Annotated in this window: 56 protein-coding genes and 1 pseudogene (1 of these 57 only partly in view); 39 read left to right on the top strand and 18 right to left on the bottom strand. The window is 62.6% G+C overall.

Translation table 11 applies throughout. The features are described from left to right. The 4 genes from J4E08_RS22335 to J4E08_RS22320 all read right to left on the bottom strand — a co-directional run. A protein-coding gene (locus tag J4E08_RS22335; protein ID WP_349540376.1) for an acetyl-CoA C-acyltransferase crosses the window boundary here: on the bottom strand, positions 1–563 show its 5' portion. It extends 640 nt beyond the left edge of the window; 563 of the gene's 1203 nt are visible here — the first part of the coding sequence; its start codon is at positions 561–563; the stop codon falls past the left edge of the window. Next, the gene (locus tag J4E08_RS22330) at positions 563–1036 is read right to left on the bottom strand and encodes an acyl-CoA thioesterase (protein WP_349540375.1); all 474 of its coding nucleotides are present in this window, start codon (positions 1034–1036) and stop codon (positions 563–565) included. Before J4E08_RS22330 ends, J4E08_RS22335 begins: the two co-directional genes overlap by 1 nt. Positions 1037–1040: 4 nt before the next feature. Beyond that, the gene (locus J4E08_RS22325) at positions 1041–1958 is read right to left on the bottom strand and encodes an SDR family NAD(P)-dependent oxidoreductase (RefSeq protein ID WP_349540374.1); all 918 of its coding nucleotides are present in this window, start codon (positions 1956–1958) and stop codon (positions 1041–1043) included. 91 nt (positions 1959–2049) lie between these two features. Continuing rightward, positions 2050–2478, bottom strand: a complete 429-nt coding sequence (locus J4E08_RS22320; protein WP_349540373.1) for a MaoC family dehydratase — start codon at positions 2476–2478, stop codon at positions 2050–2052. 170 nt (positions 2479–2648) lie between these two features. On the opposite strand from J4E08_RS22320, the gene J4E08_RS22315 reads away from it, so the two are divergent. From J4E08_RS22315 to J4E08_RS22260, 12 genes and pseudogenes are all read left to right on the top strand, one after another. After that, positions 2649–3314 carry a TetR-type transcription factor C-terminal domain-containing protein gene (locus J4E08_RS22315; RefSeq protein ID WP_221235696.1) on the top strand — a complete coding sequence of 222 codons (666 nt, stop codon included), beginning with the start codon at positions 2649–2651 and terminating at the stop codon, positions 3312–3314. 192 nt (positions 3315–3506) lie between these two features. Beyond that, positions 3507–3596 (top strand): annotated as a pseudogene (locus tag J4E08_RS22310) (IS5/IS1182 family transposase); the annotation flags it as partial. Between the two features lie 31 nt (positions 3597–3627). Beyond that, on the top strand, positions 3628–4281 hold the full coding sequence (locus J4E08_RS22305) for a TetR/AcrR family transcriptional regulator (RefSeq protein ID WP_349540372.1): 654 nt from the start codon (positions 3628–3630) through the stop codon (positions 4279–4281). Positions 4282–4382: 101 nt separating this feature from the next. Then, positions 4383–5651: an ABC transporter substrate-binding protein gene (locus J4E08_RS22300; protein WP_183969986.1), complete on the top strand. Its 1269-nt coding sequence runs from the start codon at positions 4383–4385 to the stop codon at positions 5649–5651. A 74-nt stretch (positions 5652–5725) separates the two neighbouring features. Continuing rightward, complete coding sequence (locus J4E08_RS22295) at positions 5726–6619, top strand: branched-chain amino acid ABC transporter permease (RefSeq protein WP_183969988.1); 894 nt, start codon at positions 5726–5728, stop codon at positions 6617–6619. Next, positions 6616–7557, top strand: a complete 942-nt coding sequence (locus J4E08_RS22290) for a branched-chain amino acid ABC transporter permease (RefSeq protein WP_221235697.1) — start codon at positions 6616–6618, stop codon at positions 7555–7557. The genes J4E08_RS22295 and J4E08_RS22290 overlap by 4 nt, the downstream gene beginning before the upstream one ends. Beyond that, a complete protein-coding gene (locus J4E08_RS22285) occupies positions 7554–8306 on the top strand; it encodes an ABC transporter ATP-binding protein (protein WP_183969990.1) in 753 nt (250 codons plus the stop codon). Before J4E08_RS22290 ends, J4E08_RS22285 begins: the two co-directional genes overlap by 4 nt. Continuing rightward, on the top strand, positions 8299–8958 hold the full coding sequence (locus tag J4E08_RS22280; protein ID WP_349540371.1) for an ATP-binding cassette domain-containing protein: 660 nt from the start codon (positions 8299–8301) through the stop codon (positions 8956–8958). Before J4E08_RS22285 ends, J4E08_RS22280 begins: the two co-directional genes overlap by 8 nt. 31 nt (positions 8959–8989) lie before the next feature. Next, positions 8990–9922, top strand: coding sequence for a cyclase family protein (locus J4E08_RS22275; RefSeq protein WP_349540370.1), 933 nt, complete (start codon positions 8990–8992; stop codon positions 9920–9922). Between the two features lie 14 nt (positions 9923–9936). Beyond that, positions 9937–11064, top strand: coding sequence for a zinc-dependent alcohol dehydrogenase family protein (locus J4E08_RS22270; protein ID WP_183969996.1), 1128 nt, complete (start codon positions 9937–9939; stop codon positions 11062–11064). Positions 11065–11296: 232 nt separating this feature from the next. Continuing rightward, complete coding sequence (locus J4E08_RS22265) at positions 11297–11494, top strand: cupin domain-containing protein (RefSeq protein ID WP_349540369.1); 198 nt, start codon at positions 11297–11299, stop codon at positions 11492–11494. A gap of 333 nt (positions 11495–11827) precedes the next feature. Further along, positions 11828–12256, top strand: a complete 429-nt coding sequence (locus J4E08_RS22260; RefSeq protein ID WP_183970000.1) for a phasin family protein — start codon at positions 11828–11830, stop codon at positions 12254–12256. A 268-nt stretch (positions 12257–12524) separates the two neighbouring features. On the opposite strand, the gene J4E08_RS22255 is transcribed toward J4E08_RS22260, so the two are convergent. Continuing rightward, positions 12525–15896: a DUF4114 domain-containing protein gene (locus J4E08_RS22255; RefSeq protein WP_349540368.1), complete on the bottom strand. Its 3372-nt coding sequence runs from the start codon at positions 15894–15896 to the stop codon at positions 12525–12527. Between the two features lie 32 nt (positions 15897–15928). Beyond that, entirely contained in the window at positions 15929–16558 is a 630-nt protein-coding gene (locus J4E08_RS22250; RefSeq protein ID WP_349540367.1) for a hypothetical protein, read from the bottom strand. A 512-nt stretch (positions 16559–17070) separates the two neighbouring features. Here J4E08_RS22250 and J4E08_RS22245 point away from each other — a divergent pair. Both J4E08_RS22245 and J4E08_RS22240 read left to right on the top strand, forming a co-directional pair. Continuing rightward, positions 17071–18465 (top strand): MATE family efflux transporter, encoded by a 1395-nt coding sequence (locus tag J4E08_RS22245; RefSeq protein WP_349540366.1) that lies wholly within the window; start codon positions 17071–17073, stop codon positions 18463–18465. Then, positions 18465–18890 carry a glyoxalase superfamily protein gene (locus tag J4E08_RS22240; protein ID WP_349540365.1) on the top strand — a complete coding sequence of 142 codons (426 nt, stop codon included), beginning with the start codon at positions 18465–18467 and terminating at the stop codon, positions 18888–18890. The genes J4E08_RS22245 and J4E08_RS22240 overlap by 1 nt, the downstream gene beginning before the upstream one ends. Before the next feature lie 89 nt (positions 18891–18979). On the opposite strand, the gene J4E08_RS22235 is transcribed toward J4E08_RS22240, so the two are convergent. Further along, positions 18980–19705: a FadR/GntR family transcriptional regulator gene (locus J4E08_RS22235; RefSeq protein WP_349540364.1), complete on the bottom strand. Its 726-nt coding sequence runs from the start codon at positions 19703–19705 to the stop codon at positions 18980–18982. A gap of 194 nt (positions 19706–19899) precedes the next feature. Between J4E08_RS22235 and J4E08_RS22230 the strand changes: the two genes are divergently transcribed. From J4E08_RS22230 to J4E08_RS22220, 3 genes are all read left to right on the top strand, one after another. Beyond that, positions 19900–21048: a mandelate racemase family protein gene (locus J4E08_RS22230; protein ID WP_349540363.1), complete on the top strand. Its 1149-nt coding sequence runs from the start codon at positions 19900–19902 to the stop codon at positions 21046–21048. Continuing rightward, positions 21045–21671 carry an SGNH/GDSL hydrolase family protein gene (locus J4E08_RS22225; RefSeq protein ID WP_349540362.1) on the top strand — a complete coding sequence of 209 codons (627 nt, stop codon included), beginning with the start codon at positions 21045–21047 and terminating at the stop codon, positions 21669–21671. The genes J4E08_RS22230 and J4E08_RS22225 overlap by 4 nt, the downstream gene beginning before the upstream one ends. 70 nt (positions 21672–21741) lie before the next feature. Further along, positions 21742–23340, top strand: a complete 1599-nt coding sequence (locus J4E08_RS22220) for an ABC transporter substrate-binding protein (RefSeq protein WP_349540361.1) — start codon at positions 21742–21744, stop codon at positions 23338–23340. A gap of 66 nt (positions 23341–23406) precedes the next feature. Here the strand turns inward: J4E08_RS22220 and J4E08_RS22215 are convergent, their stop codons facing one another. The 5 genes from J4E08_RS22215 to J4E08_RS22195 are packed head-to-tail and all read right to left on the bottom strand — an operon-like array spanning position 23407 to position 27899. Beyond that, positions 23407–24405, bottom strand: a complete 999-nt coding sequence (locus J4E08_RS22215) for a CocE/NonD family hydrolase (RefSeq protein WP_349540360.1) — start codon at positions 24403–24405, stop codon at positions 23407–23409. Beyond that, positions 24389–25135, bottom strand: coding sequence for an ABC transporter ATP-binding protein (locus J4E08_RS22210; RefSeq protein ID WP_349540359.1), 747 nt, complete (start codon positions 25133–25135; stop codon positions 24389–24391). Before J4E08_RS22210 ends, J4E08_RS22215 begins: the two co-directional genes overlap by 17 nt. Further along, positions 25132–25974 carry an ABC transporter ATP-binding protein gene (locus tag J4E08_RS22205; RefSeq protein WP_349540358.1) on the bottom strand — a complete coding sequence of 281 codons (843 nt, stop codon included), beginning with the start codon at positions 25972–25974 and terminating at the stop codon, positions 25132–25134. The genes J4E08_RS22210 and J4E08_RS22205 overlap by 4 nt, the downstream gene beginning before the upstream one ends. A gap of 3 nt (positions 25975–25977) precedes the next feature. Further along, entirely contained in the window at positions 25978–26880 is a 903-nt protein-coding gene (gene nikC / locus J4E08_RS22200; RefSeq protein WP_502949310.1) for a nickel transporter permease, read from the bottom strand. Next, positions 26877–27899: an ABC transporter permease gene (locus J4E08_RS22195; protein WP_221235695.1), complete on the bottom strand. Its 1023-nt coding sequence runs from the start codon at positions 27897–27899 to the stop codon at positions 26877–26879. Before J4E08_RS22195 ends, nikC begins: the two co-directional genes overlap by 4 nt. A gap of 219 nt (positions 27900–28118) precedes the next feature. Between J4E08_RS22195 and J4E08_RS22190 the strand changes: the two genes are divergently transcribed. Further along, positions 28119–28871 carry a FadR/GntR family transcriptional regulator gene (locus J4E08_RS22190; protein WP_349540357.1) on the top strand — a complete coding sequence of 251 codons (753 nt, stop codon included), beginning with the start codon at positions 28119–28121 and terminating at the stop codon, positions 28869–28871. Between the two features lie 77 nt (positions 28872–28948). Then, positions 28949–29269, top strand: coding sequence for a cupin domain-containing protein (locus J4E08_RS22185; RefSeq protein WP_349540356.1), 321 nt, complete (start codon positions 28949–28951; stop codon positions 29267–29269). A gap of 48 nt (positions 29270–29317) precedes the next feature. Here J4E08_RS22185 and J4E08_RS22180 read toward each other — a convergent pair whose 3' ends face one another. Further along, the gene (locus tag J4E08_RS22180; protein ID WP_349540355.1) at positions 29318–30220 is read right to left on the bottom strand and encodes a sugar kinase; all 903 of its coding nucleotides are present in this window, start codon (positions 30218–30220) and stop codon (positions 29318–29320) included. 139 nt (positions 30221–30359) lie between these two features. On the opposite strand from J4E08_RS22180, the gene kduI reads away from it, so the two are divergent. Together kduI and kduD are read left to right on the top strand one after the other, a co-directional pair. Further along, positions 30360–31184 (top strand): 5-dehydro-4-deoxy-D-glucuronate isomerase, encoded by an 825-nt coding sequence (kduI, locus tag J4E08_RS22175; protein ID WP_349540354.1) that lies wholly within the window; start codon positions 30360–30362, stop codon positions 31182–31184. Then, on the top strand, positions 31184–31927 hold the full coding sequence (gene kduD, locus J4E08_RS22170) for a 2-dehydro-3-deoxy-D-gluconate 5-dehydrogenase KduD (RefSeq protein WP_349540353.1): 744 nt from the start codon (positions 31184–31186) through the stop codon (positions 31925–31927). The genes kduI and kduD overlap by 1 nt, the downstream gene beginning before the upstream one ends. Before the next feature lie 32 nt (positions 31928–31959). Here kduD and J4E08_RS22165 read toward each other — a convergent pair whose 3' ends face one another. Beyond that, entirely contained in the window at positions 31960–32547 is a 588-nt protein-coding gene (locus tag J4E08_RS22165; RefSeq protein WP_349540352.1) for an ATPase, read from the bottom strand. Then, on the bottom strand, positions 32544–32900 hold the full coding sequence (locus J4E08_RS22160) for a TA system antitoxin ParD family protein (RefSeq protein WP_502949309.1): 357 nt from the start codon (positions 32898–32900) through the stop codon (positions 32544–32546). The genes J4E08_RS22165 and J4E08_RS22160 overlap by 4 nt, the downstream gene beginning before the upstream one ends. Before the next feature lie 261 nt (positions 32901–33161). Between J4E08_RS22160 and repA the strand changes: the two genes are divergently transcribed. The 11 genes from repA (at position 33162) to J4E08_RS22105 (ending at position 45405) form a co-directional block, all read left to right on the top strand. After that, on the top strand, positions 33162–34346 hold the full coding sequence (repA, locus tag J4E08_RS22155; protein ID WP_349540350.1) for a plasmid partitioning protein RepA: 1185 nt from the start codon (positions 33162–33164) through the stop codon (positions 34344–34346). Between the two features lie 13 nt (positions 34347–34359). After that, on the top strand, positions 34360–35352 hold the full coding sequence (gene repB, locus J4E08_RS22150) for a plasmid partitioning protein RepB (protein WP_349540349.1): 993 nt from the start codon (positions 34360–34362) through the stop codon (positions 35350–35352). 186 nt (positions 35353–35538) lie between these two features. Further along, positions 35539–36720: a plasmid replication protein RepC gene (gene repC / locus J4E08_RS22145; RefSeq protein WP_349540348.1), complete on the top strand. Its 1182-nt coding sequence runs from the start codon at positions 35539–35541 to the stop codon at positions 36718–36720. A gap of 521 nt (positions 36721–37241) precedes the next feature. After that, positions 37242–38210: a TRAP transporter substrate-binding protein gene (locus J4E08_RS22140; protein ID WP_349540347.1), complete on the top strand. Its 969-nt coding sequence runs from the start codon at positions 37242–37244 to the stop codon at positions 38208–38210. A 76-nt stretch (positions 38211–38286) separates the two neighbouring features. After that, on the top strand, positions 38287–38793 hold the full coding sequence (locus J4E08_RS22135) for a TRAP transporter small permease (protein ID WP_246429507.1): 507 nt from the start codon (positions 38287–38289) through the stop codon (positions 38791–38793). A 4-nt stretch (positions 38794–38797) separates the two neighbouring features. Further along, positions 38798–40075: a TRAP transporter large permease gene (locus J4E08_RS22130; RefSeq protein WP_183969948.1), complete on the top strand. Its 1278-nt coding sequence runs from the start codon at positions 38798–38800 to the stop codon at positions 40073–40075. 5 nt (positions 40076–40080) lie between these two features. Beyond that, on the top strand, positions 40081–40887 hold the full coding sequence (locus tag J4E08_RS22125; RefSeq protein ID WP_349540346.1) for an NAD-dependent epimerase/dehydratase family protein: 807 nt from the start codon (positions 40081–40083) through the stop codon (positions 40885–40887). 1 nt (position 40888) lies between these two features. Beyond that, the gene (locus tag J4E08_RS22120) at positions 40889–42409 is read left to right on the top strand and encodes an aldehyde dehydrogenase (NADP(+)) (RefSeq protein ID WP_349540345.1); all 1521 of its coding nucleotides are present in this window, start codon (positions 40889–40891) and stop codon (positions 42407–42409) included. Between the two features lie 103 nt (positions 42410–42512). Continuing rightward, positions 42513–43415 (top strand): 5-dehydro-4-deoxyglucarate dehydratase, encoded by a 903-nt coding sequence (kdgD, locus tag J4E08_RS22115; protein WP_349540344.1) that lies wholly within the window; start codon positions 42513–42515, stop codon positions 43413–43415. Beyond that, the gene (locus J4E08_RS22110) at positions 43412–44548 is read left to right on the top strand and encodes a mandelate racemase/muconate lactonizing enzyme family protein (RefSeq protein WP_349540343.1); all 1137 of its coding nucleotides are present in this window, start codon (positions 43412–43414) and stop codon (positions 44546–44548) included. The genes kdgD and J4E08_RS22110 overlap by 4 nt, the downstream gene beginning before the upstream one ends. Beyond that, entirely contained in the window at positions 44545–45405 is an 861-nt protein-coding gene (locus J4E08_RS22105) for an amidohydrolase family protein (RefSeq protein ID WP_349540342.1), read from the top strand. Before J4E08_RS22110 ends, J4E08_RS22105 begins: the two co-directional genes overlap by 4 nt. Before the next feature lie 369 nt (positions 45406–45774). Here J4E08_RS22105 and J4E08_RS22100 read toward each other — a convergent pair whose 3' ends face one another. The 3 genes from J4E08_RS22100 to J4E08_RS22090 all read right to left on the bottom strand — a co-directional run bounded on the left by J4E08_RS22100 (position 45775) and on the right by J4E08_RS22090 (position 50141). Further along, complete coding sequence (locus tag J4E08_RS22100) at positions 45775–46941, bottom strand: iron-containing alcohol dehydrogenase (protein ID WP_349540341.1); 1167 nt, start codon at positions 46939–46941, stop codon at positions 45775–45777. 33 nt (positions 46942–46974) lie between these two features. Continuing rightward, positions 46975–48429 carry an NAD-dependent succinate-semialdehyde dehydrogenase gene (locus J4E08_RS22095; protein WP_349540340.1) on the bottom strand — a complete coding sequence of 485 codons (1455 nt, stop codon included), beginning with the start codon at positions 48427–48429 and terminating at the stop codon, positions 46975–46977. 80 nt (positions 48430–48509) lie between these two features. After that, entirely contained in the window at positions 48510–50141 is a 1632-nt protein-coding gene (locus J4E08_RS22090) for an AMP-binding protein (protein WP_349540339.1), read from the bottom strand. A 149-nt stretch (positions 50142–50290) separates the two neighbouring features. On the opposite strand from J4E08_RS22090, the gene J4E08_RS22085 reads away from it, so the two are divergent. The 7 genes from J4E08_RS22085 to J4E08_RS22055 all read left to right on the top strand — a co-directional run. Beyond that, entirely contained in the window at positions 50291–51028 is a 738-nt protein-coding gene (locus J4E08_RS22085; RefSeq protein WP_349540338.1) for an enoyl-CoA hydratase/isomerase family protein, read from the top strand. 72 nt (positions 51029–51100) lie between these two features. After that, positions 51101–52306 (top strand): ABC transporter substrate-binding protein, encoded by a 1206-nt coding sequence (locus J4E08_RS22080; RefSeq protein WP_349540337.1) that lies wholly within the window; start codon positions 51101–51103, stop codon positions 52304–52306. A 16-nt stretch (positions 52307–52322) separates the two neighbouring features. After that, entirely contained in the window at positions 52323–53111 is a 789-nt protein-coding gene (locus J4E08_RS22075) for an ABC transporter ATP-binding protein (RefSeq protein ID WP_349540378.1), read from the top strand. After that, complete coding sequence (locus J4E08_RS22070; RefSeq protein ID WP_183969969.1) at positions 53104–53847, top strand: ABC transporter ATP-binding protein; 744 nt, start codon at positions 53104–53106, stop codon at positions 53845–53847. Before J4E08_RS22075 ends, J4E08_RS22070 begins: the two co-directional genes overlap by 8 nt. 1 nt (position 53848) lies before the next feature. Beyond that, a complete protein-coding gene (locus J4E08_RS22065; RefSeq protein ID WP_349540336.1) occupies positions 53849–54736 on the top strand; it encodes a branched-chain amino acid ABC transporter permease in 888 nt (295 codons plus the stop codon). Position 54737: 1 nt separating this feature from the next. Further along, the gene (locus J4E08_RS22060) at positions 54738–55715 is read left to right on the top strand and encodes a branched-chain amino acid ABC transporter permease (protein ID WP_349540335.1); all 978 of its coding nucleotides are present in this window, start codon (positions 54738–54740) and stop codon (positions 55713–55715) included. Beyond that, a partial coding sequence (locus tag J4E08_RS22055) for a thioesterase family protein (RefSeq protein WP_349540334.1) occupies positions 55712–56061 on the top strand: 350 nt, incomplete at its 3' end. The genes J4E08_RS22060 and J4E08_RS22055, both read left to right, overlap by 4 nt.

Here is a 56061-nt window from a genome sequence, read left to right as displayed (position 1 = left end):
TCGAACCGGCCGGCCTCCTGCGCGGCAGCGGTGCGCTGCTGGGATTGCAGGGCATAGGCGTCTTGCGCCTCGCGGCTCACACCGTTGCGGCGGGCGACGATCTCGGCGGTTTCGACCATCGACATGTAGGTCGCCGGAAGGTGCTGGTCGATCCAAGGGTCGTGCCAGTGCCGGGTGTTCATGTCCGGCGTCTGCACCAGCGAGACCTGTTCGACCCCGCCGCCGATCGTCACCGTCATGCCGTCGGCGATGATCTGGCGCGCCGCGATGGCGATCGCCATCAGCCCCGAGGCGCACTGGCGGTCGACGCTTTGTCCCGGCACGGTTACGGGCAGGCCCGCGCGCAGCAGCCCGGTGCGCGCGATGTTCATGTGGGTGGTGCCCTGTTGCAGGGCGGCCCCGACGGTCACGTCCTCGACCTCGGCGGGGGCGAGGCGGGCGCGCTCCACGGCGTGGTGAATGGCGTAGCCGATCAGATGCGGCGCGGTGGTGGCGTTGAACGCTCCGCGATAGGCCTTGCCGATCGGGGTGCGGGCGGTCGAAACGATGACGGCTTCCCTCATCAGCTTGTCTCCTCTGTGTCATTGGCGGGGTCACGGAACAGCGCCTCGGCGCAGTGGCGCAGCTCGGCGGTCAGCGGCGCGGGCCTGCGGGACGCGCGATCCACATAGACATGAACGATGCGCCCGCGCGCGGCGCAGGCCCCGGCGCCCAGATCGAACAGGCCAAAGCCCCAGGTCAGGCTGGTGCGCCCGATTGCCTCGATGCGCACACCGACGCTGAGACTGGAGGGGAAGGTGATCTCGCGAAAGAACTGCGCGCCGTTTTGGACGACCAGCCCGATCGGTGCGCTGGCGTTTGCAGACAGGTCAAGCGCGCCGTGCTCGACCAGGGCGATGTTCATCGCGGTGTCGAAATATGACAGGTAGGTCACGTTGTTCACATGGCCGTAGATGTCGGAATCGGCCCATCTGGGGGCCGTTTCGTAATGCCACGCATAGGCCGCGTGGGGCAGGGGGGGAAGACGCTCGGTCATCGCCCTAGCCCTGCGCGGCCAGCGCGGCGCGGGCATTGGCAACGATGCGCGCCACATGGTCGAGCCCGGCCTGAACCTCGATCTGCCCGTCAAGATCGGCGATCTCGTCAAAGCGCGCGCCGACGGTGTCCGGCGTGAAGTCCTGCCCGGTAAAGCACACGCCCTGGCTTTCGACCAGCGCAAGCCGCGCGACGGTGCCCGCCCCGGCAAGCAGCGCTGTGCGCGAGGGCGCATCGCGGCTGACCAGCCAGACCGCCGCGGGCGACACCAGTTCGGGCGCCAGCAGATCGAGCATTTCCGGGTCCATCATGTCGTCGGTCATGCGCGTGGCGGCGGTGGGGACGATGGCGTTCACGTGGATGCCGTATTTCGCGCCCTCGAAATGCAGCACATTCATCAGGCCAAGCACGCCCATCTTGGCCGCGCCATAGTTCGACTGGCCGAAATTGCCGTGGCTGCCCGAGGTCGACGAGGTGACAAGGATGCGCCCATATTCCTGCTTGCGCATCTGCGCCCAGACCGCCTGTGTCGCGATGGTGGTGCCCATCAGGTGCACCTCGACCACGCGGCGGAAATCATCGATGTCCATCTTGGCAAAGCTCTTGTCGCGCAGGATGCCGGCGTTGTTGATCAGCACGTCGATCCGACCAAAGGCCGACAGCGTCTGATCGACCATTGCGGCCATTTCATCCTGCGATGCGACGTTGCCGGCATTGGCGATGGCACGCCCGCCGGCGTCGGTGATTTCCTGCACCACCGCCTGCGCGGCATCGGTCGCGGCGCCACTGCCGTCGCGCGCGCCGCCGAAGTCGTTCACCACGACCGCTGCGCCGTGGCGCGCCAGGGTCAGCGCGTGCGAGCGGCCAAGCCCGCCGCCAGCCCCGGTGACGATTGCCACCTGATCCTTGAATGAAACCGGCATGTCCATCTCCTCCGATGTGGTCTCTGTGTTGTCCAATTGGGGGGCCGGGGCGCGCGGCGGCGCCCGGGCCGTGCCGTGACCGGGCGGGCGTTCAGCCGCGGGTCTCCAGCACCAGCCAGCTTGCCGCAAGCGCCGGGCGGTCGGTGCCTTCGATGTGCACGCTCACGGCATAGTTGCGCAGCATGCCGCCTGCCTTGGGCGTCTCTGTCTGCAGGGCAAAGCTGGCGCGCAGGCGCGATCCCACCGGCACCGGCGCAAGAAAGCGCACCTTGTCGAAGCCGTAGTTCACCTCGACCGAGCCGGGGGCCGGGGGCGGCAGGGCGCTGCGGGCAAAGGCTGTCAGTATGGAAAGCAGGTAGAACCCGTGCACGATGGTGCCGCCATATGCGGTTTCGGCCTTTGCGCGCGCAGGGTCGACATGGATGAACTGGTGGTCGTTGATCGCGTCGGCGAAGCCGTCGACAATCTTTTGATCGACTTCAAACCAGTCTGAAACGAGCGTTGCTTGGGCATCTTGCATTGCGGAGGTCCTTGGTCGGGCGTGACTTTCATCTTGCGACATACTCAGTAGTATGCGAGGTGGGAACTGTCCAGACCCCTTGCGGATCGCGAACAAGGTTGTTCGATTTTGCGATCGGCTCTATGGCTGAAAGGACGTGACCAAATTGAATTGCCTTCAGGAGGAGCCAGGTGGCGAACCACGACATGCACCGCGAATGGGCTTCGAAAACGCGAGGTCAGGAAGATTCGGGTCATCTGGCAGACAGCGTTGCCGAAATTCTGGATTGCGCTGCGCTTTGCTTTACCGAAATGGGGTTTCAGGGCACCAGCATCGACGACGTCGCCCGTCGCCTTGGTGCAACCAAGGGGCGAATATACCACTACTTCCGCTCCAAGACGGACCTGTTCTTCGAGGTGCACCGCGAGGGTATGCGGCGGCTTATGGATGCCGTGAACTCAGCGATGTCTCAAGGCGGCACGGGGCGTGAAAAACTTCTGCACATGATCGAGGCGCACGCCCTGACCATGATGCAGAACACGGCCTATGAGGCGGTCGTCGTGCAGGGCGTGCACATGCATCGGCTCAGCGCCACGACCCCAGAACAGCGCGTCAGCCTGGATGAGCTGATGGACATTCGGCACCGCTTCGAACAGCTTTTCGTCGAGACGATGCGCGAGGGCCAGGCAGACGGCAGCGTTCGCGAAGGCGCGGACGTGTCGCTGGCGGTGAAGGGCTTGCTGGGGGCGGTGAACTGGATGGCGATCTGGTATCGCCCGCGCCCGGATGAAACCCCCGAACAGCAACAGCTGATTGCCCGACACGTCGCGGAGCTGCAGGTCAGCGGAATTGCCTGACAGACGGCGTGTGGTCGGCCATGCAAGCAGGCTGGAGCGGGCGCTTTTCCGGCCAGTGTTTGTTGCGGTCACGTTACGTTTTCAACTTAGGGCGTGCCGCTTGGCGTTAAATCAAACGGTCCGTTGGTCGGCGCTGCTCTTTCATTGATAAATGCGGCTTTACGTTTCAGTCGATCGGCAGAAAGGGTCGCATGGTTGCGAGTTGCGGCCCGCCGCGACTCCTGTCCCATGACATTCCTCTCAGCCATCGCCCTCGCATTTATTGTCATCTATTGGTTATGAAGCCTGACCTTGGACGATTGGAGGAGGATTCATGGAGAAGGTTGAGGGCTGTGGACGCCCGTCTATTGGCCGCCCGCAGCGCGTGGATGTGGATCAGATTGTCGCAGCGGCGGCGGCCTGTTTCGCGGAGCACGGATATGAACGGACCACCATGACAATGGTGGCGCAGCATGTTTCGGCGACCAAGGGGATGGTCTACAACCATTTCAAGTCAAAGACGGACTTGTTGCTCGCAGTCTATACTGTCGCGATGACGCGGCTGTTTGCCGGCATTGACGCGGCGGACAAGCCCGAGCAAAGCGGCGCGCTGCGACTTGAAAGCATGCTGCGCGCGCACGCGATGACAATGATGACCGACACAGACTTTGTCAGTGTCGTGATTCAAGGCGTGCAGATGCAGCGCATGTCCGGGCTGTCCGATGAACAGCGCACCATCCTGTCCGATCTGAACGCGGCACGCCAGAAGTTCGAGATGCGGTTCCGCCATGCCTTTGACGCCGGAATCGAGGACGGGTCGGTGCGCCGAGACGACGCATCTCTGGCAGTCAAGGCGATGCTGGGCGCAATCAACTGGATGGCCATCTGGTATCGTCAATCGCTTGATGGACAGGGCCCGTCCCGGGAACAGATCGCGCAGACCCTGGCGCGCGGTCAGGTGCATGGGATCCTCTCTCGGACAGATTGAAAATTCTGCAGACTTATGTTGCATTCCCGCAAAATACTTTCATACTCCCGGGTATGAAACGCAGCGTGCGACCAACAGCATGCGCGTAACGGGAGGAAATCATGACGTTGAAAACTGTCCTTGCGGGCACGGCTTCGCTGTGCCTGATCGCTGGAGCCGTGCAGGCGCAGGATCAGGAGCCGATCACTCTGGGCATTCCTGTGTTCCTGTCGGGCGCGGCATCCGGGCCGTTCGGTTTGCCGCAGCGCAACGCCGCCGAGGTGATCATTGCAGAGCTGAACGCAGGCAATTTGCCCGCGCCCTATGACACCAAGGGCATCAACGGCCGCATGGTTGAGGCCAATTATGTCGATGAAGCTGCCGATGCGGTACAGGAATATCGCAACATGGCAGAACGCGAAGGTGTGGATGCCGTGGTCGGCTATACCTCGTCCGGCAATTGCAAGGCCGTCGCGCCGCTGGCCGAAGAATTGCAACAGCTGACCGTTCTGGTGGATTGCGGCACACCGCAGATCTTTGAAAGCGTTGTCACAGACCCGACCTATCTGTTCCGGACCGGGCCGACAGGCACCATCGATTCCGTGGGCGCGGCGCGATATCTGGTCGATACCGGTGTCGACATGTCCGAAGTTGCGGGCATCAACCAGAACTATGCCTGGGGACAGGATGCCTGGGCGGATTTCACCGGCTCCCTGATCGCGCTGGACACCGGGTCCGACATCGCGACGGAACAGTTCCCCCAGGTGTTCGCGGGCCAGTACGGTGCCGAGATTTCTGCGCTCCTGACATCGGGGGCCAAGGCGATCCACACCTCGTTCTGGGGCGGTGATCTCGAAGCCTTCATCCTGCAGGCCGCTCCGCGCGGATTGTTCGCCCGGTCCGCAGTCGTCATGACCACCGGCGAGGCGGCGATGCAACGCCTGCCGAACGAGATCCCCGAGGGCGCGATCATTGGCGCACGCGGACCGTACAGCTATTTCGCGCCCGAAAGCGAATTGGCCACCTGGTTCCGCGATGCGTATGAAAAGGCGCACGGTCAACCGCCGTCCTATCCCGCGTGGAAAATGGCGCAGGCGCTGTTGGGTCTGAAATCCGCTTGGGAAAAGGCTGGGTCCGACGACCCTGCGGCCATCGCCAAGGCGTTCGAGAACCTTGAGTACGAAACGCCGGCGGGAACGGTGCGCATGGCCATCGGCAATGGTCATCAGGCGGTCCAGGGCATCGCCTATGGGACGTACAAACAGGATGCCGACGGCAACCCGGGTGTGGAAAATGTCATCGCCTACGCGGCGGAGTGCGTGAACCCGCCCAACGACACCACGGCGGCGGCCTGGATCGAAGCGGGCTTCCCCGGCGCGAGCTGTAACTGATCTGACCCCGAGCAACCGCCCGGGCGTGTCCTGACAGGATATCCGCCCGGGCTTCTGACCCTTGAGGTGCCTTCATGAAACTTGTCGCGATCCTGCTGGACGGGCTGAATTATTCCGCCTGGCTGTTCCTTGTCGCCGTGGGTCTGACGTTAATCTACGGCGTCATGCGCATCCTGAATATCGCGCATGGCGCGTTCTACGCCATCGGTGCCTATGTTTGCGCCTCGGCACTGGGGCTGTACTACAGCGCCGGACTGCCGGAAGCGGGTGCTTTTTTGATGATGGGGCTGTCTGCGCTTGTCGCGGGCTTTGTCGTCGGCCTGCTGATCGAACGGGTTGTGCTGCGCAAACTGTATGGTCAGGACGAGGTCATCATGGTGCTGGTCACATATGCGCTTTTCCTGATCCTGTCGGACGCGGTCAAGCTGACCTGGGGCGTCGAGAGCTACTATGTGTTTCAGCCCTACGCCTACTTCGGGTATATCGAGTTCGGCAACCTTCCCTATCAAGTCTATGACCTGCTGGTGGTCGGGCTGGCGATCGTGGCGGGCATCGGTCTGTGGTACTGGCTGAACCGGACACGGACCGGCATTCTGATGACTGCCGTCGTGGCCGACCGCGAAGTGGCCGCTGCCATGGGCGTCAACGTCACCCGGATCTTTGCGCTGACCTTTGCCATTGGTACGGTGCTGGCCGCCGTGGCAGGGGCCGCAACCGCGCCCAAGATCGCTGTCACCCCCGGCATCGGGGTCGAGGTCATCATCCTCGCCTTTGCCGTCGTGGTGATCGGCGGGCTGGGCTCTATTCCCGGTGCCGTGGTCGGCGCGATCTTTGCCGGCTATGCGCGGGCGATCTGTGTACACGTGGCCCCTCAATTCGAACTGTTCGCGATCTATGCGGTGATGGCCGTGGTGCTGGCGATCCGCCCGCATGGACTTTTTGCGCGGGCCGAAGGACGCAAGATATGATGCCTACTCTCGATTTTCGCCGCGATCATCTGTTCGTGGCTGTGCTGGCCCTGCTGGTGATTGTCGGCTTTTTCCTGCCCTCGTGGATGCGGTTCCTGATCCAGACGGCGATGGCGTCGGGCCTGGTGGCGCTGGGTGTGATGCTGCAAATGCGCGCGGGGCTGGTGTCCTTTGGGCAGGGTCTGTTTTTCTGCATCGGCGGCTATGCCGTGGGTTTGCTGGCGGCCAAGGCAGGGATCACCGATGTGGCCCTGCTGCTGCCTGCCGCAGCACTGGCGGCGCTGGTCATCGGGCTGGTGCTGGGGCTGCTGCTGTCACGGTACCGCGAGATCTTTTACGCCATGCTGACGCTGGCGGTGTCGATGATCCTGTATGGCCTGCTGGTCAAGGCCGCGTCGCTGGGGTCCACCGACGGGTTCAACATCCCCGCCGTCAGCTATTTCGGCTTTGTCCCCGATCAGGCGGCGCGGCCTGACTGGAGCTATGCCCTGACCGGCGTGGTCGTGCTGGCGGGCTGCTTGGGCGCACTTGCCTACCTGCGGTCAGGGGCCGGTGCCATGCTGGACGCCGTGCGTGAAAACGAAATCCGCCTGAGCTACCTTGGCACCTCGCCGCGTGTTCTGGTCTTTGTGGTCTATGCGGTGGCCGCTGTGCTATCGGGCCTGGGAGGCGGTTTGTGGGCCATATCGAGCGGTCACGTCGACCCCGAGATGACCTACTGGACCACCTCGGGTCAGTTTGTCTTTGTCGCGCTGCTGGCGGGGCGTGGCAGTGTCGTGGCCCCTGTGATGGCCTATTTCCTGCTGGAACTGTTGCGCACCTACGCGCTCGATATCGCGCCGAACGCCTGGCAACTGATCCTGGGGTCAGCCATGCTGGCGGTGATCGTGCTGCTGCCGCGCGGGTTGTGGTCTTTGGTTGCGAGGGCGCGGACATGAGCGCGCCACTGTTCCGCACCATCGGCCTTGAGAAAACCTTTGGCGGCGTGGTCGCGGCCAAGGATATCAGCATCGACGTCATGTCCGGTGAGCGCATCGCCATCATCGGATCGAACGGCGCGGGCAAGACGACCTTCGTCAACATGGTCACCGGATACCTGACGCCCTCGGCCGGTCAGATCCTGTTCGACGGGCATGACATCACCGGGCTGGACCCGCGCCAGACAGCGCAGGCCGGCATACGTCGTTCGTTTCAGATCGCGCAGGTCTTTGCCGAAATGACGGTGCTGGAAAACATGCTGATCGCGTTGATCGCCGGACAGGACGGCAGACCTTCGGCGCGGGCGGCCATCACGCCCGAGCGGATCGACATCGCGCGCAGCGCACTGGACCGGTTCGGCCTGTCGGTGATCGCGGACACGCCTGCGGGCACCCTGCCACAGGGCACGCGCAAGCAGCTTGATATCGCAATGGCGGCGGTGGGTGATCCACGTCTGGTCCTGCTGGACGAGCCCACCTCTGGTGTGTCGGCGGATGAAAAGATGGCGATGATGGACACGGCGATTGCCCCGCTGGACGCCAGCGGTGCGACGATCCTGTTCATCGAGCACGACATGGATGTGGTGCGTCGCTACGCCGACCGCGTGATTGCGTTCTACGAAGGCACTGTTCTGGCCGATGGCAATGTCGCCGTGGTGCTGGAAGACGAAAAAGTGCGAAAATATGTGATCGGAGACTCGCATGCTTGAGATCCAGGGACTCGACGCGGCCATCGCCGGGACGCAGATCCTCCGGGGGGCTGCGCTGCACGTACCGCACAACAAGACGGTCGGGCTGGTCGGACGCAACGGCGCGGGCAAGACCACGACAATGCGCGCTGTCATGGGACTGCTGCGCGCGGACAGTGGCCGCATCCTGATCGACGGCACGGATGTCACGGACCAACCGGCGCACACGCGGGCCTTCATGGGGGTCGGCTATATGCCCGAGGACCGTCGACTGATTCCGGAATTCACGGTCGAAAACAATATTTTGCTGCCGGTCCGTGCCGTGAACGCGCCGATTGACCAGAAGCGCCTGAACTGGGTTTACGAGTTGTTGCCCGAAATCGGGCGGTTCAAGGATCGCAGGGCGCTGCAATTGTCCGGGGGGCAGCAAAAGCTGGTCGCGCTGGGTCGGGCGCTGATCATCGGCAAACAGATGTTGCTGCTGGACGAACCGTTCGAGGGCGTGGCGCCCGCACTGGCGCAGCGCCTGATGGAGGTGATCGGCACGTTGCGCAGCGAAGGGCTGTCGGTCCTGCTGTCAGAATCCGACGCCGTGCATTCGACGCATCTTCTGGATTCCCTTTACGTCATCGAACGCGGCGAAGTTCGCGAAAAACGCTCGGCCGAGGCATAAAGTCCGGCCACTTTTCTGGGAGGAAAAAGACATGAAAACCGTGATTATGGCGGCTCTGCTGGCGGCAAGCCCTGCATTTGCACAGACTGACGATGCCCCGTGGTACCCCTCGACCTACGGCGCAGAGGATGAAATCGGTGCCGCGAACCTGCTGACGCCGGAAAATGTGCTGTCGGCCAAGGATCTGATCACCACGGGCAAGACCTATGCTCTGGGTGTGCCGGTGGGCCGCAATACGCCCGGCTTCGGCTCGCGCGAGCTGGATTTCACCATCATGATGCCGGGTCAGGAAGGTGGCCGTACCTTGGGGTCCAATGCGATGAGTTATGTCGACGACATGATCGTCGGCTGGGTCGGACTGGGCAGCCAGATCGACGGGCTGGGCCATCTGGGTATCGACAATCATTTCTACAACGGAAACACGCCCGAAGATTACGTGGCGACCACGGGTCTGACCAAGATGGGCATCCACAATGTGCCCCCGATCGTTGGACGCGGTGTGCTGCTGGATATGGCCAAGTTGCGTGGCACCGATGTCGTGGCCGAGGGCGAGCTGTTCACGCTCGAAGAGGTTCAGCAGGCTGTATCCGACGCAGGCCTGACGCTTGCCTCTGGCGATATTGTCCTGTTTCACACCGGCTGGCTCTCCGTGCTTGAAGACGAGCCTCAACGCTTTGCCGGGGGTGAGCCCGGAATTGACGCAACATCCGCCGCTTGGCTGGCGGAACAGGGTGTCGTTGCCGTGGGCGCGGACACCTGGGGTCTTGACGTGGTGCCACATCCCGAAGGCACCTTGTTCACCGCGCATCAGGAGCTTCTGGCCAAGAACGGTGTCTACATCCTCGAAGTTATGGACACGTCCGGGCTGGCCGCAGACGGCGTGACCGACTTTTTCTTCGTGCTGGGCCAGCCCCGGTTCGAAGGTGCGGTTCAGGCATTCATCAATCCCATCGCTATCAAATAAGGAGGCCAACCGGCATGAAGACCCGCATCGCCCTGCTGCGTGAAATGAAGCTGCCCCGGCCCTACACGGACTCGAAACCTCTGAGCATTGTCGAGGCGGAGTTGGAGGATCCCGGCCCCGGCGAACTGCGTATCAAGATCGCGGCGGCCGGCTTGTGTCATTCCGACCTGTCGGTGATCAACGGTGATCGGCCCCGTGACCTGCCGCTTGCCCTCGGGCACGAAGCGTCGGGCGTGGTGGACGGGGTCGGAGAGGGCGTCACCCGTTTTGCCAAGGGCGATCACGTGGTGCTGGTCTTTGCGCCATCGTGCGGCCAGTGCACGCCTTGTGCCGAAGGCCGCCCTGCCTTGTGCGAACCGGCGGCCGTGGCGGGCGGCAAGGGCACGCTGTTGTCAGGGGCCAAGCGCATCCATCTGGATGGCGAGGTGATTGACCACCATGTCGGGGTGTCGTGTTTTTCCGATTACGTGGTGATTGATCAGGGCAGTTGCGTCGCCATCGACAAGTCCATCCCGCTGGAAAAAGCCGCGCTGCTGGGCTGCGCTGTTCTGACCGGGGCGGGGGCGGTGCTGAACACCGCCAACCTCAGGACGGGGCAAAGCTGCGCAATCGTCGGTCTGGGCGGCGTCGGTTTGGCCGGGCTGCTGGCGGCGATCGCGGCCAGTGCCTATCCGCTCATCGCCGTGGATCTGGCCAAGGACAAGCGCGACTTTGCGCTGGAATTGGGCGCCACCCATGCCATCGACCCGTCCGCAGAGGGCGCGCTTGAACAGCTCAGGGAATTGACCGGCGGCGGCTGTGACGTGGCCGTCGAACTGGCAGGCTCTGCCCGGGCGCTGCGGTTTGCCTATGATTGCCTGAAACGTGGTGGCACCGCCGTCACGGGCGGTCTGCCACATCCCGATGACATGCTGTCCATCCCGGCGACATCGCTCACGGTCAGCGAAAAGACCCTGCGCGGATCGTATGTCGGGTCCTGTGTCCCCAAGCGTGACGTGCCACGCTTTGCCCGGCTGATGCAGGCCGGTGAAATGCCGATTGAAAAGCTGATGACGCACCGGATCACTCTGGACGAGATCAACGAAGGGTTCGAACGCCTAGCAGCAGGCGAGGCGATCCGCCAGGTGATTGTCTTCGACTGACCACTGTCCGCTTGACGTCTATGTCTGACCAACCCCGGGCGGCCCTGGCAAAGCTGTTCGGGATTGTTTTCAAACTGTCACGTCAGTGAATTTCAAACCGGTGTCTCGGCGGCATAGTTGTCCAAGTGCAGACAGCATATGACCGCCGGCAATTATCTGGTGAAGATAACATAACTAACCTTATTGGAAGTGTTGGTGCACGCGGCAGCAGCCCTGACCCGGGGAATACCTTTTGCGGCCTTACACCCGCCTGGTCGGCTGGCTCTGTCTTGGCGTGGTCGAAGATTTCTTTCACTGTCTGGGCGAACCAACAGAGCTGCGAGGCTATACGCAGACGCCGGGAGCCTTCCGGTTCGATCACGTCATGGTCCGCATCGACGCGTTCGACATGGTGCCGCTCGGCGGACCGGCGCCGGAGCACACGCGATGAATGGCGCGCAGCCTGCGCTGATCGCACTCGCTGCGACCATCATTTATTGGCGCTGAGACCAGACACTAAGCAACCTCCCTGTTTGTGACCTTCGGCTTATGCGCGAAAAGCCGGGGGTCGCTGAGCAATTCCCTTCTACAAGCAAGGCCCGGCTGCGCCGATGCGGTGAGCAGTCTCCCGCGCGCCCAGAGTCGCTTCTGGAGGTATTGGACCAAACGGCGCGCAAAATTTTACGCTGCACTGCGGCATCGTGGGGTTGAAATGCTGCAGTGCAGCATTAAATGGAGTGTAGAATTGAACGAGACACGAAACACTCCCGAAAGGAGACCCGACATGGCCAAGCAGAACACACAATCCGCTGCAAACGACATTCAGAACCTGTTCAACGCACAGGGCGTTCAGGATGCCTTCAAAACGTGGGCGACCATGAATGAGCGCATGGCGACGATCTTCGTCGACGCCGGCACTCGGGCCACTGACATCGCCAGCGACACTACGAAGGAAGCGCTTTGGAACATGCGCGAGCTGACGCAAACTCGCGATGACGTCTCCGAGTATGGCAACGCTTACACCGATTTCATGAAAAAGCAGACAGAACTGCTCCAGCGCGCCGTGCAGAGCTATTCGGCCGAAACTCAGAAAGTCGGCAGCGAAGCCGCTGAGTTGACCTCCAAGGCGGGCGAAGAGATCAGCTCAAAGGTGACCACGGCCGCAGAAGGCGCAGCCCAGAAGGTTCAGTCGGCGGCCAAAAAAGCAGCCTGAAGCTGCACGTCGCAGAAATCTACAGATGGTACTCGGCGGGTCCTGCAAAGGGCCCGCCGTTCTTGTTGGAGAGACAACAACTGAATTTGGTCAGACTTAATCGTCTCGCCTGACGTTTGTCATGTGGCGTCCATAAACGGGCGGCCTTGGCGGCGGCGCTGTTGAACCGTCCGGGACTGCACCTGACCCGCGCGACCGTCCCTAAACAAGCGAAATGGCTCTCAGATGAGAGCCATTCCATTCTTTCGGCAGTCAAACGCACCTCTTATCAGGCAACATCCACGTAGAGGAGGACGTCCTGGAAGTCGTCGTCACTGCGTCCATTGCGCAGCAGATCTTCGAAGCCGATGATCAAAGCGCCCTCATCATCGTCAGACACCCCGGACATGACGTGCTCCATCCCATCGGGATTCAGGTCGGCATCGTGCGAGAAAAACACGTTCACCCCGCTGAGGACCGTGCCCTGGCTCGCAAGATCAAAGCCACCTGCTCCGTTGTCGACGAACTCGAAGCTGTCAGCCGTGAACCCGGCCTCGCTGATACGCCGCGCACCGTCCTGAACGAGGAAGAAACCGATGTCGTTGTCGGGATCGCTCACGGTGATGTCGATCGGCGCGGTGGCGGTCTTTGCATTGGCGGCCAGGATCGTGACATTGACCAATTGTCCGGTCGGGTCGATTTCATAGTAACCGACCGTGTTGCTGAAGCCCGCTGCGGCATTGGCCGCGAAGGTCACAGACATGTCAGTGATGTTGAAACCATTCAGGAAGTCCGCGTTCACGATACCATTGATCTCGCTCGCGCCGACAGCTCTGCCCTCCGCAAGTGGGGCCAGGAAGCTATGGAAACTGACGTCTGTGCCGTCTTCGAGGCGCGCCGCCATGAAGTCGCCACCGCTCAGCCCGGTGCCGATCGTCAACGAGCCTTCAAACGCGCCGTCGCCGTCGCTGTCAACCTGGAGGACGCCGGTCAGCGCATCGTACAGCAGACCCTCCCGGACGAGGCTTGCGCCACGGAACTTGAGCGCGTCTTCATGCGTGAAGTCGGTGATGGTGTCGCCCAGCAGTTCCGCCAGAGTGCCCAGCACCTTGTCGAAACCATCGCCCAAGGTGATCAAGTCGACACCGGCACCGGGATCGATGCTGTCGTCGCCGGAGCCGCCGTCGATCTCATCCGCGCCAGTGCCGCCGCTGAGGGTGTCGGCGCCTCCGCCACCCTCGACCGTGTCGTCATCGGCACCCCCGTCGAGCAGATCGTCACCCTCGCCCCCGCGGAGGGTATCAGACCCACGGCTGCCGGCGTATATGTCATTCCCCGGTGTGCCCTCGAAAAGGTTGTCGTCCGCGTCACCCAAAAGGGCACCGGGAGAGGTCAGTTCCAGCAACGCCTCGCGTACCGAGTCCCCGATGTCGGTGGAGCTGCTGGAAATCGGCACCACGCTGCTGCGACGGAAGGCGGACGATATGCCTTCGTAGAAGCTTTCGGCACCGCTTGTGACGGCGAAAATCGGGGCAACATTGCCGATACCGAACTGGCTGGCCAGGGTTTCGAGAAACAGCTCTGAGCCGCTGTCCGGCAGTGACGGGACGTAGCCGTACTCTTCGGTTCCGTCGACCGGTGTTTCGCCCACTTCGTCGCCCCAGTGGACCTCGTGGTCATCGGCTACGTCTTCCCCGGCCACATCCGCGGCAGCCGCCGCATCATCGCCGGCCACCACGATGCCCTCGGTTTCAAGGAAGTCCCGGATCGTGTTTTCGTCGAGCCCGTAGTCGGCGGCGCTATGCGCCGGCGCATCCGTTGCGATGAGAATGATCTTCTGAGTGTCTTCCCGCAGGTTCAGCCCCACGCCGTTCGCCGCACGCCAAAGACCGACATATTGTGCTTCGGGCGTGTCGCCTCCGCTGAGCGTGGACAACGCGGCGAGACCGGCTTCGAAATCTGCCACCGATGCCGTCAGTGGCAGGTCCGCGCGGTAAAGGTAATCGCCCGCGCTGCCGTAAGGAGATTCCGGCTTGTCAACAAAGGACGCGATGGCAAACTGGGAGTCCGGCGACGTGGCCAGAACAGAGGCCGCGATGGACCGCGCGTTCGACACGAAGTTGGCCAGATCATCGGAATAGGATCCGGACAGGTCCACGAGAAAGATGAAATCGACCGGCGGGCAGCCATAGGGGCCGTCACCGGTGATGTCGATGACACCATCCGCGAATTTCAGCTTTTCGATGTTCCGCAGCGTGTCGGTCCCATCGGTGCCATCGGTGATGTGCGTAACGGTAAAGACCCCCGTCGTATCATCTTTTTCGACGGTGTATTCGGCGCACAGGCCGGAGAAGGCCGCGACATCGCCGGTGCCATCGCCGCCGTCGATGTCATCGTTGCCCGCACCGCCCCACATTTCGTCGTCACCGGCACCCCCAATGATGGTGTCGTCGCCGCCCGCACCGTGGATGACGTCCGCTTCGCCCTTACCGTCAAGCGTGTTGGCCACCTGGTTGCCGATCAGCACGTCTTTGCCGGAACTGCCGTCAGCGTCCTCGATGACCACGCCTTTGGCAATGGAATAGCCGCCGAGATCGTAGCTCGTGGCGGAGCTGAAAACGCGCGAGAAGAACCCCCCGGCATGATATTCGGCAGAGGCGCCCATGCCGCTATCAAAGAAGTCGAGCTTGAATTCCGTCGGAAGGTCGGACGCCACAGTGGCGGAGGTGGCCAGATCGTCGATCCAGGCCTTGTCTTCGGCGTTCACCGTTGTGTCGAGCGTCGCGTCGTTGAGGTTGATAAGAACCCGCATCGCGCCGGAATAGGCGATCTTGTCGCGCGCGCCGTCAGTCTGGTTGTCCCAGATCGAGTAAAAGGCACGACCGATCGACACGGAGCCATCGCTGCCGTCAAGGTCGAGCGCCGTCGTGCCGGCATCTGTCAGGTTGTAGGTGGTCGCGGTGGTATTGGTGGAGGTGTCCACCCCGTACATCGCCTGGATCGCGGCAATGTCCAGCGCCATGGGCGTGACGGAATAGCCGTAAGCCTTGTTGTCATATTTGACGTCAAGGCCGCCGCGTTCGTACGACATGACAGTGTAGCGGTTGTTGTCGAGCTGGTGGTCGCCAGCGCCGGTGGCAGCGGAAATTGCCCAAGGCACCCCGGGCGTGCCGTGCGGATGCGACATGGCGAGGCCGTGACCGATTTCATGCAGCGAGACCCGGTTGACCGGCGCGCCTGCGCCGGTCTCCGGCGTGATCGACATGCCGGTGTTTGTTGAAAACACGCCGAAGCTTTCACCGCCCGTCGACGGAAACTGCATGAAGCCGTTCAACCCGCCGGAGGGTGATTGGAGGCTGTTTGCGAAACCGAACTGGAAATTCGCATCGTCGAAGGTTGCTTCGGCCGTGAAGGACAATCCAGACACCGCGGCCCAGCCATTGAGGGCGGCCGTGAGGTGGCCCTGCATGGCGGTTGTCACGGCAACGGCGGTGCCGGTGCGACCACTGTCTGTAATTGCCGTGTTGATGGTGGTCAATTCGCCTGACCCTGCGAAAGAATAGGTCAGGTCGCCAACATCCGCCAAATTCCAGATAGGCGAGGACTCCAGCCCTTTCAAAAAAGTATTGTCGGTTGCGGTATGCGTTGTGGTGTTAGCCATAATTCAGTGCCCTATCCGATAAAATTTTGATTTTAATTACACTTTTCCAATAACGCGCTGGTATTGCGCGCAAGTTCTTTTCGGCTGGCCGGGGTTGAAACAATGGCCTTCCGATAGCGAGCGGAAACCCAGAAAACCCTGCCGCTCAATACGGCTCCTGCTTCGAGGACAGGCTGCTGGGGTTCACTGGTTATACGTAAAATATCCTCGCCGTTTTCGCGCATGACCACCGTATCCGCTTCAGAGCGAAACACGATGTGCCGCAATAGGCTGTCAGCTTCCGGCGCATAGAGGTGCACGACTTGGAGTGGCGTCATGGCGCAATCTTCATCTTCGCCACATGCTGGTGTCGTTTCCGGGTAATGCCACGGCATCAAATCCACAAAGAAACGCTCCGAGATGAAAACTTCGGAGCCGGTCTCAAGCGCCGCCAAGGCGTCTTCGGCAGCGGCATTCTTGGGGTGGGTCCAGAATTCTTCGGCCCAGAAACCGTCTCCGTCGCCCCCGACCGATACATGAATGTCATTGGTCTGGAAGCTCATACCCGGCAAGCATGACACGCGCGCATCATCAGACATGCCGACGCCCGGAGTTGCGGCAAATAACGACAGCGTCGCAAAGAGCAAAAGCAGCTTGAGAGGCAGTGCACGAATGGTTTGCATTAAAATTTGCCTTAGACATCAATAAAAGCCCCTAAAATCAGGGAGAGATAAAGTGCTTCATGAACGCAAAGTAAAATAAATTTGAATCATTCTATTACCTATAGTTTACACAATTTTCTTGATGAATCAACGAAAATTATTCGCCGTCCAAGGCGCTAACTTATTAGGCTCCTTAACTATTTCTGCAATGGAGAAGAGTCGCGGTTCAGAACCAAGGCGATCCTTTGTCCTCCTGCCATGACTGCAGAGTCGAAGATGAAAGCGCGGATCAGGTTGAAACCGGACATTGGATGAGGCGCGCGCGTCAGCCCCCTCTCCACACGTTGTCCGTCCTGCTTGACACCGGCAATACCCCCGCTTTAGACGGCTTGCAGGTCTTGGACACCTGCCGCCTGCAGACACCTTGTCACGGTGAAGTCCAAAGCAAAGACGATCCTCACCCTCGAAGCATTTCGTAGGTGGGCAATGCAGGCCCCCATCCCAATCGGAATGCCTCATACGAGGAGTGTGCGATGTCGTCTCAAAACGCATCCGGGAATCGATTTCTGACGCGCCCGACCGGGCCGCTTTTTGTCGCAAATGCAGTGCCCATGCTGGTCGTCATGTTGATGAGCGGCGTGTTGACGGTGGTCGACGCCGCCTTTCTCGGGCGGTTCGTGGGGACGGATGCCCTTGCTGCGGTCAGTGTCGTTTTCCCTGCTGTCATGATCACGATTGCGCTTTCGACGCTGGTGGGAAGTGGCATGTCCAGCTTGCTCGCGCGCCATCTGGGGGCGGGCAAGACCGGCGACGCGCAGTCCGTCTTTGCACAGGCGCATGGGTTGGCGTTGTTCCTGTCGGCAGTGTCGATCGCGCTGTTCGGACTGGGCGGTGGCCTTGCGACCAGGACTTTGGCCGCGAACCAGCCAGAGGTCGCGCGCATGGCCTATACCTATCTCGCGATCCTGATCGGCGCGACGCCGATACAATTGCTGCTGAGCGTCCATGCCGATGCGGGACGAAACGAAGGGCGCGCGGGCTTGATGGCGCTGTTGTCGCTTGGCGTGACCCTTGCCAACATCGCGCTGGATTACCTGCTGATTGCGCGCCTGCACATGGGCGTTGCAGGATCGGCCTGGGGGACAGCGATGGCGCAGGCGCTTGGCCTGGCGCTGTTGCTCGGGCATCGACTGTGCGGCACGGGGCTCCTGACGCTCGCAGGCCTTTTGCGGGCGCGCTGGATCGGCGGATGGTGGACCATCACGACACTTGGCGCACCTGTCAGCCTGAGCTTTGTCGGAATCGCCCTGGTGTCGGCCACCGTCATCACAACCCTGCGCCTCACGGCTGGACCCGGATACGTTGACAGTATAGCCGCCTATGGACTCGTCACGCGGATGTTCAGCTTTGCGTTTATGCCGATAATGGCGATTGCCCTGGCAACCCAGGCCATCGTGGGCAACAACGTGGGCGCGAGGCTCTATCACCGCTCGGATGCGGTGCTGCGCCTCGCGCTGATGGTTGCTTTTGTCTATTGCGGAACGGTCGAAGCGGCCATGTTGCTGGTCCAGCCATGGATCGGTCACGCCTTCGTATCAGAGACGGCGGTCATTGCCGGCGTCGGAAATGTCTTGCACAAAATGGCCGCGCTATACCTCTTTACCGGCCCGGTTCTGGTGCTTGCCATGTATTTTCAAGCCATCGGACGGCCCGCCGTGACGGCTGCCCTGACGCTGGTAAAACCCTTCCTGCTGAGCCCGCTTCTGATCGCCACCTTGGGACTTGCCTTGGGTGAGGGCGCGATGTGGTATGCTTTCCCGATTGCAGATGGGACCGTGGTTGCGACCGCGCTCTGGATCGTTGCCAGCAGTCGATCGCACCGCTCCCCAACCAGCGGCTTCGGCCTGACCTTTCAAAAGGACACGTGATGTCACTGAAATCACTGCATACTGCCAAGGCCCAAGCGCGTGCTCTGCGCGAAGGGCTTGCGACGCAGGGAACGGCAATAAGCCATTCCCAAGCGTTGGAGCTAGTGGCCCGCCAAAACGGCGCACGGGACTGGAACACCTTGCAGGCCAGATTGGCCAAGGCAGAGCCGACCCCGCTGCAGATTGATGCCGAGGTCCGCGGTCAATATCTGGGTCAGGACTTTACCGGACGGATCGTGGGGCTGACCAGGGTCGGACGGCATTTTCAGGTTTCGCTTCAGCTGAATGCCCCGGTCGACGTCGTGCAGTTCGAGAGCTTTTCAAGCTTGCGCCATCACATCAGGGGCACCATCGGAGCCGATGGAAAATCACCGCAAAAGACATCCAACGGGGCACCACATCTGGTCATCACCCTTCCGAGTTGAGTGCGACGGCGGCCAAGGATGGGTGCCGCCGAAGGGGCAAAACCACAGGCTGAAACCCCGCATCACAATGCGCTGCGGGCGCAATATTGTCAGCGATAGGACGTCCGCAGCAGAGAGCGATAGCGGTCAAGACCGCCTTCCAGGTGGGCTTTCATAGCGGCCTCGGCGGCGTCGGGGTCACCGTTGATGATCGCGTCAATGATGCGGTTGTGTTCTGCCACCAGATCCGGGTTCGGCACATAGGCGCGTGCCGGCCCGTTGCCTGCCTCCAGCTCAACCCGAGGCACCAACCCTGAGCGGATCAGCGACAGAAACTCGGGAAACCTTTTGTTTTGAGAGGCTTCGGCGATAGCGTAGTGAAAGGCAAAGTCCGCCTCGCGGGTCGATACGCCGGTGTCAAAGCACTTCGAGAGATCCTCCTGCGCCCGCACGATCTTGTCGATCTGTGCGCCGGAGCGTCTTAACGCGGCGAGCGCAGCAGACCGGATTTCAAACGCGGAGCGCAACTCAAACAGCTCGATGACACCGGACAGCCGCTCTGTATCAAGATCAGCAAAGGGCTTTTGCTGCACATTGACCGGGTCCAGCGCGTAGACGCCTGATCCTTTGCGCGCCTCCACCAGCCCCTCGGTGCGCAACTGCGCGAAAGCCTCCCGCACCACGGTGCGGCTTACAGAGTGCTGGCGGGTCAGTTCTGCTTCGCTGGGCAAACGATCCCCGGGCTTGACCTGTCCCGACACAATTCTGGACCGCAGATCCTCTGCGATCAGGGCGACACGGGTGCGCACAGGTGTGGAGGTCGTCGCGTTGGGCAAGGGGAACAGCTTTCTTCTTATCCTACAGATTTCATGAATAGCGGCTTTTGGACCCTGCCGTCCAGCCGCCTTGCCCCAATATATGGCGCAAAATCACCCCATGCCGGTTGACGGATCGCGAAAATCTGTATTACAAGCTGTCATACAGAAATAACAACGGCACAGTTTCGTGCCGTAATACGAGGACCGCAAACGTGATCATCACCGATGTCTCTGCACGAGTGTTCAAGCACACGACACGACGCCACTCGGACAGTGCAGGCCATGCTCATCCCGGCGATGCGCATCAAGTGTTGCAAGGCATTCTGACGATCCGCACGGAAGACGGCCACGAAGGCCACAGCTTTGCCCCGCCAGAGGTCATGCGCCCGCATGTGCTGGACAAATTCGTCCGCAAGGTTCTGATCGGACAGGACCACCGTGACCGGGAACGCCTGTGGCAGGATCTGGCCCACTGGCAGCGGGGATCGGCGGCGCAGCTTACCGACCGCACGCTGGCCGTGGTGGACTGTGCGCTGTGGGATCTGGCCGGGCGCAGCCTGAACCAGCCAGTTTACAAGCTGATTGGCGGCTATCGTGACAAGGTGCGGGCCTATGGCTCCATCATGTGCGGCGACGAGATTGAAAACGGTCTTGCCACGCCCGAGGATTATGGTCGCTTTGCGGAAACTCTTGTGGCGCGCGGCTACAAGGGGATCAAACTGCACACATGGATGCCCCCGGTCAGCTGGGCGCCCGATGTGCGCATGGACCTTAAGGCCTGCGCCGCCGTGCGCGAGGCGGTCGGCCCCGACATCAGCCTGATGATCGACGCTTTCCACTGGTATTCACGCACCGAAGCACTGGAGCTGGGGCGCGGATTGGAAAAGCTTGGGTTCGACTGGATCGAAGAGCCGATGGACGAACAATCCATGTCCTCCTATCGCTGGCTGTCAGACAACTTGGACATTCCTGTCATCGGACCCGAAAGCGCTGCGGGAAAACATTGGCACCGCGCCGAATGGATCACCACCGGCGCCTGCGATATCCTGCGCACCGGCGTCAACGATGTGGGCGGCATCACTCCCGCGCTCAAGACACTGCACTTGGCCGAAGCCTTTGGCATGAACTGCGAAGTGCACGGCAATACGGCGATGAACCTTCAGGTCGTGGCAGCGGTCAAGAATTGCCGTTGGTACGAACGCGGGCTGCTGCATCCGTTCCTCGAATACGATGACGGCTTCGACTACCTGAAATCGCTATCCGACCCGATGGATGCGGAGGGTTTCGTGCATGTCCCTGACCGGCCCGGTCTTGGCGAAGACATCGATTTCGACTTTATCATGGAGAACCTGGTGCCATGAAGACGATCCTCGCCTACGGCGACTCTCTCACATGGGGGCACGATCCTGTTGACGGGGGCCGCCATCCGCATGAGGCGCGCTGGCCCTATGTGCTGCGCGCGGAACTGGGGGATGTGGATGTGATCTCCGACGGGCTGTGCGGGCGCAACACGGCGTTCGACGATCACGCCGGGAATGCCGATCGCAATGCCACCCGTACCTTGCCCGTCGCGCTGGCGGCGCAGGCCCCTCTGGACCTGGTGATCCTGATGCTGGGCACCAACGATCTGAAGCCCGCGACCTGCGGCGTGGCCAGCGGATCAGAGAAAGGGATGCAGCGGCTGATCCGCATCGTGCAGACCTTTCCTTTCGACAAACCGCGCTGTGAGATCCCCAGGATTCTGGTCGTGGCCCCGCCGCCACATGTGATTGCCGATGGCCGCCACTCCGACACCCGCATCGCCGAAAGCCGGAAGTTCGCCTCGCTTTACGAAGGGCTCTCGCGGCGCTTTGACACGGCATTTTTCGATGCGGCGACGGCCTGTCGCGCCTCGGACGTCGACGGCACCCATCTGGATGCCGCCAACACGCAGGCTTTGGGACGCGCTCTGGCCCCGGTCTGCCGCGCCCTGCTCGCTGAATAACCCGGTGGTCCGTCAGGAGGACGGGCGGGCCACCGGACATACGGATAAAGAAACTTAAAGGGAGGACATCATGAAACATCTATTGCTTTCCACCGTGCTTGGCACGCTGGTCGCGACCACCTCGCTGACCCAGCAGGCCCAGGCGGAAACGCCGGCCGATCAACTCATCGTCGGGTTCAACATGAACAACGTGTTGACGATGGACCCCGCGGCCATCACCGGGTCGGATGCTGTTCAGATCCTGAACAACGTCTACGACACGATCGTGCGGCTCGACCCCGACACCAAGAAGCTGACCCCCTCGCTGGCGGAACGCTGGGAAATCGCGCCGGACAACCGCTCCGTGACCTTCTATCTTGATCCGGACGCAACCTTCGCCTCGGGCAATCCGATCACTGCCGAAGACGTGCGCTTCAGCCTCTCCCGCCCGATCGAGCTGACCCTCGCGCAGTCCACATGGCTGGTCAGCCGGGGGTATTCGCCGGAAAACATCGGCGAAATGTTCGAAGTGGTCGATGACAAGACCTTCAGACTGCACCTGCCGCAGCCCGACGATCCGCGTCTGATCATGATGGTCCTGACCATCAACGGGCCGGGCTCGATCCTCGACAGCAAGCTGGTCGCAGAACACGACGACGGCGACAACGGCACCGCGTGGCTGACCAACAACTCCGCCGGGTCGGGGGCCTTCACCATCGGGCAGTGGCGCGCGAACGAATTCGTCATCCTGAACCAGAACGCCGATTACTGGGGCGGCGCGCCCGCCATGAGCCGCGTGCTGATGCGCCATTTGCCAGAAAGCCAGACCCAGCGGCTGGCGCTGGAACAAGGCGATCTGGACATCGGTTATTCCCTCGCCGCTCCTGACCTGACGGCGCTGGAAACCAACGAAGACATCACCGTCGAAACCGTGCCTTCGGCCGGGTTCTACTACCTCGCCGTGTCGATGGAAGACGAACGTTTCGCCAATCCCAAGGTCCGCGAAGCGCTGCGCTACCTGATTGACTACGACGGGATCAACACCGCGATCATGCCGTATTTCGGCGTCGAACGTCAGCGCCCCATCAGCTCCGGTGCCTTTGGCGTTCTGCCCGATCTGGAGTACACGCTGGACGTGGACAAGGCCAAGGCCCTTCTGGCAGAGGCCGGTTACCCCGATGGTTTCGACACCACGATCCGCGTGATCTCCACCCAGGAGTTCCTCGACAGCGCCACCGCGATACAAGGGACGCTGGCGCAGGCGGGCATCAACGCCGAGATCATCACCGGCGGCGGCGGCCAGATCTATGGCGCCATGCGCGAGCGGAACTTCGAGCTGCTGGTCGGCCGTGGCGGCGGCGGGCAGTTGCCGCACCCCGACAGCAACCTGCGTGCGTTGATCTACAACCCGGACAACTCGCAAGAGGCCGGTCTGACCAACTATCAGGGGTGGCGCACCTCCTTCATGGATGAAGGTCTCAACGAGATGATCGAGGCGGCGCTGGTCGAACCTGACGCCGAGAAACAGGCCAAACTGTATCAGGACATACAGGAAGAGATGGAAGCCGCGGTGCCGTCGATCCAACCGTTTTCCGAACGCGTGGTGACAGCTGCCTACCAGGACGACGTCGATGGCATCATCGTCGATCCTTGGGTCGCCCGGTTCGAGGACGTGGTCAAGAACCGCTAAGTCTTCCCTCGGTTCGAGACACCAGACGGGGCGCGGGCATCTTCCGCGCCCTTTTTGCGTTGCTGCTCAAAGACGGGTTTTCAGAAAGGCCACGGCTTCGGCCAGCGTCTCGCGGAGGCAGGTGTGGCCCGCATCATGCAACGCGGTGTCCGGGCGCGGCCCTCCGGCAGCACGACAGATACGGGCGATCCTGCCCCAGGCGCGGATCACGCTGTCCTCTGGCATGTGGCGATCCCCCCGGCCAGAGCGGTAGAACTGAGGTTTGCGCGCCGCAAGCCCGGCCAGATCGGGAAAGTCCGCCCGCCCGGCAATTTTTGGATGCAGCATGTAGAACGCCGACTGGCCCGCCAACAACGGTGCGCCCGGCCGCATCAGATCGACGCAGCAGGCCATCCACGACAGGCTGGCGTGGGCCGCAATGTGTGCGCTCAGCGCCGCCACCTGCCACGCCCGAAATCCACCGAAGGAAAACCCGAAGGCGCCAATGCGCCCTGCGTCGATGCCCGGTTGTGCCGCAAGCCACGCGGCGGCCTGCGCGTCCTCTGCCGCCACCAGCCCCGCAAGTGACCAGCCCAACGCCTGCGCATTCGCCGCCAGCGCCTGTTGCGCCGCATAGCCCCCGGTCTGCCGCGCGCCCCAGCCAAGCGCGTCGAGGCACAGCACTGCAAAACCAGCGTCGACAAAGGCCTGCGCGGGCGCTTGCCCGTCATAATGCGTGCTCCGGCTGCCCTGCGTTCCCGGTTCATCGAACAGCTTTTGCCAGCCGTGGTCGAATGCGCCGCCATGGTCGTGCAACAACAGGACCGCCGGATGCGGCCCCTGCCCTGCTGGCCGAACGAACCGACCCGTGCTTTCTGCCCCGGTGGCAAAGCGCAAAGTGACAACCTCACCCTGCACTGTGCCTGTCGCAGCCTCACGCCACGGAGGAAGGCTCGCCTGCCAGACCCGCGCCAGACGTCTTGCCCCCACATCAAAAGGCCCCCGCTCGAAAGCGAAGGCCAGATCCATGGGCAAATCCTGTCGCCGCGCCTCCAGAAAGGCGGGCAGCTCAGATGGCGTGTTCATACTCAAGGCTCGCTCCGATCAGGTCCTGCGCATAGGTCTGTGTCGCGCCGCCCTGGGTGATGGCTTCGCGCGGCAGAACCTCGACCACACGGCCATGCTGCATGATCGCAAAGCGGTCGCACATATGATCCACCACGGCGAGGTCATGGCTCACCATCACGTAGGTGAACCCCTTTTCCTTTTGTAGCCGCACCAAAAGGTTCAGCACCTCGGCCTGCACCGACACGTCCAACGCAGAGGTCGGCTCATCCAGCAGCAACACATCCGGCTCCATGATCAGGGCGCGGGCGATGGCCACGCGCTGGCGCTGTCCGCCGGACAGCTGGTGCGGATAGCGGTCGAGAAACTCCACCGGCAGCCCCACGTCCCGCATGGCACGGATCATCCGGCCCTCGCGGTCGTCCAGCTTGTTGATGCGCAACCCTTCTTCGAGCGTTGTGCGAATGGAATGGCGCGGATGCAGGGAGCCGTAGGGGTCCTGGAACACCATCTGCATCATGCGGCACCGGTCAGAGACCTCCATATCGCGCACCGCGCTGTCGCCTATGAGCACGTCGCCTGTCCAACTGTCGTTGAGCCGCGAGATACAGCGCAAGATCGTCGACTTTCCCGATCCGCTTTCCCCCACGAGGCCAAAGCACTCCCCCGCTTTCACATCGAGACTGATGTTGTGTAGCACCTGAACCGCGCCAAAGGTGATACACAGGTCGTTGATGGTGATCGGCTTCATGCCACCTCTCCTTGCGCGTTGAGCCAGCTGTCCTGACGGTCCAGCACGGGCAGCGGACCGCGCGGCCCGCCGATGCGCGGCTGTGCCGCCAGCAGCCCTTGGGTGTAGGGATGCTGCGCGCGGTCCAGATGTTTCGCGTCCAGCGTTTCCACCAGCCGACCGGCGTACATGATCAACACCCGGTCACAGAACGCCCGCACAAGGTTCAGGTCGTGGCTGATCATCACCAGTCCGATCCCCTTGTCGCGCACCAACCCGTCAAGGATGCGCAGCACCTGCAACCGGATCGTCACATCCAGCGCCGAGGTCGGCTCATCCGCAATCACCAGGTCGGGCGAGGTCAGCAGCATCATGGCGATCATCACACGCTGCCCCATGCCGCCGGACACCTCGTGGGGATACATGTCGTAGACCCGCTCGGGGTCGCGGATATGGACCTGCTCCAACATCTCGACCGCGCGTTGCCGCGCCTCCGCCTTGGTACAGCGCACATGGGTGCGATACGCCTCTGCGATCTGGTGACCACAGCGCTGAATCGGGTTGAGCGAGAATTTCGGGTCCTGCAGGATCATCGACATGCGCTGCCCGCGCACCTTCAGCATCTGCCGTTCCGAGGCGTTCAGCAGGTCGACCTCCTCAAAGGTCATCTTGTCCGCCGTCAGCTCTGCGGTGTCCAGCAGGCGCATGATCGCGCGGCCTACGGTGGACTTACCCGAGCCGCTTTCGCCAACGATGCCGAGCCGTTCGCGCCCCAGCGTAAAGCTGACATTGCGCACCGCAGGCTCCGCAGATCCCTGGTAGCGGATCGACAGGTTCCGGATATCCAAAATCGGGTCCATGGTTTACCTCCGGTTCATCTGTTTGGGATCAAGCGCATCGCGCAGGCCATCGCCCAGCAGGTTAAAGGCCAGGCTGACGCTCAGGATGGCAAGACCGGGAAAGGTCACCAGCCACCAGCTGTCGATCATGTAGCGCCGGCCCGTGGCAATCATCGCGCCCCATTCCGGCAGCGGCGGCTGCGCGCCCAGGCCCAGAAAGCCCAGGCCTGCCGCGGTCAGGATCACCGTCGCCATGTTCAGCGTCAGCCGGATCAGCACCGACGGCAGGCACATGGGCACGATCGACCGCCAGATGATCCGCGCAGGGGATGCGCCTTGCAGACGCGCCGCCGAGATATAATCCGCCTGCCGGAATGTCATGGTCTCTGCCCGTGCCAGGCGCGCGATGGGTGGCCAGGCGGTCAGCGCAATGGCGATGATGGCATTGTTCAGGCTCGGCCCAAGCGCGGCCACAAAGGCCAGCGACAAGATCAGCGAAGGGAAGGACAAGAAGATGTCGGTGATCCGCATCAGAACCGTGTCCACCTTGCCACCGAAATATCCGGCAACCGTGCCAAAGATCAGCCCCAGCGGCCCCACCACGATCGTCACCAGAAAGATGATGGTCAGCGTGATACGCGACCCGTGCACCAGCCGGGAAAAGATATCGCGCCCCAGCTCATCCGTGCCGAACAGGTAGTCGCTTGATGGCGGGTGCAGGGTGTTTTGCAGGTCCTGCATATAAGGGTCGTGGGTGGCGATCAGCGGTGCGAACAGCGCAAGGATCAGCAGCAAGCCCAACACGACCAACCCGAACAGCGACGTCGGTGACCGCGTCAGGAACACCACGATATTGCGCGCCGCGATCAGACCTTGCGGCATTTTCCGGCGCGGCAAGGCGGCGGATGTCTCTTGTGTCATGCTCATCTCGTCCTCGGATCAAATACGCGGTACAGAATGTCGGACAGGATGTTCAGCCCGATGAAGATGACGCCGACGATCAAGACGCAGGTCATCACGGCGTTCATGTCACCGATCAAAAGGTTCGACGTCAGGTATTGGCCGAAACCGGGGAAGGCAAAGACCGTCTCGATCAGCACCGCCCCCTCCAGCAGCGACCCGTAGGCCAGCGCCACGATGGTCACCAGTTGCACCCGGATGTTGCCAAAGGCATGGCGCCAGATGGTCTGGCGGCGGCTCAGCCCCTTGACCCGCGCGGTGGTCACATATTCCTGATTGATCTGGTCCAGCATGAAGCTGCGCGTCATGCGCGTGATGTAGGCCGAGGACGAATACCCGAGCAACGCCGCCGGCAGGATCAGGTGGTTCAGTGCGGACCAGAACACGTCCCATTGGCCCGCCAGGATGCTGTCGATCAGCAGAAAGTTGGTCCGTTCCGGCACCAGCCCGATATAGAACTGGCTCATTCGGCCCGATCCGCCCACCCAGCCAAGGTTGGCGTAAAAGATCAAAAGCGCGATCATGCCGGTCCAGAAGATTGGCATGGAATGCCCCATCAGGCTCAGCACCCGGATCACCTGGTCTTGCCATTTGTCCTTGTTCACGGCGGCGATGACGCCCATGGGTGTGCCCAAACCGGCACCGATGATGATGGCAAAGGTCGCCAGCTCGATCGTGGCGGGCAGTGCGCGGGCGATATCCTGCAACACAGGCTGGCCCGTGCGGATCGACGTGCCGAAGTCCAGCGTGACCACGTCGCGCAAGTACAGCAGGAACTGCTGCCACATGGGCTTGTCCAGCCCGAGTTGCTGGTAGACGTGCTCATAGACCTCGCGGCTGGCGTCTTCGCCCACCATGGCGCGCACCGGATCGGTTGGCATGATACGCCCGATCACGAAGGTCAGTATCAACAAACCGAACAAAGTGATCAGGATCGAAAACCCGTGCTCCGTTAAACCATTCAGACGGCGTCGAGACAGCCGCATATTCCCCTCCCTCACGGCCCGTTGCGGCCGTTTCTTCGGTCATACATATGTCCAATACTTGTTATACAGCTTTAAGGCCGTCACTTGGCGTCTGTCAACCGTCAACCACCTTCGGGAAACGGTTTCGCCTTGCATTATATCGTTCAGCGCGTGGACAGGCCCCCGACAAGATGTCATAACCCGTGATATGATCCTGTATGAGAAGTGGGGACAACGCCAATGGTATCACACGCCCAGCCCAGCCCGTCTGAGAAACCCACCACACGCCGGACCTTGGTCGAAATTGTTCGGGAAAAGCTGCGCACGCAGATCGAATCCGGCCGCTATCCCACCGGACAGCGACTGCCGAGCGAAGCTCAGATGACGCAGGAATTCGAGGTCAGCCGGACGGTGATCCGCGAGGCCGTCGCCTCGCTCCGCGCTGATGGGCTGGTGGAACCACGCCAGGGCGCAGGGGTCTTTGTGCTGGAGCCGACCGCGCAGGTGAAGCCGCCGTTTCAAAACATCGACCTCGACCGAATCTCCTCCATGATCGAGCTTCTGGAGTTGCGCACCGCGGTAGAGGTCGAGGCAGCAGGACTGGCCGCGACGCGCCGCTCCCCCGCGCAAGAGGAGGAAATCATTCGCTGTATGCATGACGTGCAAAGCGCAGCGACGGCCGGTACGCCAACGATGGAAGCCGATTTTGCTCTGCATCTGACAATTGCCCGCGCCACGAACAACCCGCGGTTCAGCGAATTCCTGTCCATGATCGGGACCAATCTGATCCCGCGCAAGGCCCTGGCTGAAACCGATGCCGAACCAGTTGCGCCAGAGTATCTGGACGTCATTCAGGCGGAGCACGAGGAAATCGTAAATGCCATCCTGAATGGCGACGAAGAAGCCGCACGCACCGCAATGCGCAGCCACCTCAAAAGCAGCCAGACCCGTTACCGGGCGCTTTTGCGTGCCGGAAATACCCGAAGCGCTTGACGCTCCACATCCTGTCATACATATTTTGCAAAATTATATGATGGCCCTTGTGGCCGCGCTTTGCGAAAGGACATGTCATGCAGGACACGCTGCGCAAATTCCCCGTGGTTTCCCCGGACACAGGCGTCACCCGGCAGGTTCTGGCGGATGCGCCCGACCTCATGGTCGTCTCGTTTCGCTTTGACGAAGGCGCGCAAGGCGCGCTCCACAGTCACCCTCACGTGCAGTCTACTTACGTTGAAAGCGGACGTTTCCGGTTCACCCTCTCCGGAGAAGACTTTGAGGTCGGCCCCGGCGACAGCTTTGTGATCCCGTCAGGGGCGGAACACGGTTGCGTTTGCCTGGCACCCGGCCAGTTGGTGGATTGCTTCACGCCCCGCCGGGATGACTTTCTGTAACCTCGAAAGCGCGCATTTATCGGACCCTGTCTTATGCCTGGGCAGGTTCTAATAGATCTCGACGCCCTGCGGCAGAATCGCACCGCGATGCTGGATGACCTTACCCGCCAAAGCATGACCTGCGCGGGCGCAGTCTTCTGGCGCCGCACCGCGCAGGGCCGCGGCCAGAAAGCCCGCGTTAAAGCTGTCCCCGGCCGCCGTCGTGTCCACCACGCGCGTGACCGGCGGCGTCGGAACCTGGCCGCTCACGTCGCCCAGCAGGAACGCGCCGTCCGACCCGGCTTTCAGCGCGCCACCGCCGACTCCGTAGTCGATAAACCGCTTCAGAACAGCGTCGCTGCTGGCATCCCCGAACAAGGCTTGCTCATCATCGACCGAGGGGAAGGCAAAATCACAAATGCGCCAAAGCCTCTCGCACCATGTCGCGGCCACGTCGCGGCTGCTCCACAACGCCGGGCGATAGTTGGAATCGAAGGCGACCCTGCCCCCCCTGCCCCGCTCGGCGGTCAACCAACTCACCAGCGCCTCTCGCGCGGAATCCTGCATGATTGCCAAGGTGATACCGGACAGGACAACCACGTCGCAGTCCGCCACAGCATCGAAATCACTTTCCTTAGAAAACAGCCCCCGCGCAGCAGAGACGCTGCGCCAATAGGTAAAGCGACGCTCACCTGCATCGTCGGTGTCGATGGCATAAAGCCCGCAGGTCGCGCCCGTGACACGCCGCAATCCGGCTTCCGACAGACCTGCATCCACCACCGCCTTTGCGATCCGGTTGGAATAAGGATCATCGCCCAACGCGGTGACAAGGCGCACATCGGCCTCAGGCATCAGCCGCCGCAGGTAAACCGCACTGTTGTACACGTCACCCGCAACGCCAAGACGCGCGTCGTCGCCCTGCCGCGCCATTTCAATCATCGCCTCACCGGCGAAAGCCACCTTGACCGCCATTCCTCTGACCTCACTCGATTGCGCCCTGTTGACCTATAGTACAGATTACGCCAAAAAGGCAATGTCATCATACAAGCAAGCGGCCGACAGTCTGCTTAGACCGGCCTTTCCATGTGGCCATTAGAAAGGACACTCCCCAATGCTTACCGTTGAAACCCGGCACGCCATTCATCCAGACCACGCCAAGGGCATGGACACCGCCGCCCTGCGCGAGAACTTTCTTGGCGAGGGCCTGTTCGCTGACAAGGAAATTCGGCTTGTCTACAGCCACTACGACCGCTTCACGCTGGGCGGCGCGGTGCCCGCAGGTGGCACCCTGACCCTCGACGAGGTCGCAGAGACGAAAACACCCTCGTTCCTCGACCGCCGCGAGATGGGCATCGTCAACATCGGCGAGGCCGGTACGGTCGAGGCCGGCGGCGAAACCTACGCCATGAACCGTGGCGACGTGCTCTACCTCGGCATGGGCACCGGCGCTGTGACGTTTTCCGGCCAGGGCCGCTTTTACATCACATCCGCCCCGGCGCACCGCGCCCTGCCCTCGCGGCTCGTCACGGTTGCCGATTGTGTCGAAGTCACGCTTGGCGCGGCTGAGACCTCGAACAAACGCACGATCAAGCAGTTCATCCATCCGCAGGTCATGGAAAGCTGCCAGCTGATCCTCGGTTACACCTCGCTCGAAGAAGGCTCGGTCTGGAACACGATCCCCAGCCATATTCACGACCGCCGGATGGAAGCTTACCTCTACTGGGGCATGGATGAGGACGCCCGCGTTCTGCACCTCATGGGCCAGCCGCAGGAGACCCGGCACCTGTTCGTCGCCAACGAACAGGCGGTGCTGTCGCCCACGTGGTCGATCCACTCCGGCGCGGGCATCGGCAAATACACCTTCATCTGGGCCATGGCGGGCGACAACGTCGATTACACCGACATGGACTTCATCCAGCCCAAGGACATGCGCTGATGGCTGGCCCGTTTTCTCTCGACGGGCGCCGTGCGCTTGTGACCGGCGCAAACACCGGCATCGGGCAGGCCATTGCGATTTCCCTGGCCGGTCAAGGTGCTGAGGTGGTCTGTGCCGGGCGGCGCAGCTGCGCTGACACCGTGGCCCAGATTGCGGCGGCGGGTGGTACGGCGTCGGAGCTGATCCTGGATTTTTCCGATCCGATGGCCGCGCGGAACACCTTTGCAGATCAAGGGTTTACCATATTGGTCAACAACGCCGGGATCATCCGGCGCGAAGACTCCGTCGACTATTCCGAGGCGGATTGGGACGCGGTCATGGATGTGAACCTGAAGGCGCTGTTCTTTACCACGCAGGCGTTCGGCAAGGCGGCCATGGCCGCGAAAACGCCCGCCAGCGTTGTCAATATCGCCTCGCTCCTGTCGTTTCAGGGCGGCATCCGCGTGCCCGCCTATACGGCGGCCAAGCACGGGGTGGCCGGATTGACCAAGATCCTTGCCAACGAGTGGGCCCCGCACGGGATCACCGTCAATGCCATCGCCCCGGGCTATATCGAGACGAACAACACAGAGGCGCTGCGCAACGATCCGGAGCGGTCCAAGGCCATCCTTGATCGCATCCCTGCCGCGCGCTGGGGCAAAGCCTCGGACATCGGTGGCACGGCGGCCTTCCTCGCGTCACCTGCGGCGGAATACATCACCGGCACAGTGCTGAACGTCGACGGCGGCTGGCTCGCCCGGTAAATGCCTTTCAGGGGGCAGGCTCCGCCCTGCCCTCAGATCACCAGATCGGCGGCATACACATCGCGGACCCAGCGTGGAAGCCGTGGCGCCGCCTGGCTCAAGCGCCCGCCAGAAAAAACCACCATCTGTTGAGGTGGCACGTTCAGAACAGAATTGTCGAAAACCATCCCGCGATCCGCGCGCAAAATCGCGTCGCGTATCAACGGCTGGCTGCGGAGGAAACGCGCCCGGATCTTATCCTCCGGCACGTCATGTCCGCCTTCTTCGGTGCGCAACCGGACGCGGCCAACGGACAGCTCCGGGCTTTCGACCCCCACATGCATGACGATGACGATGTAGCCGCGCGCCTGGGCTGTCTTTATGATCTCCAACTTGGAAGGATGCGAGAACACGGTTTCCGTGGCAAAGCTCTGGCGAGCCTCCAGCAGCTCCGCCCGTCGCGCATCCGCAATCCGCGCTGCCTCGTAAGCGGCCTCCATGGTCGAGATCTTCAGTTCATCGCGTTGTATCAGATCGGCATTGATGAACGGTCCGGCGAAACTTGGCGCGACGCGGGTCTCATACAGCGTTGATTTTCCTGAACCATTCGGGCCTGCGAGCAGGACGAGACTTGGCCTCATCGGGCGGCGGCGTCCTTGGCATAAACAAGGTTGCCGCCAGCATCCAGACCCACACCCAATCCAATCGCCTGCCGTTTGGCGTAGAAAGCCTCTTCAGCCTGCGACGCTTCGCCCATCTTTTCGATAAAAGCGTCGAGCCACGCGGCCTCTTCGCCGTCGTGCAGGTCCTTCGTGTCCAGCTGTCCTTGCAACGCGGCCGTGATGCGGGCGTAATCGTAGCTGCCGGAATGTTCGATGGCGCGACCGATCTTGAGCCAATGGGTGATCTGCCCGGCCACGGACCGGCTGTGCAAATCCGCCTCGCGCCGGACGAGCGCCATGATTTCATCAGCAAGTTTCACGGATTGCGCCATTCGGACCTCCAACACTTTCGCCAAAGGTGGCATTTTGCCACCCAAAAGTCAAGCCTGACAGATTCGCCCAACGCGCCCCCAAATCAGGCGTCAAACGCTCTGAGGTCGGCGTTTTCACCACGAACCTTCCAGAATTGTGCCAAAAGCGGACTCAATCCTGTGGAAAACCCCTTGCACGAATCCAACCCCTCGGACAATAGTCACGGAAAAGGGCGAGAAAACGCCACAATCCGTGAATTCGCGGCGCTGGAAAGAGGGCAGATGCAGGATACCACCGACACCGAAGACCTCAATGCGGTCATCCGGGCCCATTCCGAGATCCTTGCCGGGCAACTCCATGCCCAGCGAGAGAGCCTGTTCCCCCCGGACGCCGCAAAGCAGATGCGCAAGTTCACTTCTGGCGAGGCCGCGCAGCTTATTGGCGTCAATGACAGCTACCTCCGCAAGCTGCATCTGGATGGCAAAGGCCCCTCCCCCGAGGTCACCGCAGGCAATCGGCGGCTCTATTCCGTCGAGGACATGCAGGCGGTCCGCCATCTGCTGGAAAAGACCGCGCGCAAGCCTGGCGACTACTTGCCCGGTCGCCGCGAGGGCGACCACATGCAGGTCATCGGCGTGATGAATTTCAAAGGTGGCTCCGGCAAAACCACCACCTCCGCCCACCTCGCGCAACGGCTCGCGCTCAAAGGTCATCGCGTTCTGGCCATCGACCTCGACCCGCAGGCCTCGCTGACCGCGCTGCACGGGGTGCAACCCGAATATGACCTGCCCGAGGGCGGCACGCTGTACGATGCGATCCGCTACACCGATCCGGTGCCGATCACGGATGTGATCCGCTCGACCTACATTCTCAACCTCGATCTGATCCCCGGCAATCTCGAACTGATGGAGTTCGAACACGACACCCCCCGCGCGCTGGCGCAGGGCAACGCCGGGCTGTTCTTCTTTCGTGTGCGCGAAGCGCTGCAACAGGTGGACGATCGCTACGATGTGGTGGTGATCGACTGCCCCCCGCAACTGGGCTTTCTGACCATGTCCGCGCTCTCCGCCGCAACGGGCGTGCTGGTGACCATTCATCCGGAAATGCTCGACGTGATGTCGATGTCGCAATTCCTGCGCATGACTGCGGACCTGATGGATGTGATCGCAGAGTCCGGCGCGGACATGAGCCACGACTGGATGCGCTACGTTCTGACCCGCTACGAACCAACCGACGCGCCACAAAATCGGATCACCGCGTTTTTGCGTACCATGTACGGCGAAAAAGTCCTGAACGCGCCGATGCTGAAATCCACCGCCATCTCGGATGCAGGACTGACCAAACAGACCCTGTACGAGGTGGAACGCTCGGCGTTCACACGGTCGACCTATGACCGCGCCATCGAAAGCCTGAACGCCGTGAACGACGAGATCGGCGCTTTGATCCAGGCCACCTGGGGCCGCTGAGGGAGAGGACGACATGACCGACAAAAAGAAAAGCCGCCTGTCCATGCTCGACAGCCTCGCCGGGGCCGGTATGGGGCCTGCCGCAGCACCGCAGCCGATGATGTCGTCGAACCGCGCGTTGCGGTCGGCACGCAATGCGGTGGATGGGCACAATGTCTGGGAACTCGATCCTGACAGCATCGACGATCTGCGCCTCAATGACCGGATGGAGCTGGGCGATCTCTCCGACTTGCGACGCTCGATCGAGGAAAATGGACAGGCTGTCCCGATCCTTGTGCGTCGCCTGCCCGGGCAAAACGAACGCTACGGTCTGGTCTACGGCCGCCGTCGCCTCGCCGCGATTGCCGAAAGTGACCAGATCACCAAAGTGCGCGCCCTCGTCGCCACCCTTGATGAAGACGACGCCCTGCGGGCCCAAGTTGCCGAAAACTCCGAACGGCGCGATCTATCCTACATCGAAAAAGCCATGTTTGCGCATCAGTTGGCACGCACTGGCTTTGGCACACAGGACAAGGTGGCCGAAGTCCTCAACGTCACGAAATCATGGATCTCCATGGCGAACGCGGTGCTGCGCGGCGTTGGCACCGAGCTCGCCGGCTGCATCGGCCCGGCCCCCGGCATCGGCCGTCCAAGGTGGGAGGCCCTGGCGCGCGGGATTGCAGAGCATGTTCGCACCCCAGAAGACCTGCTGCACGTGGCCCGCCAGGCCCGCGTCACGGCCATGGATGCCCGCAGCAATGTCCCGGAAGGCGACGCACAGCAAGACATTTCAGTAAGCGTCTTCGAGGCGGTGGAGAAAGCAGTCCACCGGGCCGCCAAGCGCCCTGCATCGGCATCGCCGCCCCCGCAGACCCTGACCCTGGATGGCAGCCCGGCGGGCCGTCTTCGCCGCACGTCAAAAGGGCTTGCTGTCGATCTGACCGACGGGGGCTTCGCTGACTGGTTGCGCAACGGCGCAGACGAGATTTTCGAAGAGTTACACGCCCGCTACCGAGCGCAGCGTTGATCCGACCTTAACCTAATCGAGCAACCCAAAAAGGAGGCACGAGCCCGACAAAAGAAAAGGCCCCGCAAAGCACTGCTCCACGAGACCCTTCCAAGATTTGCACCCTGAAGGTACGACCCGGAGCCGCAACTCGCAAGTCCTATGTGATTCGCGAGCAGGGTTTTCTTATGTCTTCGTGAAAAAAATATGGGATATGAGCCACTGACGTCGTTTCGGCGTCCGATCACTCGCGTCGAAACGACGCCCAAGCCATCGCGGCCCACCCCGGATGTGTCTGTGAACAAATGGGAAGCCCTGCGCGAACTGACCGTAGCGCGGGAAATATATGGTCTCAGCGATCGGGACCTCTCCGTGCTTCAGGCGCTTTTGAGCTTCCATCCGGAAACTGACCTTTCTCTGGACGCCCAGGCGGGTTTGGTGGTCTTTCCTTCCAACACCTCGATTTGTGAGCGGCTTCATGGCATGGCGAACTCCACCATGCGGCGTCATCTCTCAAGACTGATCGACGCCGGACTTTTGATCCGCCGAGACAGTCCAAACGGCAAGCGTTACACCCGGCGCACCTCTGTCGGCCGGGTCGCGTTCGGATTTGATTTGCGCCCACTGGTCCAGCGTCACGCTGATCACTGCGCCGCCGCAGAAGACATCCGCGCCCGCCAGGACCGTATCAAACGCCTAAGGGAAACGGTAAGCCTGATGCGTCGGGATTTGGCGGCTTTGGCGGATTGGGGACAGTGCGACCGGCCTGATCTGGCCATCTGGGATGCGTACTCCGACCTTGCGCGCCTTACTGCGCGTGATCTGCGCCGGAAGCTGGATGAACAAACGTTGACGAGCCTGCACGACCAGCTGATGAGCGCGCTGGACAGGCTGCGTGATATCCTGGAACCTGTGGAAAACACCGAAACTGCCGCTGATGTTTCAGCCGGATTGGGCACCAGTGCTGCTCAATCTGAGCAGCACCACCAGAACTCAGATAAAGACTCTTATTGGTCTGAAGGAAAGGACCGCAGCCAAATCGATGAGAAAGATCATACACCGGCGCTACCGCTTCGTATGATCTTGGCATGCTGCCCTGAAATTCAGTCCTTTAGTCAGGACCCAATCCGTCATTGGCATGAGCTGGTGAATATATCCGAGATGCTTCGCCCGATGATAGGCATTTCAAGTTCTGCTTGGGAAGAAGCACGTGCGGCAATGGGACCGGAACAAACAGCTGTGGTTTTGGCTGCTATGTTTGAACGTTTAAGCACAATTCGATCACCAGGCGGCTACCTTCGCCACCTTGCTCGGAAATCCAGCGATGGAAGATTCTCCTGTGCCGCAATGATAATGGCATTGAGGAATGCCCACGGTTCACAGCTGTGAACCTGTGAAATCAGCAAAGTTCACAGCTGTGAACTCGTTTTGGAAGGTCTGGGAATCACGGCACTAGCCTGCCCTTCACCGCGCTGCTTGTCAGGGTGAGCAACGGAACTGCTCAAGGTATTGCGTGGCTTTATCGTATGACAGACGTGCCGAGATGTCATGGCGCATGCGAAAGCCTTGATCTGGTCCGATCAACGCGGACGGGAAAGATCAAGCGGTTGGAGGCTCTGCCGAAGGTGTCGCTACTCGACCGGAAACCGCGGATTGCCAGGCCCCAAATGAGGCGGGGACGGGGTGGCGACAGGGCGTATTCGATAGCTCATTTCGATGTTTGTCCATGGCATACTCTTGAATTTATCAGCCACGCAGAACCACTCGGCTCTGAGGTCGCTTGCCCCAAGCCATTGAGACTGCGTGATATAATCGGCTATTCACGAGAATGTTGACATTCATCATACAAGTTGGTCATATAACATTGCAGGTAGCGTGAACAGCTGCCTGATGTCAGGGAGGACACAATAATGTTTCGTATGACCACTTCGGCCATCGCGCTTGCGCTGCTTGCTGCACCTGTTGCCGCTGAAACTTGGCGCACCTGGGCCATTCACCCGGAGGGCTACCCGAACGTCACCGCGCTGGAGAGCTTTGCCGAGGACGTCGCGGCCATGACCGACGGCGAGATCGAACCTCAGGTTTATCCCGGTGGCGTGTTGGGCGCACAGCCTGACGCCATCGAGCAGCTTCGTGCCGGCGCTATCGCTGTTGGCAATTTCAACATGGGCCCGATGGGGGAGATCGTGCCCGCGACCAACGTGCTGTCGCTGCCGTTTATCTTCCGCGATGTGGATCATATGCACGCGGCAATGGACGGTGAAATCGGCCAGCGCTTTTCCGACGCGCTGTCCGAAGAGGGCATCGTCGCGCTGAGCTGGATGGATAGTGGCTCCCGCAGCTTCTACAACACCAAGAAGCCGATCCAGACCCCCGAAGACATGGCCGGGCTGAAGTTCCGCGTCATGAGCAACGATCTGTATGTGCAGATGGTCGACAGCCTTGGTGGGAACGCGACCCCGATGGCATACGGCGAAGTGTACCAGTCGCTGAAGACAGGCGTGATCGACGGGGCAGAAAACAACTACCCCAGCTTTGAATCCTCGAACCACTACGAGGTGGCAAAGTACTATTCCATCACCAATCACCTGATCATCCCCGAGTGCATTTGCGTGGCGAAGTCGGTCTGGGACGAAACATCGCCTGAGATGCAGGAGATGGTCCGCGAGGCCGCCGTGGCCGCCGCGCAGGAACAGCGTGAACTTTGGGCCGAGCGGTCTGATGCCTCCAAACAGCAGGTCATCGACAGCGGTGTCGCGGTGAACGAGGTGACTGACTCTGCGGCGTTTCAAAGCGCGATGGAGCCGGTTTATGCCAAGTTCATCGAGGCGAACCCCGATCTGGAACAGCTGATCCGCGACATCCAGGCGATCGAATAAACATCGGCTGTTACCGTGCGCGCGCCTCCTGAGGATCCGAGGCGCGCGCGCAACATGTTCATGGGGGGAGTTGGCGATGTTTGAACGGGATAAGCCTGTGGCAGAGATGGGGCACGTCGAACGTGTGCTGGATCTGCTGTCCAAGGCCTGCGTGGCCGTGGCGGGGGCAGGGCTGGTGACGCTGGTCGTGATCTTTGGCTGGCTCGTCTGGGGGCGCTACGTGATGAATGACACGCCCACCTGGGTCGAGCAGGTGGCGCTTTTGTTGGTGGTGTGGATCACCTTTCTGGGCGGCGCTGCCGGGGTGCAGACGCAAAGCCACCTCTCCATCGAATTTGTGCGTGAAATGATGCCGCGGTGGTTGCGGATGCCGCTGCATTGGATGGCGCTGGCCGGGATGCTGGTCTTTGGCGTTGTGCTGTTCTGGCAGGGCTGGACGCTGGCCGAAAGCACCTGGACCCGCCGGGTGCCGATGCTGGGTATCCCGGAGGGGCTTCGGGCGGTGCCAATGGCAATCTGCGGGGCGCTGACGGCGCTGTTCACACTTCAACAAGCGGTGGCGCTGGCCACTGGCAAGGACTGAACCCATGGGGCTGGCATTACTTTTCGGGCTGTTTTTCCTGGGCCTACTCAGCGGGATGCCGGTGGCTTTCGCGCTTGGCCTCGCGACGGTCGGGGGCTTTTTGTACGAAGGGCTGCCGCTGTTCATCGCCTTTCAGCGCGTGCTGTCGGGGATCTCGGTGTTTTCGCTGCTGGCGATCCCGTTCTTCATCTTTGCCGGCGAATTGATGATGCAGGGCGGTATCGCGGGACGGCTGGTGCGACTGGCCAGCTATGCGGTGGGCTGGATGCGCGGCGGGCTTGGCGTGGTGAACGTGGCCTCGTCGATGCTGTTTGGCGGGATTTCCGGGTCGGCTGTGGCGGACACCTCGGCGTTGGGGTCGATCCTGATGCCGGTGATGAAGGAAAAGGGCTATGACGCGGATTACGCCGTCAACGTCACCGTGACGTCGTCGGTGGCGGGGGTGGTGATCCCACCGTCGCACAACATGATCCTGTTTGCCGTGGCCGCAGGCGGCGTATCGGTCAGCAAGCTGTTCATTGCGGGCATCGTGCCGGGGATCCTGATGTGCCTGTGTCTTGGTGTGGTGGCCTATGTCATCGCGGTGAAGCGCGGCTACCCGGCGGAGACCTTTCCCGGGTTCAGGACGCTGGCGATTTCGACCATCGTGGCGCTGCCGGGTCTGATGACGGCGGTGATCATCGTGGGCGGTGTGCTGTCCGGCGTGATGACCGTGACCGAAAGCGGCGCGTTCGGCGCGATCTGGGCGGTGCTGGTGACGGTGTTCGTCTACCGCGAATTGACCTGGGAGAAGTTCCGCGTCGCGGTTGTGACCTCTGTGCGGACCACCGCGCTGGTGATGCTGCTGGTGGCGACGGCCTCGGCGTTTTCGTACCTGCTGACGTTGTACCGCGTGCCGGATCTGCTGGCGGTGGCGGTGACCGGGATTTCCGACAATCCGATCATCATCCTGCTGCTGCTCAACATCGTGTTGCTGGGGCTTGGGATGATCATGGACATGGCGGCGCTGATCCTGATCTGCACGCCGATCTTTCTGCCGGTGGTTGTTGGCCTTGGCATGGACCCGATCCAGTTCGGCGTGATCTTGATGATGAACCTCGGGCTGGGGCTGTGCACGCCGCCTGTGGGGGCCTGCCTTTTTGTCGGCTGCGTCGTGGGCGGTGTCCGAATTGACGAGGCCGTGCGCACGATCTGGCCATTCTACCTCGCGATTTTTGTCGCGCTGATGCTGGTCACCTATGTGCCGGCCGTTTCGATGACGCTGCCTGGCCTGATGGAGTGAACGCTATGATGAACCGTATTCTGATCACCGGCGCGGCAGGCCAGCTTGGCACGATGCTGCGCGAAAAGCTGCGGGGCCATGCAGCGGTGCTGCGCTTGTCCGACGTTGCCGAAATCCCTGCGGCGCAGGACGGCGAAGAGGTCGTGCCTTGCGATCTGGCTGATGGCGCGGCGGTGATGAAGCTGGTCGAAGGATGTGATGGCATCGTGCATCTTGGCGGCATCAGTGTGGAACGCAGCTTTGACCTGATCGAGGCGGCCAACCTGCGTGGTGTCTACAATCTGTACGAGGCGGCGCGGGCAAACGGGATGCCGCGCATCATTTTTGCCTCCTCGAACCACACGATCGGGTATCACGACCAGACCACGCGGCTGGACCACACCGCGCCGTATCGGCCCGACGGCCTGTATGGGGTGTCCAAGATCTTTGGCGAGTCGGTGGCGCGCCTGTATCACGACAAGTTCGGCCAGGAGAGCGCACTGGTGCGCATCGGCTCCTGCACGCCGCGCCCGGAGAACTGGCGGATGCTGGCCACATGGTTCAGTCAGGATGATTTCGTGTCCCTGATCGATGCCGTTTTCGCGGCGCCGCGCCTTGGCTGCACGATGGTCTGGGGCGCCTCCAAAAACGACCATGGCTGGTGGGACAATACGCATGCCGCTTTCCTCGGCTGGCACCCGAAGGACAACGCCGCCGCTTATGCCGAAGAGATCGCCCGCACCGTGCCCCGACCGGGCCGGGATGAGGCCGTCGCCCGCTATCAGGGCGGCGTTTTCACCGATGAACCAATTCACCCCTCAAAGGAGGACTGACATGCTTGACAGTTTCACCCCGCACGGCAAACACCTTGTCGCAGGCGCGTGGATCGCATCCGAGACGACCTTTACCTCTGATCCGGCAAGCGGCCCGGCGCACGCATATTGCGTGGGCACGCCCGATCTGGTCGATGCCGCCTGCAAGGCCGCCGAAGAGGCCTTCACCATCTATGGCTATTCCAGCCGTGAAGACCGCGCGCGTTTTCTGAACTCCATCGCGGATGAAATCGAGGCACGCGGCGATGCGATCACCCTGATCGGCACGCAGGAAACCGGCCTGCCCGAAGCGCGGCTGAACGGCGAGCGGGGCCGCACCACGGGCCAGCTGCGCCTGTTTGCAGAGCACATCCTGAAGGGCGATTACCTTGACCGTCGCCACGATGAGGCGCTGCCCGACCGCCAGCCGCTGCCGCGCCCCGACCTCAAGATGCTTCAGCGGCCCATCGGCCCGGTTGCCGTCTTTGGCGCGTCGAACTTCCCGCTGGCGTTTTCCACGGCAGGCGGGGACACCGCTGCCGCGTTGGCGGCCGGCTGTCCGGTGGTGGTCAAGGGCCACTCTGCCCACCCCGGCACCGGCGAGATCGTGGCCGAGGCCATCGCCGCCGCCATCGAGAGCTGCGGCATGCCCAAGGGCGTGTTCTCGTTGATCCAGGGCGGCAAGCGTGATGTGGGTCAGGCTTTGGTGCAGCACCCGCTGATCAAGGCCGTGGGCTTTACCGGGTCGCTGGGCGGTGGGCGCGCGCTGTTTGATCTGTGTGCACAGCGGCCTGAGCCGATCCCGTTTTTCGGCGAGCTGGGCAGCGTCAATCCGATGTTCGTGCTGCCGGAGGCCACGAAGGCACGCGGGGCGGAGATCGGCGCAGGCTGGGCCGCGTCACTCACCATGGGGGCAGGGCAGTTCTGTACCAACCCGGGCATCGTCGTGATCGGGACCGGCCCCGAGGGGGACGCTTTTGTGGCAGCGGCCACTGAGGCGCTGACCTCTGCCGCACCGCAGACCATGCTGACCGACGGCATTGCGCAGGCCTACAAGGACGGCAAGTCCCGCTTTGACGGGCGCAACGCCGTGCGCTCGCTGCTGACCACCGACAGCGAAGGCCGCAACGCCGCGCCGAACCTGTTTGAAACCGATGCCGACAGCTACCTTCAGGATCACGCGCTTGGCGAAGAGGTCTTTGGCCCGCTGGGCCTCGTGGTGCGCGTGACCGGCCCGGATGACATGCTTGCGCTTGCCAGCGGCTTCGAAGGTCAGCTGACCGCGACGATCCACATGGATGACGGCGATACGGCGCTTGGCCGTCGTCTTGCGCCGGTTCTGGAACGCAAGGCCGGCCGCGTGTTGGTCAATGGGTTCCCCACCGGAGTCGAAGTGGCTGATGCCATGGTTCACGGTGGCCCGTATCCGGCCAGCACCAACTTTGGCGCAACCTCTGTCGGCACCCTGTCGATCCGCCGCTTTCTGCGCCCGGTTTGCTACCAGAACATGCCGGATGCGCTGATGCCCGGCGACTGGGGCTGACCGCCACTTAACTGTTTATCAAAACCTTGGAGGGTGCGGCCGCGATGGCCAAGGGGGGCGACGCCCCCCGACACCCTCCCCATGCCTGCAAAGGACCGTTCCTATGGACCCCAAAGATATCAAGACTGCTCTCGGCTCTGGCCTGCTGAGTTTCCCGGTGACGCCGTTCGACGCTGAAAACCGTTTCGCGCCCGAGCCGTACAAGGCCCATGTGGAATGGCTGTCCGGCTTTGACGCGCCGGTCCTGTTCGCCGCCGGCGGCACGGGCGAGTTCTTTTCGCTCAGCCCCGACGAAATTCCGGCGATCGTCTCCGCTGCCAAGGACGTCGCCGGGGACACGGCCATCGTGTCGGGCTGTGGCTATGGCACGGAAATGGCGGTTTCCATCGCCAGGGACGTGGAAAAGGCGGGCGGCGACGGTATTCTGCTGCTGCCGCACTACCTGATCGATGCGCCGCAAGAGGGGCTGTATGCCCACGTCAAAGCGGTCTGCGACGCCACCGAGATGGGCGTCATGGTCTACAACCGGGACAACGCGGTGTTGCAGGCGGACACCTTGGCGCGGCTGTGTGATGCGTGCCCGAACCTTGTCGGGTTCAAGGACGGCACCGGCGACATCGGCCTTGTGCGGCAGGTGACGGCCAAGATGGGCGACCGGCTGACCTATCTCGGCGGGATGCCCACGGCGGAACTGTTTGCCGAAGCCTATCTGGGCGCGGGGTTCACCACCTACAGCTCCGCTGTGTTCAACTTCGTGCCCGCGTTGGCGAACAAGTTCTACGCCGCGCTGCGCGCCGGTGACCGCGCCACCTGCGAGCGCATCCTGAACAGCTTCTTTTACCCGTTCATGGACCTGCGGGCACGCCGCAAGGGCTATGCCGTGTCTGCGATCAAGGCAGGTGTGCGCCTTGTGGGCTTCGAGGCGGGTCCGGTACGCTCGCCGTTGTCGGATCTGACCGGCGAAGAGGAGGAGATCCTGAAGGATCTGATCGAGGCCCATTCATGAAGATTGCAGAAATCCGCACGCATCTGCTCGAACACAAGCTGGACACCGCGTTTGAATCCGCCTCCATGCGGTTCGACAAGCGTGTGCATCTGCTGGTCGAGGTGATCTGCGAGGATGGCACCACGGGCTGGGGCGAATGCCTTGGCCCGGCGAGGCCGAACGCGGCCACCGTGCATGCCTATGCCGGTTGGCTGAAGGGCATGAACGCGCTGGAGCACGAAAAGATCTGGGCCACGCTGTACAACGCCATGCGGGACCAGGGACAGCGCGGGATCAGCGTCACGGCCTTGTCCGGGATCGACATCGCGCTGTGGGACATCAAGGGCAAGGCCTATGGGCAGCCGGTGTCTGTCCTGCTGGGGGGGCGCTGGCGCGAAAGCGTGCGCGCCTATGCCACCGGCAGCTTCAAACGTGACGGGGTCGACCGCGTGGCCGACAACGCCGCCGAATGTGCGGGCCATGCCAAGGCGGGGTTCCATGCGGTGAAAATCAAGATCGGCTTCGGCGTGGACGAGGATCTGAAGGTGATCGAGGCGGTGCGCGATGCCATCGGCCCGGACACCCGACTGATGATCGACGCCAACCACGGCTATGACGTGATCGAGGCGATCAGGCTGGGGCAGGCGGCGGCAAAATTCGGCATCGACTGGTTCGAAGAACCCGTGGTGCCCGAACAGCTTGGCGCTTATCGCAAGGTGCGCGCCGGTCAGCCGATCCCCGTGGCCGGGGGCGAGACGTGGCACACGCGCTGGGGCTTTGCCGAGCCCTTGTCGACGGGGTGCGTCGACATTGCCCAGCCGGACCTGTGCGGGGTCGGCGGGATCACCGAGGCAAAGCGCGTGGCCGATCTGTGCGCGCTGCACGGGGTGCGTCTTGTGCCGCATGTCTGGGGCACGGCAGTGCATATCGCCGCTGCGCTACAGTTCATGGCGGCGATGGTTCCGAACCCGGTACGCAAAAATCCGGTCGAGCCGATCATGGAATTCGACCGCACCCACAATCCGTTTCGTCAGGCGGTGGTCAAGACGCCCTTCGAACATGACGGCGGTGTGCTGACCATTCCCGACGCCCCCGGTCTCGGGATCGAGATCGACCGCGACGCCCTGAAACGCTTTGCCCCGGAGGCCGCATGATTACACGAAAGCTGAATGGCGCAGCACCTTTGACGCCGATGCCGAAGGGCGCCGTGGACACGCAGATGCACATGTATCTGCCGGGGTTCGCCATGCGCGCGGATGGCGCGGGGCGGCCCGCCGATCCCTTGCCGACGCCGGACATGTACCGCGAGACGATGCGCTGGCTTGGCCTTGACGCGGTGGTGATCACGCAAGGCAACGCCCATGGTGCGGACAATGCCGCGTTGCTCGCTTGCCTGCGGGAGATGGGGGACTGCGCGCGCGGCGTTGCAGTCATCACGCCGGACACCACGGCAAAGGAGATCGCCCGCCTGTCCGACGGGGGGATCGTGGGCGCGCGCATCATGGATCTGCCGGGTGGGGCCGTGGGCCTTGATGCGCTTGAGGCCGTGGATGCCATGGCCGCCGATGCCGGTTGGGTGATGGCCGTGCAATTCGACGGCTCGCATCTGCCGGAGCTGGAGCCACGTCTTGCCGCGTTGAAATCGCGCTGGGTGCTGGATCATCACGCCAAGATCTTTGACGGCGCGACACCGGCGCATATCGACGTCATCAAGCGTTTGATGGATGGCGAGCGCTGCTGGTTCAAGTTCGCGGGGTGTTACGAAAGCTCCCGCGACGGTGGGCCGGATTATCCCGACATTGCAAGCGTTGCCCGAGAGATTGCGGCACACGCGCCCGACCGCATTGTCTGGGGCACCAACTGGCCGCACAATGCGGCGCACCGCAGCGAAGATTACCCGGACGACGCGCAGCTGCTGGATTTGGCGATGTCGTGGTTGCCGGACGATACCGCGCGCCAGGCCGCGCTGGTAGACACGCCGCGCGCGCTTTACGGATTTGATCCCGTGTGAAGAGTGCGATTGCCGCAGGGGGAGGTCTGGCCGTGGGGGGCATGATCCGGACGGGGCAGGGCGCAGGCATGCTTGGGCGGATGGGCGCAGGCTCCGGGACTGTTACACCGCCGAAATGGCGGCGTGATCCTACCAATTCCTGGGCCTTCAAAAGCCCGGGTCGCTGCCTTCGGTTGCAGTCGGCACAGTTCAATATCGGAGACGTCTTCTTGACGGTGTGATGCCGCGCGTCATTGACTGTGCGCGGCATCAGTGGGTCCCGTCGATCGGGAAATCAGTGCCCTCGCAGAACTGACGGGTGCTGTGCAACACGAGCGTTTCGCAGGCGTACAGCCATTCCAAACGCCACCCAAAAGGGGATGCGACGGACTAGAACGCCTCGCGATACAATGCCAAGGCGTCCGCTTCGGTGACTTCGACCGGGTTGTTTATCAGCAGTCTGGTTTGCAGCATGGCGTCCCGGGCAAGCATCGGCAGGCTGTCTTGGGTGACCTTGCAGTCCCGCAGGCGACGGGGTGCGCCGGAGCGGTCCATCAGGTCCCCCATGAACTGCACGAAGGCGGCCGCGCGCGCCTGCACGCCTTCCTCCGACGCGCCAAGGACGACATCGGCAAGCTCGGCATAAAGCGGCGCAGCGGCGTGCATGTTGTAGCGGAGCACGGGCCCCAGCATCAGCGCATTGGTCAACCCGTGCGGCAGGTGGAAATGACCGCCAAGCGGGTAGGCGAGGGCATGGACGGCCCCCACCGGGCTGTTGGCGAAGGCCTGCCCCGCGAGCGCCGCTCCCAGCAGCATGGCTTCGCGCGCGGCGCGGTTGTCCGGCTCTGTGCAGGCGGTGACCAGGTTCGGCGCCATAAGGCGCAATGCTTCGCGTGTGAAGACGTCTGACAGCGGGTTCTTGCGATGACGGCTGGTGAATGCCTCGATGGCGTGAACCATCGCGTCGATCCCGGTTGCGGCGGTCTGAAGGGCAGGCAGGCCGAGGGTCAGCTCGGCGTCGAGAAGCACGCGGTCTGCATAAAGCTGATGACCGACGATGCCCATCTTGGTCGTCTCGCCGGTTGTCAGGATGGTGATGTTTGTCATCTCCGATCCAGTCCCCGCCGTGGTCGGCACCTGCACCAGCGGGACGCGGCCGCCGCTGATCTTGCCAATACCGTAGAGATCCGACAGCTCTTGCGCACCGACCAGCAACACCGCCGCCAGCTTGGCGATGTCCATCGACGATCCACCGCCGAATCCGAGCACGAGGTCGGCCCCGGCGGCCTTGCCTTGCCCGACGCAGGCCATCAACACGGATTCCGGCGGGTCCGCGACGACCTGATCGAAGACGGTGACCGAGAAACCGTTTGCCGCCAGCGACGCCAGCGCGTCATCCAGCGCACCGCTTTCGTGCAGGAAGCGATCCGTCACGATCAGCAGTGTACGCTCCGAGAACCAGTCAGAGAGGATTTCGCCGATCCGGCGTGCTCCGCCCCAATCCACGAAGATCGAACCGGGGCTGTCGAAGGAGAAAGAGGCAATGCCATCCGTCATGTGTGTGTCCTTGGTTTGAAAGTGGCAGGGCGATCAGATTGTGCTGCAGAGGTATTTCAGTTCGAGGTATTCCTCGAGGCCATGGCGAGAGCCCTCGCGCCCGAGGCCCGATTGCTTGACCCCGCCGAAGGGGGCCACCTCGTTGGAGATCAGGCCGGTGTTGTGCCCGACCATGCCGTATTCGAGCGCCTCCGACACGCGCACCACACGGGCGTGGTCGCGGGTGAAGAAATAGGCAGCAAGGCCGAAGATCGTGTCGTTGGCCATGGCGATGGCCTGTTGCTCGGTCTCGAACCGGAAGACGGGGGCGAGCGGGCCAAAGGTCTCTTCCGTCGCGACCTTCATGCGCGACGTGACGCCCGTAAGCACGGCAGGTTCCATGAACAGGCCGCCGAGGCGTCTGCCGCCCTGAAGAAGGTTCGCACCTTGCGCGACTGCGTCCGCGATATGGTCCTCGACCTTGTCGAGCGCCTTGGCTTCGATCATCGGACCGATCTCGGTGCCCTCCGCTGTGCCGTTGCCGACCTTCAACGCGGACACGCGCTCGCTGAGCTTGGCCACGAAAGCGTCATGGATGCCGGATTGGACCAGAAAACGGTTGGTGCAGACGCATGTCTGCCCGGCGTTGCGGTACTTCGACGTCATGGCCGCTTCGACCGCCTTGTCCAGATCGGCATCGTCGAAGACGATGAAGGGGGCGTTGCCGCCCAGTTCGAGAGAGAGCTTCTTGATGGTGCCCGCGCATTGCGCCATCAAAAGCCGCCCCACCTCTGTCGAGCCGGTAAAGGAGAGTTTGCGCACCACCGGGCTGTCAGTCAGCACCTTCCCAAGCGTTGAGGCGGGGCCGGTCACGACCTGAAGCACCCCCTTGGGCAGCCCGGCGCGCTGCGCCAGTTCTGCCAGCGCAGTCGCGCTAAGGGGTGTCAGGTCGGCGGGTCGCAGGATCATCGAACATCCTGCCGCCAGCGCGGGCGCTGCCTTTCGCGTAATCATCGCCGCCGGGAAGTTCCACGGCGTGATCGCTGCGGTGACCCCGACAGGCTGGCGCATAACGGTGATGCGCTGGTCGCGGCGGGGGGCCGGGATCGTTTCGCCGTAAATGCGTTTGCCTTCCTCTGCGAACCATTCGACGAAAGAGGCGGCATAGGCGATTTCGCCGCGCGCCTCGGCCAGCGGCTTGCCTTGCTCAAGCGTCATGATCATAGCCAGATCGTCAACATTGGCCTTGATCAGATCGAACCAGCGGCGCAGCACGGCGGCGCGGTCGCACGCGGCCCATTGCGCCCACTCTGCCTGGGCATGCGCCGCCGCCTCGATGACAGCGGGTATCTCCTCGGGCGCCATCTGCGGTACATGTCCGACGGTCGAGCCATCGGCGGGGTTGAGAACGGCGATGGTCTTGCCCGAGGCGGCCTGGCACCAGGTGCCGTCGATCAGGCAGGCCTCGCGCAGGAGCATCGGGTCGCTGAGGTGGTTCTGTGTGGACATTTCAATTCCTGCTGAGGGTCGGTGGGCGCCACGCGCAAACCGGGTGTCTGGGGTCAGGTGATCGGAAGATGCACGGCGTGTCAGGCCTGCGAACGGGACGCCTTTGCCGTCTCGCGATCCCAGGTGTCGGAGGTCACGCCCTCCTTGCGCAGCAGGTGCTTTTGCACCTTGCCCGAGGCGGTTTTCGGCAACTCGTCAAGCACCCTCAGGTAGCGCGGCACCATGAAGCGCGGTAGCGATGCTGACAGCCGTTCGCTGATCGAAGCCGGGTCGATGCGCTGCCCCTCGGCGGGCGAGACCACGATCAGCACCTCGTCCTCTGAAAACTCGCTGGGCACGGCGACGGCGGCGCATTCGCGGATCTCCGGCAGGTTCAGAACCTCGCTTTCCAGCGCGAAGGAGGAGATATTCTCGCCGCGCCGCCGGATCACGTCCTTGAGACGGTCGACGAAGTAATAGGTGCCGTCCGCCTCGCGGCGGAAGCTGTCGCCGGTGTGGAACCAGCCGTTGCGCATGGCCTCGGCGGTGGCGGCGGGGTTGTTGTAATAGCCCGACATCAGCGCCCAGGGGCGGTGCGAGCGGATGATGAGCTCGCCCACCTCGCCATCGGGCAGGGGGATGTCGTTCTGGTCGACGATCCTCAGCTCGCACCAGGGGCGCGGGGTGCCTGCGATGCCCTTGCGGGTGATGCCGGGGCCGGCGTGCATCGGGCTTGCGATCTCGGTCATGTTGTAGATGGTCCAGGCCTCGACGCCGAACCGCTCTGCAAACAGCGGGCCATCCTCGCCGAAAGGCGTGATGAAGGCGCGGCGCAGCGAATGATCGCGGTCATCGGCGCTGGCCGGCGCCTTGAGCAGGAAGGCGGCCATGACCCCCAGAAGCAGGCAATAGGTCGAGCCGGTTTCGCGCACCGCCTGCCAGAAGGTGTCGGTCTTGAACTCGCGCATCATTCCGATCGACAGGCCGCGCGCCAGCATTGCGTTGACGTAAAGCGTCGATCCGCAGTGAAAGACCGGGCCGCAGATCAGGCAGCGGTCATCGGATGCAACGCAATCGAAGGCATCGGGGCCCATGGTGTAGTGCTGGGCATAGCTGCTCATCACGCCCTTGGCGTTGCCGGTGGTGCCCGAGGTGTACATGATTGCATGCAGATCCCAGGGCTCGATCGGGTCTGACAGCTCCAGCGCGGCGGCATCTTCGGTGTCGGGATCGACCAGCGGGCGGATGTCGTAGCCGGGAATGGCAGGGGCCTCGCCTTCGACGACCAGAACGGTGGTCACGCGGCCGGGGGCGACGTCGGCGAGGCGATCCACCAGCGCGGCCTGCGCGATCAGGACGGGGGCGTCGGCATCCAGCAGGATGTGTTCCAGCATCTGCCCGCGCGCGCCCGTGTTGATCGGCACATAGACCGCGCCAAGGTAGTTGATCGCGAACCAGCTGCACAGAAGATCGGGGCTGTTGCCCATCAGGCAAAGCACGTGATCGCCCCGTTTCACCCCGGCGCGGGCCAGGGCGCTGGCCCGGATGCGGACCCTGCGGTGCAGCTCGCCAAAGCTCCACGTCGGGCCGGGCCAGAATTGCACAAAGGGCGCGTCGGCTTGGGTTTGTGCATATCCATCAAGGATATAGCGCAGAACAGAGCGGGTGCGATCAAGCGCGGGATCCTGCGCTGCGTCAAACGGGCGGACCGTGTCCGTGGGCGTCTGGGGCATCTTCTCCTCCTTCTGGAAAAGGTCGGGTTCATGGGCGCGCCGGTTTTCTGCGCTGTCAGATTTCATATTGCATTGTTGCGACTCGATGTGCAACATACTTGGTAGTATGTCGCATGGCGGCGGAACCGGGACAAGGAGAAATGGCTGCAATGTCAGGTGTGATTGTCGAGACTGAGGGGGCCATCGCGACCGTGCGATTCGACCGCGGCGGAAAGGCAAATGCGCTGGATTCCACGATGATCGACGCGCTGGAATCGGCGGCGACAGAGCTGTCGCGCAACCCCGATGTGTCCGTGATCGTGCTGGCGGGCACGCCCGGGATCTTTGCCGCTGGCGTTGATCTCAAGGATGCGCGGCTGTGGAGCCCCGAGGCGGGCGACGTTGCCCGGCATCTTGCGATGAACGCAGGCGGGCGCATGAGCGCGGCCTGGCGCCGCCTGCCACAGATCGTCATTGCCGCGATCGAGGGGCCGGCCATCGGGGGCGGCGCGATCCTGGCGCTTTGCGCCGACTTCCGGGTCATGGCCGCTGACGCCTACCTGCGGTTTCCCGAGGTGCGCCTTGGCATGACGCTGGGGTGGGGCGGGCTGGCGCTGCTGACCGAACGGGTCGGGTCGGGGCGCGCCAAGCGCATACTGTGCTGCGATGAGACGATCCATGCGCAAGAGGCGCTGACGCTCGGGCTTGCCGACCGCACGGTCGAGGCGGGCACCGCGCTTGAGGCGGCGCAAGGCTGGGCGGGTGAGATCGCCCGCGCCCCGGCGATGTCGCTGCGCATGACCAAGTCCGCCGTCGATGCCCATGCCCGGCGCAACTGGGCCGAGGGCGCCGAGGGCGACCAGTTTTTGCTGGCCAAGCTGCTTGCCGAGCGCGGCAGCGGGGCCTGATGAACGCCCGCGCGTGGGAGCGTGCGGTTTTCAATGCACCCGAAGCGGTGTGAAAATGGGAGGAATAGACAAATGACGACAGTAACAAGGGCCCTTCTGGCCTCGGTGGTTTGTGGCGCGCTGGCGGCGGGCGCACAGGCCGAACCTTACCGGATCGGCGTTCTGACCGACATGTCGGGGATGAACTTCGACCTTTCGGGCAAGGGATCGGAAGTGGCGGCGCGCATGGCGGTCGAGGATTTCGGCGGCACGCTGCTGGGTGAGCAGATCGAGGTGATCGTCGGCGATCACCAGAACAAGCCGGACGTGGGGTCGACCCTCGCGCGGCGCTGGATCGACGAGCAGAACGTGGTGGCCGTGGTCGACCTGCCGACCTCGTCGGTGGCGCTTGCGGTGCAGGAAATCACCCGCCAGAGCGACACCGCGCTGCTGATTTCGACCGGGGGGTCGTCCGAGCTGACAGGTGCGTCCTGCTCGCCCTCGACCGCGCAATGGACATGGGACACCTACGCGCTGGCCAACGGCACGGGCCGGGCCATGACGCTGGAAGGCGACAAGACATGGTTCTTCCTGACCGTCGATTACACCTTCGGCAATGCGCTTGAGGCCGACACCACCGCCGCGGTCGAGGCTGCGGGCGGCACCGTGGTCGGCTCGGTCACACACCCGCGCGAAACCTCGGATTTCTCGTCCTACCTGTTGCAGGCGCAGGGATCGGGGGCCGACGTGATCGCGCTGGCGAACGCATCGGGCGACACGATGACCGCGCTGAAACAGGCCGAGGAATTCGGCGTCACGGCGTTGGGCCAGGACATCGCCGGGATGCTGCTGTTTCTGACCGACGTGCACGGCGTGGGGCTGGACATCGCCAAGAACCTGACCCTGACCACCGCGTTCTACTGGGACATGAACGAAGAGACCCGCGCCTGGTCCGAGCGCTTTGCCGAACGGATGGACGGCAAGATGCCGACGATGGTGCATGCGGGCGTCTATTCGGCGGTGTCGAACTATCTCAAGGCCGCCGAGAAATCCGGCCAGGCCAAGAGCGGCACCCAAGTCATGGACACGATGCGCGACATGGATATCGACGATTTCTTCAACCACAACGCTTATCTGCGCAAGGACGGCCGCGTGGTGCATGACATGTATCTCGTGCAGGTGAAGACACCCGAGGAATCCAAGGGTCCGTGGGACTATTACAAGGTTCTGCGCACCATCCCCGGGGACGAGGCGTTCCGCCCGATCGAACAGAGCGCTTGCCCGCTCCTCGACCGGTAAAGGCCACATCATGATGATGGCGAATGTTTCGGCGCATGACGCGCCGGCAAGCCCCCGCGCTGCCTTGTCGGCGCGGGGGCTGAGCAAGAGCTTCGGGAATTTCCAGGCGGTGAAAGATGTCGATATCGACATCCGCCATGGCCGGATCCACGCTTTGATCGGACCGAACGGGGCGGGCAAGAGCACGGTGTTCAACCTGCTCACCAAGTTCCTGCAACCAAGCGCCGGCAAGATCATGTACGGCGAAACCGACATCACCCGCATGGACCCGGCCCATGTGACACGGCTTGGGGTGGCGCGGTCCTTCCAGATCTCGGCCACCTTCGGGGACATGTCGCTGGTCGACAACGTCTGCGTGGCGCTGCAACGGCCCAATGGGCTTGCGGTGCAGTTCTGGCGCCCGCTGTCCAGCCTGACGCGGCTGCGGCCCCGGGCGATGGACCTGCTGGATCGCGTGGGACTGGCCGACATGGCCGACCACCGCGCGGCGGATCTGTCCTATGGGCGCAAGCGCGCGCTCGAGATTGCGACCACGCTGGCGCTGGACCCGCGGGTTCTGTTGCTGGACGAGCCGCTGGCGGGCATGGGCCAAGAGGACGTCGAAACGATGGCCGGTCTGATTGCAGACGTGGCCCGGGACTGCGCCGTCCTGATGGTGGAACACAACATCAGCGTCGTTGCCGACATCGGCCACGACATCACCGTGCTGCAACGCGGCGAGATCCTGAGCCAGGGCGACTATGCCAAGGTCAGTGCCGATCCGCGCGTGCGCGAAGCCTACATGGGGACCGAGGACGATGACTGACGTATCCGCATTGCGGCGCGAGGGCAGGGGGCCGGCACAATTGAAGGTGCGCGCGCTGGAGGCCTGGTACGGCGAAAGCCAGGCGCTGTATGGCGTCGATCTTGATGTCTACCCCGGCGAGACTGTCACGCTGCTGGGGCGCAACGGCGTGGGCAAGACCACGACGCTGCGCACCCTGATGGGCATCCTGCGCAAGCGCACCGGCGAGATCGAATTCGACGAGAGGTCAATCCTGCGTCTTCCGCTGCACCGCGTCGCCCACGCCGGCATGGGCTTTGTGCCCGAAGAGCGCGGCATCTTTGCCTCGCTGACCGTCGAAGAGAACCTGATGCTGCCGCCGGTGGTGGCGCGCAGCGGCAAGGAGATGTCGCTCGACGAGATCTACACGCTGTTTCCCAACCTGCTGGACCGGCGCCACAGTCCGGGCACCAAGCTGTCCGGCGGCGAGCAGCAGATGCTGGCGATCGCGCGTATCCTGCGCACCGGCGTCAGCATGATCCTGCTCGACGAGCCGACCGAGGGGCTGGCCCCGGTGATCGTGAACCGGATCGGCGAGATGCTGAAGTCGCTGAAGGCCCACGGGCTGAGCGTGCTTCTGGTCGAGCAGAACTTTCGCTTCGCCGCCAAGATCGCGGATCATTTCTACGTCATGGATCATGGCGAGATGATCGACAGCTTCGCCGTGGGCGAACTGCCCGCAAAGCGCGAAGCGCTGAACAAGGCCCTGGGGGTTTGACATGACAATGATATTTGGTGTGCCGCTGATGGTGCTGACCGGGCAGATGCTTATCGGCCTGATCAACGGATCGTTCTATGCGCTGCTCTCGCTCGGGCTGGCGGTGATCTTTGGCCTTTTGCGCGTGGTGAATTTTGCGCACGGGGCGTTTTACATGCTTGGCGCGTTCACCGCATGGATGCTGGGGCAGTACCTTGGCCTTGGGTTCTGGCCGTCGCTGGTGATTGCGCCGCTGATCGTGGGCTGTGTCGGGGCGTTGGTCGAACGCACCATGCTGCGCCATCTCTACGAGCTGGATCACCTCTACGGGCTGCTGTTCACCTTCGGGCTGGCGCTGCTGCTTGAAGGCTCTTTCCAGCATGTCTTTGGCGCATCGGGCAAACCGTTTTCGGCCCCCGAGGCCCTGACCGGCATCGTGCGGACCGATTTCGTGATCGTGCCGATCTATCGCAGCTGGGTCGTGGTGGCGTCGCTGCTGATCTGCCTGGGCACCTGGGCGCTGATCGAAAAGACAAAGATCGGCTCGTACCTGCGGGCCGCGACCGAAGATGCCACGCTGGTGCAGTCCTTCGGGGTCAACGTGCCGCTGCTGCTGACGCTGACCTATGCCTTTGGCTGCGCCCTTGCGGGGATCGCCGGAGTGCTGGCCGCGCCGATCTTTCAGGTCAGCCCGACGATGGGGTCGAACCTGATCATCATCATCTTTGCCGTGGTCGTGGTGGGGGGCATGGGGTCGATCCTGGGGGCCATCGCCACCGGCTACCTTCTGGGCATCGTCGAGGGGCTGACCAAGGTGTTCTACCCCGAGGCCGCGAATATCGTGATCTTCGTCCTCATGGCGGTGGTGCTGCTGCTGCGCCCTGCGGGTCTGTTCGGAAAGGAATACTGAGATGATCAAGGCCGAGGATTTCGAGACGGTGGCCGAAACCACCCGTCCCCACCGGATGCAACGGATCGTCGTGGTGGCGCTGATCGCCGTGCTCATGGTGCTGCCTCTGTGGGTCTACCCGGTGCTGCTGATGAAGCTGATGTGCTTTGCGCTGTTTGCGTCGGCCTTCAACCTGCTGCTGGGCTACGGGGGGCTGTTGTCCTTTGGCCACGCCGCGTTCTTTGGCGGGGCCGCCTATGTCACCGCCCATGCGCTCAAGGTCTGGGAGCTGACCCCAGAGCTGGCGATCCTCGCAGGTGTGGTCGCGGCACTTGTGCTGGGGCTGGGGATCGGTCTTCTGGCGATCCGCCGGCAGGGGATCTATTTCGCGATGGTGACGCTGGCGCTGGCGCAGATGTTCTATTTCTTCTGCCTTCAGGTGCCGTTCACTGAAGGCGAGGACGGCATCCAGGGCTTTTCGCGCGGGCATCTCTTCGGGCTGATCGACCTGTCCGACAGCACCGTCCTGTATTACGTGGTGGCCGCCGTGTTCGTGGCCAGCGTCTTTGCGATCTGGCGCATCGTGCATTCGCCCTATGGCATGATCCTGCAGGCGATTCGGGAAAACGAACAGCGGGCGATTTCGCTCGGGTATTCGGTGCAGCGCTACAAGCTGGGTGCCTTCGTGATGTCGGCGGGCTTTGCGGGGCTGGCCGGCGGGCTGAAGGCGCTGCTGTTCCAGTTCGCCACGCTCACGGATGTCAACTGGCACATGTCGGGCGAGGTGATCCTGATGACGCTGATCGGCGGCATCGGCAGCATCGCGGGGCCCATCGTCGGGGCCGCGCTGGTCGTGTCCTTGCAAAATTACCTTGCCACCACGGGCTTTCCCGTGACCACTGCGCTTGGCGCGACCTTCATCCTGTGCGTGCTGCTGTTTCGGCGCGGCATCGTGGGGGAATTGCGCCACCGCCTGCCTGCCGCACGGAGCAAGAAATGACCGCCGACATTCCCCTGCGCCCCTTTCGCGTCCTGCCCGACTGGGTCGATTACAACGGCCACATGGGCGACTACGCCTATGGCATCGTCTTCTCGCAGGCGGTGACCGCGCTGATGGACGAGATCGGGCTGGACGAGAGCTATCGCGCCGAAAACGAGGCGACGCTGTACACCCTGGAAATGCGGATCGGCTATCAGCGCGAATGTCACGAGGGCGACGCGCTGTCGCTGGCCACCCGGGTCCTGGCCGTCGATGCCAAGCGGATGCATCTGTATCAGGAGATGCTGGGCAGCGATGGCAGCCGCCTTGCCTGGTGCGAGCAGGTGCTGTTGCATGTTGCGCGCAA

Origin of the sequence: Sagittula sp. NFXS13 (assembly GCF_040148795.1) — a bacterium.
GTDB classification, from domain to species: Bacteria; Pseudomonadota; Alphaproteobacteria; order Rhodobacterales; family Rhodobacteraceae; genus Sagittula; species Sagittula marina.
This window is presented reverse-complemented; position numbering and strand designations above follow the sequence as displayed.

Excerpts from the sequence above, each read along its gene's own strand:
- J4E08_RS22330 (WP_349540375.1), bottom strand. The coding sequence starts at position 1,036 with ATGACCGAGCGTCTTCCCCCCCTGCCCCACGCGGCCTATGCGTGGCAT.
- J4E08_RS22325 (WP_349540374.1), bottom strand. The coding sequence starts at position 1,958 with ATGCCGGTTTCATTCAAGGATCAGGTGGCAATCGTCACCGGGGCTGGC.
- J4E08_RS22320 (WP_349540373.1), bottom strand. The coding sequence starts at position 2,478 with ATGCAAGATGCCCAAGCAACGCTCGTTTCAGACTGGTTTGAAGTCGAT.
- J4E08_RS22305 (WP_349540372.1), top strand. The coding sequence starts at position 3,628 with ATGGAGAAGGTTGAGGGCTGTGGACGCCCGTCTATTGGCCGCCCGCAG.
- J4E08_RS22300 (WP_183969986.1), top strand. The coding sequence starts at position 4,383 with ATGACGTTGAAAACTGTCCTTGCGGGCACGGCTTCGCTGTGCCTGATC.
- J4E08_RS22295 (WP_183969988.1), top strand. The coding sequence starts at position 5,726 with ATGAAACTTGTCGCGATCCTGCTGGACGGGCTGAATTATTCCGCCTGG.
- J4E08_RS22290 (WP_221235697.1), top strand. The coding sequence starts at position 6,616 with ATGATGCCTACTCTCGATTTTCGCCGCGATCATCTGTTCGTGGCTGTG.
- J4E08_RS22285 (WP_183969990.1), top strand. The coding sequence starts at position 7,554 with ATGAGCGCGCCACTGTTCCGCACCATCGGCCTTGAGAAAACCTTTGGC.
- J4E08_RS22280 (WP_349540371.1), top strand. The coding sequence starts at position 8,299 with ATGCTTGAGATCCAGGGACTCGACGCGGCCATCGCCGGGACGCAGATC.
- J4E08_RS22275 (WP_349540370.1), top strand. The coding sequence starts at position 8,990 with ATGAAAACCGTGATTATGGCGGCTCTGCTGGCGGCAAGCCCTGCATTT.
- J4E08_RS22270 (WP_183969996.1), top strand. The coding sequence starts at position 9,937 with ATGAAGACCCGCATCGCCCTGCTGCGTGAAATGAAGCTGCCCCGGCCC.
- J4E08_RS22260 (WP_183970000.1), top strand. The coding sequence starts at position 11,828 with ATGGCCAAGCAGAACACACAATCCGCTGCAAACGACATTCAGAACCTG.
- J4E08_RS22255 (WP_349540368.1), bottom strand. The coding sequence starts at position 15,896 with ATGGCTAACACCACAACGCATACCGCAACCGACAATACTTTTTTGAAA.
- J4E08_RS22250 (WP_349540367.1), bottom strand. The coding sequence starts at position 16,558 with ATGCAAACCATTCGTGCACTGCCTCTCAAGCTGCTTTTGCTCTTTGCG.
- J4E08_RS22245 (WP_349540366.1), top strand. The coding sequence starts at position 17,071 with ATGTCGTCTCAAAACGCATCCGGGAATCGATTTCTGACGCGCCCGACC.
- J4E08_RS22240 (WP_349540365.1), top strand. The coding sequence starts at position 18,465 with ATGTCACTGAAATCACTGCATACTGCCAAGGCCCAAGCGCGTGCTCTG.
- J4E08_RS22225 (WP_349540362.1), top strand. The coding sequence starts at position 21,045 with ATGAAGACGATCCTCGCCTACGGCGACTCTCTCACATGGGGGCACGAT.
- J4E08_RS22220 (WP_349540361.1), top strand. The coding sequence starts at position 21,742 with ATGAAACATCTATTGCTTTCCACCGTGCTTGGCACGCTGGTCGCGACC.
- J4E08_RS22215 (WP_349540360.1), bottom strand. The coding sequence starts at position 24,405 with ATGAACACGCCATCTGAGCTGCCCGCCTTTCTGGAGGCGCGGCGACAG.
- J4E08_RS22210 (WP_349540359.1), bottom strand. The coding sequence starts at position 25,135 with ATGAAGCCGATCACCATCAACGACCTGTGTATCACCTTTGGCGCGGTT.
- J4E08_RS22205 (WP_349540358.1), bottom strand. The coding sequence starts at position 25,974 with ATGGACCCGATTTTGGATATCCGGAACCTGTCGATCCGCTACCAGGGA.
- nikC (WP_502949310.1), bottom strand. The coding sequence starts at position 26,880 with ATGAGCATGACACAAGAGACATCCGCCGCCTTGCCGCGCCGGAAAATG.
- J4E08_RS22195 (WP_221235695.1), bottom strand. The coding sequence starts at position 27,899 with ATGCGGCTGTCTCGACGCCGTCTGAATGGTTTAACGGAGCACGGGTTT.
- J4E08_RS22190 (WP_349540357.1), top strand. The coding sequence starts at position 28,119 with ATGGTATCACACGCCCAGCCCAGCCCGTCTGAGAAACCCACCACACGC.
- J4E08_RS22185 (WP_349540356.1), top strand. The coding sequence starts at position 28,949 with ATGCAGGACACGCTGCGCAAATTCCCCGTGGTTTCCCCGGACACAGGC.
- J4E08_RS22180 (WP_349540355.1), bottom strand. The coding sequence starts at position 30,220 with ATGGCGGTCAAGGTGGCTTTCGCCGGTGAGGCGATGATTGAAATGGCG.
- kduI (WP_349540354.1), top strand. The coding sequence starts at position 30,360 with ATGCTTACCGTTGAAACCCGGCACGCCATTCATCCAGACCACGCCAAG.
- kduD (WP_349540353.1), top strand. The coding sequence starts at position 31,184 with ATGGCTGGCCCGTTTTCTCTCGACGGGCGCCGTGCGCTTGTGACCGGC.
- J4E08_RS22165 (WP_349540352.1), bottom strand. The coding sequence starts at position 32,547 with ATGAGGCCAAGTCTCGTCCTGCTCGCAGGCCCGAATGGTTCAGGAAAA.
- J4E08_RS22160 (WP_502949309.1), bottom strand. The coding sequence starts at position 32,900 with ATGGCGCAATCCGTGAAACTTGCTGATGAAATCATGGCGCTCGTCCGG.
- repA (WP_349540350.1), top strand. The coding sequence starts at position 33,162 with ATGCAGGATACCACCGACACCGAAGACCTCAATGCGGTCATCCGGGCC.
- repB (WP_349540349.1), top strand. The coding sequence starts at position 34,360 with ATGACCGACAAAAAGAAAAGCCGCCTGTCCATGCTCGACAGCCTCGCC.
- repC (WP_349540348.1), top strand. The coding sequence starts at position 35,539 with ATGGGATATGAGCCACTGACGTCGTTTCGGCGTCCGATCACTCGCGTC.
- J4E08_RS22140 (WP_349540347.1), top strand. The coding sequence starts at position 37,242 with ATGTTTCGTATGACCACTTCGGCCATCGCGCTTGCGCTGCTTGCTGCA.
- J4E08_RS22135 (WP_246429507.1), top strand. The coding sequence starts at position 38,287 with ATGTTTGAACGGGATAAGCCTGTGGCAGAGATGGGGCACGTCGAACGT.
- J4E08_RS22130 (WP_183969948.1), top strand. The coding sequence starts at position 38,798 with ATGGGGCTGGCATTACTTTTCGGGCTGTTTTTCCTGGGCCTACTCAGC.
- J4E08_RS22125 (WP_349540346.1), top strand. The coding sequence starts at position 40,081 with ATGATGAACCGTATTCTGATCACCGGCGCGGCAGGCCAGCTTGGCACG.
- J4E08_RS22120 (WP_349540345.1), top strand. The coding sequence starts at position 40,889 with ATGCTTGACAGTTTCACCCCGCACGGCAAACACCTTGTCGCAGGCGCG.
- kdgD (WP_349540344.1), top strand. The coding sequence starts at position 42,513 with ATGGACCCCAAAGATATCAAGACTGCTCTCGGCTCTGGCCTGCTGAGT.
- J4E08_RS22110 (WP_349540343.1), top strand. The coding sequence starts at position 43,412 with ATGAAGATTGCAGAAATCCGCACGCATCTGCTCGAACACAAGCTGGAC.
- J4E08_RS22105 (WP_349540342.1), top strand. The coding sequence starts at position 44,545 with ATGATTACACGAAAGCTGAATGGCGCAGCACCTTTGACGCCGATGCCG.
- J4E08_RS22100 (WP_349540341.1), bottom strand. The coding sequence starts at position 46,941 with ATGACGGATGGCATTGCCTCTTTCTCCTTCGACAGCCCCGGTTCGATC.
- J4E08_RS22095 (WP_349540340.1), bottom strand. The coding sequence starts at position 48,429 with ATGTCCACACAGAACCACCTCAGCGACCCGATGCTCCTGCGCGAGGCC.
- J4E08_RS22090 (WP_349540339.1), bottom strand. The coding sequence starts at position 50,141 with ATGCCCCAGACGCCCACGGACACGGTCCGCCCGTTTGACGCAGCGCAG.
- J4E08_RS22085 (WP_349540338.1), top strand. The coding sequence starts at position 50,291 with ATGTCAGGTGTGATTGTCGAGACTGAGGGGGCCATCGCGACCGTGCGA.
- J4E08_RS22080 (WP_349540337.1), top strand. The coding sequence starts at position 51,101 with ATGACGACAGTAACAAGGGCCCTTCTGGCCTCGGTGGTTTGTGGCGCG.
- J4E08_RS22075 (WP_349540378.1), top strand. The coding sequence starts at position 52,323 with ATGGCGAATGTTTCGGCGCATGACGCGCCGGCAAGCCCCCGCGCTGCC.
- J4E08_RS22070 (WP_183969969.1), top strand. The coding sequence starts at position 53,104 with ATGACTGACGTATCCGCATTGCGGCGCGAGGGCAGGGGGCCGGCACAA.
- J4E08_RS22065 (WP_349540336.1), top strand. The coding sequence starts at position 53,849 with ATGACAATGATATTTGGTGTGCCGCTGATGGTGCTGACCGGGCAGATG.
- J4E08_RS22060 (WP_349540335.1), top strand. The coding sequence starts at position 54,738 with ATGATCAAGGCCGAGGATTTCGAGACGGTGGCCGAAACCACCCGTCCC.